General features: G+C 53.1%; 52 protein-coding genes (1 of these 52 running past the window's edge). 27 read left to right on the forward strand and 25 right to left on the reverse strand.

What is annotated here, in order from left to right:
- Nucleotides 1–39: 39 nt before the first annotated feature.
- The 7 genes from KIS77_21060 to gldN all read left to right on the forward strand — a co-directional run bounded on the left by KIS77_21060 (nucleotide 40) and on the right by gldN (nucleotide 8916).
- Entirely contained in the window at nucleotides 40–798 is a 759-nt protein-coding gene (locus tag KIS77_21060; GenBank protein ID MCW5924822.1) for a YdcF family protein, read from the forward strand.
- A 13-nt stretch (nucleotides 799–811) separates the two neighbouring features.
- On the forward strand, nucleotides 812–2857 hold the full coding sequence (locus KIS77_21065) for a thioredoxin domain-containing protein (protein ID MCW5924823.1): 2046 nt from the start codon (nucleotides 812–814) through the stop codon (nucleotides 2855–2857).
- A 43-nt stretch (nucleotides 2858–2900) separates the two neighbouring features.
- Nucleotides 2901–3872, forward strand: a complete 972-nt coding sequence (locus tag KIS77_21070) for a type IX secretion system membrane protein PorP/SprF (protein MCW5924824.1) — start codon at nucleotides 2901–2903, stop codon at nucleotides 3870–3872.
- 271 nt (nucleotides 3873–4143) lie between these two features.
- Nucleotides 4144–5394: an SUMF1/EgtB/PvdO family nonheme iron enzyme gene (locus KIS77_21075; protein MCW5924825.1), complete on the forward strand. Its 1251-nt coding sequence runs from the start codon at nucleotides 4144–4146 to the stop codon at nucleotides 5392–5394.
- A gap of 342 nt (nucleotides 5395–5736) precedes the next feature.
- On the forward strand, nucleotides 5737–6330 hold the full coding sequence (locus KIS77_21080) for a gliding motility protein GldL (GenBank protein ID MCW5924826.1): 594 nt from the start codon (nucleotides 5737–5739) through the stop codon (nucleotides 6328–6330).
- 86 nt (nucleotides 6331–6416) lie between these two features.
- Nucleotides 6417–7940 carry a gliding motility protein GldM gene (gene gldM / locus KIS77_21085; protein ID MCW5924827.1) on the forward strand — a complete coding sequence of 508 codons (1524 nt, stop codon included), beginning with the start codon at nucleotides 6417–6419 and terminating at the stop codon, nucleotides 7938–7940.
- Nucleotides 7941–8034: 94 nt separating this feature from the next.
- The gene (gldN, locus tag KIS77_21090) at nucleotides 8035–8916 is read left to right on the forward strand and encodes a gliding motility protein GldN (protein MCW5924828.1); all 882 of its coding nucleotides are present in this window, start codon (nucleotides 8035–8037) and stop codon (nucleotides 8914–8916) included.
- An 86-nt stretch (nucleotides 8917–9002) separates the two neighbouring features.
- Here gldN and KIS77_21095 read toward each other — a convergent pair whose 3' ends face one another.
- Nucleotides 9003–10049: a Smr/MutS family protein gene (locus tag KIS77_21095; GenBank protein ID MCW5924829.1), complete on the reverse strand. Its 1047-nt coding sequence runs from the start codon at nucleotides 10047–10049 to the stop codon at nucleotides 9003–9005.
- A gap of 20 nt (nucleotides 10050–10069) precedes the next feature.
- Between KIS77_21095 and KIS77_21100 the strand changes: the two genes are divergently transcribed.
- The gene (locus KIS77_21100) at nucleotides 10070–11329 is read left to right on the forward strand and encodes a DUF5009 domain-containing protein (GenBank protein MCW5924830.1); all 1260 of its coding nucleotides are present in this window, start codon (nucleotides 10070–10072) and stop codon (nucleotides 11327–11329) included.
- A gap of 21 nt (nucleotides 11330–11350) precedes the next feature.
- Here KIS77_21100 and KIS77_21105 read toward each other — a convergent pair whose 3' ends face one another.
- Nucleotides 11351–12367, reverse strand: a complete 1017-nt coding sequence (locus tag KIS77_21105; protein ID MCW5924831.1) for a GSCFA domain-containing protein — start codon at nucleotides 12365–12367, stop codon at nucleotides 11351–11353.
- Nucleotides 12368–12484: 117 nt separating this feature from the next.
- Here KIS77_21105 and KIS77_21110 point away from each other — a divergent pair, with 117 nt between their 5' ends.
- From KIS77_21110 to KIS77_21135, 6 genes are all read left to right on the forward strand, one after another.
- Entirely contained in the window at nucleotides 12485–13810 is a 1326-nt protein-coding gene (locus KIS77_21110) for a hypothetical protein (GenBank protein ID MCW5924832.1), read from the forward strand.
- Between the two features lie 66 nt (nucleotides 13811–13876).
- The gene (locus KIS77_21115; GenBank protein ID MCW5924833.1) at nucleotides 13877–14965 is read left to right on the forward strand and encodes a trypsin-like peptidase domain-containing protein; all 1089 of its coding nucleotides are present in this window, start codon (nucleotides 13877–13879) and stop codon (nucleotides 14963–14965) included.
- 220 nt (nucleotides 14966–15185) lie between these two features.
- Nucleotides 15186–15512 (forward strand): hypothetical protein, encoded by a 327-nt coding sequence (locus KIS77_21120; GenBank protein MCW5924834.1) that lies wholly within the window; start codon nucleotides 15186–15188, stop codon nucleotides 15510–15512.
- 138 nt (nucleotides 15513–15650) lie between these two features.
- On the forward strand, nucleotides 15651–16244 hold the full coding sequence (locus KIS77_21125; protein MCW5924835.1) for an OmpH family outer membrane protein: 594 nt from the start codon (nucleotides 15651–15653) through the stop codon (nucleotides 16242–16244).
- Between the two features lie 33 nt (nucleotides 16245–16277).
- Nucleotides 16278–16766, forward strand: a complete 489-nt coding sequence (locus tag KIS77_21130; GenBank protein ID MCW5924836.1) for a GNAT family N-acetyltransferase — start codon at nucleotides 16278–16280, stop codon at nucleotides 16764–16766.
- A complete protein-coding gene (locus tag KIS77_21135; protein MCW5924837.1) occupies nucleotides 16763–17659 on the forward strand; it encodes an EamA family transporter in 897 nt (298 codons plus the stop codon). Before KIS77_21130 ends, KIS77_21135 begins: the two co-directional genes overlap by 4 nt.
- On the opposite strand, the gene KIS77_21140 is transcribed toward KIS77_21135, so the two are convergent.
- A complete protein-coding gene (locus tag KIS77_21140) occupies nucleotides 17660–18970 on the reverse strand; it encodes an HlyC/CorC family transporter (GenBank protein MCW5924838.1) in 1311 nt (436 codons plus the stop codon).
- A gap of 107 nt (nucleotides 18971–19077) precedes the next feature.
- Between KIS77_21140 and KIS77_21145 the strand changes: the two genes are divergently transcribed.
- Complete coding sequence (locus KIS77_21145; GenBank protein MCW5924839.1) at nucleotides 19078–19434, forward strand: transmembrane 220 family protein; 357 nt, start codon at nucleotides 19078–19080, stop codon at nucleotides 19432–19434.
- A gap of 8 nt (nucleotides 19435–19442) precedes the next feature.
- On the opposite strand, the gene pgeF is transcribed toward KIS77_21145, so the two are convergent.
- On the reverse strand, nucleotides 19443–20195 hold the full coding sequence (gene pgeF / locus KIS77_21150; protein ID MCW5924840.1) for a peptidoglycan editing factor PgeF: 753 nt from the start codon (nucleotides 20193–20195) through the stop codon (nucleotides 19443–19445).
- Between the two features lie 141 nt (nucleotides 20196–20336).
- Here pgeF and KIS77_21155 point away from each other — a divergent pair, with 141 nt between their 5' ends.
- From KIS77_21155 to KIS77_21165, 3 genes are all read left to right on the forward strand, one after another.
- Nucleotides 20337–21575: an ABC transporter permease gene (locus KIS77_21155; GenBank protein ID MCW5924841.1), complete on the forward strand. Its 1239-nt coding sequence runs from the start codon at nucleotides 20337–20339 to the stop codon at nucleotides 21573–21575.
- A gap of 362 nt (nucleotides 21576–21937) precedes the next feature.
- Nucleotides 21938–22288, forward strand: a complete 351-nt coding sequence (locus KIS77_21160) for an MGMT family protein (GenBank protein MCW5924842.1) — start codon at nucleotides 21938–21940, stop codon at nucleotides 22286–22288.
- Nucleotides 22289–22298: 10 nt separating this feature from the next.
- Nucleotides 22299–23471: an aspartate aminotransferase family protein gene (locus KIS77_21165; protein MCW5924843.1), complete on the forward strand. Its 1173-nt coding sequence runs from the start codon at nucleotides 22299–22301 to the stop codon at nucleotides 23469–23471.
- Between the two features lie 142 nt (nucleotides 23472–23613).
- Here the strand turns inward: KIS77_21165 and KIS77_21170 are convergent, their stop codons facing one another.
- From KIS77_21170 to purD, 5 genes are all read right to left on the reverse strand, one after another.
- On the reverse strand, nucleotides 23614–24471 hold the full coding sequence (locus KIS77_21170) for a universal stress protein (GenBank protein ID MCW5924844.1): 858 nt from the start codon (nucleotides 24469–24471) through the stop codon (nucleotides 23614–23616).
- A 118-nt stretch (nucleotides 24472–24589) separates the two neighbouring features.
- Nucleotides 24590–24745 (reverse strand): hypothetical protein, encoded by a 156-nt coding sequence (locus tag KIS77_21175; protein ID MCW5924845.1) that lies wholly within the window; start codon nucleotides 24743–24745, stop codon nucleotides 24590–24592.
- Between the two features lie 24 nt (nucleotides 24746–24769).
- Nucleotides 24770–24949: a hypothetical protein gene (locus KIS77_21180; GenBank protein ID MCW5924846.1), complete on the reverse strand. Its 180-nt coding sequence runs from the start codon at nucleotides 24947–24949 to the stop codon at nucleotides 24770–24772.
- 78 nt (nucleotides 24950–25027) lie between these two features.
- Complete coding sequence (locus KIS77_21185; protein MCW5924847.1) at nucleotides 25028–26296, reverse strand: DUF2851 family protein; 1269 nt, start codon at nucleotides 26294–26296, stop codon at nucleotides 25028–25030.
- Nucleotides 26297–26550: 254 nt separating this feature from the next.
- Entirely contained in the window at nucleotides 26551–27837 is a 1287-nt protein-coding gene (gene purD / locus KIS77_21190) for a phosphoribosylamine--glycine ligase (GenBank protein ID MCW5924848.1), read from the reverse strand.
- Nucleotides 27838–28280: 443 nt separating this feature from the next.
- On the opposite strand from purD, the gene KIS77_21195 reads away from it, so the two are divergent.
- Nucleotides 28281–28643: a hypothetical protein gene (locus KIS77_21195; protein ID MCW5924849.1), complete on the forward strand. Its 363-nt coding sequence runs from the start codon at nucleotides 28281–28283 to the stop codon at nucleotides 28641–28643.
- Nucleotides 28644–28776: 133 nt separating this feature from the next.
- Nucleotides 28777–28959 carry a hypothetical protein gene (locus tag KIS77_21200; GenBank protein MCW5924850.1) on the forward strand — a complete coding sequence of 61 codons (183 nt, stop codon included), beginning with the start codon at nucleotides 28777–28779 and terminating at the stop codon, nucleotides 28957–28959.
- A gap of 111 nt (nucleotides 28960–29070) precedes the next feature.
- Here KIS77_21200 and KIS77_21205 read toward each other — a convergent pair whose 3' ends face one another.
- From KIS77_21205 to KIS77_21215, 3 genes are all read right to left on the reverse strand, one after another.
- Nucleotides 29071–29712 (reverse strand): DUF2306 domain-containing protein, encoded by a 642-nt coding sequence (locus KIS77_21205; protein MCW5924851.1) that lies wholly within the window; start codon nucleotides 29710–29712, stop codon nucleotides 29071–29073.
- A 6-nt stretch (nucleotides 29713–29718) separates the two neighbouring features.
- Nucleotides 29719–30387 (reverse strand): DUF4159 domain-containing protein, encoded by a 669-nt coding sequence (locus KIS77_21210; protein ID MCW5924852.1) that lies wholly within the window; start codon nucleotides 30385–30387, stop codon nucleotides 29719–29721.
- A 159-nt stretch (nucleotides 30388–30546) separates the two neighbouring features.
- Nucleotides 30547–32241 carry a M3 family oligoendopeptidase gene (locus KIS77_21215; GenBank protein MCW5924853.1) on the reverse strand — a complete coding sequence of 565 codons (1695 nt, stop codon included), beginning with the start codon at nucleotides 32239–32241 and terminating at the stop codon, nucleotides 30547–30549.
- Nucleotides 32242–32320: 79 nt separating this feature from the next.
- Here KIS77_21215 and KIS77_21220 point away from each other — a divergent pair, with 79 nt between their 5' ends.
- A complete protein-coding gene (locus KIS77_21220; protein ID MCW5924854.1) occupies nucleotides 32321–33055 on the forward strand; it encodes a hypothetical protein in 735 nt (244 codons plus the stop codon).
- 79 nt (nucleotides 33056–33134) lie between these two features.
- Here KIS77_21220 and KIS77_21225 read toward each other — a convergent pair whose 3' ends face one another.
- Nucleotides 33135–33476, reverse strand: coding sequence for a carboxymuconolactone decarboxylase family protein (locus KIS77_21225; GenBank protein MCW5924855.1), 342 nt, complete (start codon nucleotides 33474–33476; stop codon nucleotides 33135–33137).
- A 108-nt stretch (nucleotides 33477–33584) separates the two neighbouring features.
- On the opposite strand from KIS77_21225, the gene dtd reads away from it, so the two are divergent.
- The 6 genes from dtd to KIS77_21255 all read left to right on the forward strand — a co-directional run bounded on the left by dtd (nucleotide 33585) and on the right by KIS77_21255 (nucleotide 37771).
- Nucleotides 33585–34037: a D-tyrosyl-tRNA(Tyr) deacylase gene (gene dtd, locus KIS77_21230; GenBank protein MCW5924856.1), complete on the forward strand. Its 453-nt coding sequence runs from the start codon at nucleotides 33585–33587 to the stop codon at nucleotides 34035–34037.
- Nucleotides 34038–34301: 264 nt separating this feature from the next.
- Nucleotides 34302–34772, forward strand: a complete 471-nt coding sequence (locus tag KIS77_21235; protein ID MCW5924857.1) for a hypothetical protein — start codon at nucleotides 34302–34304, stop codon at nucleotides 34770–34772.
- Nucleotides 34773–34854: 82 nt separating this feature from the next.
- Complete coding sequence (gene hisS, locus KIS77_21240; protein MCW5924858.1) at nucleotides 34855–36207, forward strand: histidine--tRNA ligase; 1353 nt, start codon at nucleotides 34855–34857, stop codon at nucleotides 36205–36207.
- A gap of 91 nt (nucleotides 36208–36298) precedes the next feature.
- Nucleotides 36299–36502 (forward strand): hypothetical protein, encoded by a 204-nt coding sequence (locus KIS77_21245; protein MCW5924859.1) that lies wholly within the window; start codon nucleotides 36299–36301, stop codon nucleotides 36500–36502.
- Nucleotides 36474–37436 carry a hypothetical protein gene (locus KIS77_21250; GenBank protein ID MCW5924860.1) on the forward strand — a complete coding sequence of 321 codons (963 nt, stop codon included), beginning with the start codon at nucleotides 36474–36476 and terminating at the stop codon, nucleotides 37434–37436. The genes KIS77_21245 and KIS77_21250 overlap by 29 nt, the downstream gene beginning before the upstream one ends.
- 101 nt (nucleotides 37437–37537) lie before the next feature.
- On the forward strand, nucleotides 37538–37771 hold the full coding sequence (locus KIS77_21255; protein MCW5924861.1) for a hypothetical protein: 234 nt from the start codon (nucleotides 37538–37540) through the stop codon (nucleotides 37769–37771).
- Nucleotides 37772–37781: 10 nt separating this feature from the next.
- Here KIS77_21255 and KIS77_21260 read toward each other — a convergent pair whose 3' ends face one another.
- The 12 genes from KIS77_21260 to KIS77_21315 all read right to left on the reverse strand — a co-directional run.
- Nucleotides 37782–38285 (reverse strand): thioredoxin family protein, encoded by a 504-nt coding sequence (locus KIS77_21260; GenBank protein ID MCW5924862.1) that lies wholly within the window; start codon nucleotides 38283–38285, stop codon nucleotides 37782–37784.
- 42 nt (nucleotides 38286–38327) lie between these two features.
- Nucleotides 38328–39074 carry a glycosyltransferase family 2 protein gene (locus KIS77_21265; protein MCW5924863.1) on the reverse strand — a complete coding sequence of 249 codons (747 nt, stop codon included), beginning with the start codon at nucleotides 39072–39074 and terminating at the stop codon, nucleotides 38328–38330.
- Between the two features lie 54 nt (nucleotides 39075–39128).
- On the reverse strand, nucleotides 39129–40031 hold the full coding sequence (locus KIS77_21270) for a prohibitin family protein (protein MCW5924864.1): 903 nt from the start codon (nucleotides 40029–40031) through the stop codon (nucleotides 39129–39131).
- A gap of 132 nt (nucleotides 40032–40163) precedes the next feature.
- Nucleotides 40164–41195, reverse strand: a complete 1032-nt coding sequence (gene pheS / locus KIS77_21275) for a phenylalanine--tRNA ligase subunit alpha (GenBank protein ID MCW5924865.1) — start codon at nucleotides 41193–41195, stop codon at nucleotides 40164–40166.
- 242 nt (nucleotides 41196–41437) lie between these two features.
- A complete protein-coding gene (locus KIS77_21280) occupies nucleotides 41438–42556 on the reverse strand; it encodes a hypothetical protein (GenBank protein ID MCW5924866.1) in 1119 nt (372 codons plus the stop codon).
- A 268-nt stretch (nucleotides 42557–42824) separates the two neighbouring features.
- Complete coding sequence (locus KIS77_21285; protein ID MCW5924867.1) at nucleotides 42825–44642, reverse strand: tetratricopeptide repeat protein; 1818 nt, start codon at nucleotides 44640–44642, stop codon at nucleotides 42825–42827.
- A gap of 209 nt (nucleotides 44643–44851) precedes the next feature.
- Nucleotides 44852–45166, reverse strand: a complete 315-nt coding sequence (locus KIS77_21290; protein MCW5924868.1) for a DnaJ domain-containing protein — start codon at nucleotides 45164–45166, stop codon at nucleotides 44852–44854.
- Between the two features lie 728 nt (nucleotides 45167–45894).
- Entirely contained in the window at nucleotides 45895–47547 is a 1653-nt protein-coding gene (gene ade, locus KIS77_21295; protein ID MCW5924869.1) for an adenine deaminase, read from the reverse strand.
- Between the two features lie 171 nt (nucleotides 47548–47718).
- Nucleotides 47719–49833 (reverse strand): response regulator, encoded by a 2115-nt coding sequence (locus KIS77_21300; protein MCW5924870.1) that lies wholly within the window; start codon nucleotides 49831–49833, stop codon nucleotides 47719–47721.
- Between the two features lie 94 nt (nucleotides 49834–49927).
- Nucleotides 49928–52255 carry a tetratricopeptide repeat protein gene (locus KIS77_21305; protein MCW5924871.1) on the reverse strand — a complete coding sequence of 776 codons (2328 nt, stop codon included), beginning with the start codon at nucleotides 52253–52255 and terminating at the stop codon, nucleotides 49928–49930.
- Between the two features lie 119 nt (nucleotides 52256–52374).
- Complete coding sequence (locus KIS77_21310; protein MCW5924872.1) at nucleotides 52375–55365, reverse strand: GH92 family glycosyl hydrolase; 2991 nt, start codon at nucleotides 55363–55365, stop codon at nucleotides 52375–52377.
- A gap of 616 nt (nucleotides 55366–55981) precedes the next feature.
- Nucleotides 55982–57671, reverse strand: the 3' portion of a protein-coding gene (locus KIS77_21315; GenBank protein MCW5924873.1) for a hypothetical protein. It continues 818 nt past the right edge of the window; only the last 1690 of its 2508 coding nucleotides appear in the window; its start codon lies beyond the right edge, outside the window — the gene reads right to left on this strand; the stop codon is at nucleotides 55982–55984.

Here is a 57671-nt window from a genome sequence, read left to right on the forward strand (position 1 = left end):
GACAATTTGAAATGCTTCTTTCTTCACCCGACTGCACTCATGTTTTTTATTCTTTCAAAATTATTGGCCTTTCTGCTAAAACCCCTCAATTGGCTGGTCATGCTGGCGGTGATGGGGCTATGGGTAAAAAAACGAGCGCTGAAAAGACGGATTATTCTGGCATTATCCATCGGTCTGTTGTTTTTCACCAACCCGTGGCTGGTCAATCAGATGGCTCGTGTGTGGGAGACGGGGAAGCGAAGCCCAGCCGATATTGTTGAGCCTTACGACATCGGGATTTTGCTCGGCGGCTTCGTCAACTTCAACGCGGAGGCACCACCCGGTTTGCTGACCTTCCATCAAGCGGGCAATCGCCTCACCACCACGTTGTTGCTGTATGAAACAGGCAAGATTCGCCGCATCCTGATTACAGGCGGCGCGGGGCGGCTGATTGGCAAGGTGCCGGAAGAAGCGACCGCGACGCGCAAGTTTTTGATACAATGCGGGGTGCCCGATAGTGTTATTTTGGTGGAAAACAACGCTCGCAACACTCGCGAGAATGCGCTGTTTTCCAAAAACCTGATTGACAGCTTGGCCCCCGAAAGTCGCTGTCTCCTCATCACCTCGGCATGGCACATACGGCGGGCAGAAATGTCTTTTCGGCAGGCAGGCCTTCCTTGCGATGTGTTTGCTGCCGATTTTTTGAGCGAATCGAGCCGGGGCAACTGGCTCGACCAAATCGAGCCTGACTGGAAAGCACTGCTCAAGTGGGAATTATTGATAAAAGAATGGGTAGGCAGCCTCGCCTATCGCTTGTAGAAACGCATCTGACATGAATCGCCTTCAACACGAAACTTCCCCATACTTGCTCCAACACGCGCACAACCCGGTGGATTGGTATGCGTGGCGACCAGAAGCCTTCGAGCGAGCGCGAGCCGAGCAGAAACCTATTTTAGTCAGCATCGGCTACAGCACTTGCCACTGGTGCCACGTCATGGAACGCGAATCCTTTGAAAATGAGGACATCGCTTCCTTCATGAACGAGCATTTCATCAATATAAAAGTGGACCGAGAAGAGCGCCCCGACGTGGATGCGATTTACATGGAGGCTTGCCAAATACTTTCCGGCAGCGGCGGCTGGCCGCTCAATTGCTTCTTGACCCCAGAGGGCAAACCTTTCTATGCGGGCACATATTTCCCGCCGCGTCCGGCGTTCAACCGCCCCTCGTGGCTCCAAGTGCTCCAACATTTGGCGGGGATATGGGAAACAAAACGCGAGGTTGCCTATGAACAGGCGGAAAAACTACTCGCCCACATCCGTCGCAACGACGATGTTTTTGTCCAAACGCTCGCCACTCCCTCGGCATCAAATGGGGCTGCGCCCCCGGCTTTCCAGTTTTCCGACCTTGAAAACATCTACTACCAGATGCGCGAACGTTTCGACCGCGTGGAAGGTGGTTTTGGCGGCGCTCCCAAATTCCCCTCCACCATGGCGATTCAGTACCTGCTCAACTACCACTATTTCACTGGCAATCCAGAGGCGCTCGAGCACGCACAGCTGTCGTTGGACAAAATGATTCACGGTGGCATCTATGACCAAGTGGGTGGTGGTTTTGCCCGTTACGCCACTGACCGCGAGTGGCTTGTCCCGCATTTTGAAAAAATGCTCTACGACAACGCCCTGCTCATCTCCGTGCTGGGCGAGGCCTTCAAATTGACCTCGAAAGCGCTCTACCGGGAGACGATAGAAGAGACGCTGGACTATGTGGCAAGAGAAATGACTTCGCCCGAAGGTGGCTTTTACGCCGCCCAAGACGCTGATTCCGAAGGCATTGAGGGCAAGTTTTATATTTGGGAAAAAGAGGAAATTGATTCGCTTCTGAAAGACGAGTCGCCGCTGTTTTGCGCGTTTTATGGCGTGACGGAGGATGGGAATTGGGAAGAAAAAAACATTCTGTGGCGGCCCTCTTCGTTCGAGGAATTTGCCGAGGCCAATGGCTTGGAGGTGGGAGCGTTGAAAAAACGCCTGAAATCAGGAAGGGAAAAACTTTTTGCGACACGCTCGAAGCGGATTTGGCCGGGCTTGGACAACAAAATTTTGCTGAGCTGGAACGCGCTCATGGTTTCGGGATATGTGGCAGCGTTCGTCGCGTTGGGCCACGAGGAATACCGGAGTGCCGCGATTCGCAACGTTGACTTTTTGCTCAAAAACTACACGAACGAGCCGCTTGGGAGCCTTCGACATTCCACCGCTCAACGCGATGCCTTCTTGGAGGACTATGCCTACTTCATCGCCGCGCTGACGGATTTGTACCAAATCACCTTCGATGTCAAGTATTTGCAAATCGCCGAGAAATACACGGCGTATGTTTTGAGTTATTTCCACGACCCGGCGACTGGACTGTTTTTCTTCACCGATTCGAACCAGTCGGATATCATTTTGAGAAAAAAAGACCTCTACGACAACGCAACGCCTTCTGGCAACAGCACCATGGCGCACAACCTCCAACGGCTCGGCATCTTGCTTGCTCACAGTGAATGGCGAACAAAGGCATCTGCCATGTTGCAAACCATGCGCGACGCGTTGACACGTTACCCCCTTTCATTCGAGCGTTGGGCAGCGGCCACTATGAACGAGGTGTACCCGATGCACGAGATTGCGGTGGTGGGCGACAACGCGCAAGAAAAAGCCTTGAACATTCAACGTGTTTTTTTGCCCAACAAAGTAATCGCTGCCAGCGCAACGCTCGACGACACGTTGCCCCTGCTCGCCGGAAAAATGGGCAACACGGAGTCGCTGATTTATGTCTGCCGCGATTTTGCCTGCCAGCGACCAGTGTCGGATATGAGCGAATTTCGCCAAATAGTGCGTCCGTGATAAAAAAACCGTACTTTCACGCAGTCCTTAAACCGACAAAGGCATGAAACGCTACTTTACACCTATATTATTATGGTATGCGGTCAGCTTGTCTGCTCAGCAGTTTCCGCAGTACAGCCTTTACATGCTCAATCCATACACATACAATCCAGCCTACGCGGGTTTGGAAAACACCTTGGTGGCCAATGGGGCATATCGCCAGCAATGGTCAAGTCTCGAAGGAGCGCCCGTCACTGCGCACTTCAACGCGCATTTGCCCTTGTTTGTCATCAGCAGTGGGGTAGGCCTGAAAGTGGAGAACGACCTCATCGGCGCACATCGCACCACTTCGGCACTACTGAGCTACAATTATCAGATGGAATTGAGCCGCACCACCCTGCTCTCCGTAGGGCTTAGTGCTGGCTACATGCAGTACGCCCTCGATGGCACGAAACTCCGAGCGCCCGATGGGGTGTACGAGCCTTTTGGCTTCAACCACAATGACCCCAATCTGCCGGAAGGCAAAGTCAATGCCGGAACGCCATTGTTGGAAGCAGGTGTTTTTCTGCAAATGAAAAGACTTCAAATGGGGGCATCCATGCAGCCCGCTTTCGCCCCCGTCCTGAGTGTCTCCAGCAACAACAACCTCAAAATTGAGCCGACACAACATTATTTCTTCACTGCTGCCTACACGCTGGAAGCCGGAAGATATTTGGCCGTTCGGCCTTCGGCGGTGGTCAAAACAGATTTTGTAGAAACTCAGATGGAGATTTCTACCGTTTTACAGTGGAATGAAAATATATTTGCGGGCGCTTCGTTTAGGGGCTTTGGCAACAATGACCGAGATGCCGCGGTCGTCATAGCGGGCCTGAAGATTAACGAAAAGACCACTTTGGGCTATTCTTTCGATATCCCACTTTCCCCTTTAAGTGCAGCCAATCGGGGCAGTCATGAGCTGCTTTTGCGTTATAGTCTTGATAAGCCAATTGGGGCAGGCAAACTCCCCCCAATCATTTACAACCCCCGTTTCCTTTGAGACAGAAAAAAGTTTCGGCACTGAATTTGCGAAACGATGCGCCGCCGTATAACAAATATTTGTTGGTGGCGACGAAAATTTGGTGTGTTTGTGCGTGTTAAAATAATCTGGCACAGATACGCTTAGTTGTTAAAAAATCGTTCGTCAGGGTCAAAAAACAGCAGTTGACCAATTTTATTTGGAATTGCTTGTTGCAAGAAATTTAATCTCTCTATCTTTACGACCACTTTTTCCAAACCGAACATTTAAGTTGGATAACACGGGTGTTAACATGAAAAAACTACAGAATTCACTTCTGCTCCTACTCTTCCTCGCGGCCTTGGCCGCTTCCTGCGGTCGCAAAGAGAGCGGCCAATTGCTCGGCGTACAAGACAGGCCGAAATGGAAAGGCATCAATCCTTACGGCATGGTTTATGTCCCTTCCGGCACATTGCACATCGGCACGGGCGATGAAGACCTCAGCAGACAATTGGTGGCTCGTCCAAAGTCCATCTCCATTCAGGGCTTCTTTATGGACGACACCGAAATCACCAACAATGAGTATCGTCAATTTGTCCAGTGGGTCACCGACTCATTGGCGCATGAAGCGCTCCAACATTATGTTGAAGACGACAATAACAGTGGCGATAGACAGCGGATTGATTGGGAAATGGACATTGACTGGGAAGACGAGGATGGCACCCTCGAAAATCTCTACTACCAAGGCAATGAGCGTTTTTCCGGCCGCAAAGAGATAGATGTCTCCAAGCTCGTGTTCGAGTATCAATGGTACGACTGGCAACGCGCAGCGCACGACCGCAACAGCAACCGCACTAGCCACATCCACAAAGAGAAAATCAAGATTTACCCTGACACCTTGTGCTGGATTCGAGACTATGCCTACTCGTACAATGAGCCGATGACTCGGAACTATTTCTGGCACCCCGCTTTCGACGACTATCCCGTCGTGGGTGTCAACTGGAAAATGGCAAAAGCCTTCTGCTACTGGCGCAGCAAAATCTGGGATATGTACTCAGAGACAGAAGTCAACACGGAGGACTTCCGTCTTCCCACCGAACACGAGTGGGAATATGCCGCACGGGGCGGTCGCGCAGGCGCGCCGTATCCTTGGGGCGCTTATTACACTCGCAACGCAAAAGGCTGCCTTTTGGCTAATTTCAAGCCCGGACGTGGCAACTATCCAGAAGATGGTGGCCTTTATACGGTGAAAGCTGATGCCTACTACCCGAATGACTACGGGCTGTATTGCATGGCGGGCAATGTGGCCGAATGGACTGAAACGGCTTATTATGAGAACGCCTACTCGTTCGTTCACGATTTGAACCCGGACATTCGCTATGATGCGAAAGACGAAGATAACCCAACCGACAAGCGTAAAGTGATTCGCGGCGGCTCTTGGAAAGATGTTGCTTTCTTCCTCCGCACAGGCACCCGCGCTTGGGAATATCAAGACACCACGAAATGCTACATTGGCTTCCGTTGTGTCCTTACTTTCCTCGGTCGTTCCATCAACGACTTCTAATCAACGAGGGCAGCACAAAGGGCAAAAAGCAAGAAAAAAACGCAAACAACAAAATTTATATGCGGTTCTTGCGTTTTGCCCTTTGTTTTTCAGACACTTATGCGAGAGCAAACGCTTCCCTCATTTTTATTCCAGAACATATCAAATCAGTCAGGGGAAATCGAAATCTACCTTTCTGCTGTTTGCTAATTGCGGACAGTTTTGGAAAGAAGTTTTCACGTTGCCCTAAGTTTTCATCGAATAAGTTTTGAGGCGATTACTACTTTTGCGTCGTTTTTCGCTAAAACTCTTTTCACAAGTTCAAGGATTAACCTTTCGTAAACTGCTAAAAGTTTAAAAACAATGAGTTTCGTCAAGACCAAGTCTTTCAAGTACTTCAAGAACCTTCTCATCGGTATTGGTGCTTCCATCGTGCTTATGGGCGCTCTTTTCAAATTGGAAAGCTGGCCCTTCGCATCCGAACTGCTCATCGTGGGTCTGACCACAGAGGCAATTATCTTCCTCTTTCTTGGCCTTATCGGCCCAGAACCAGACTTCTACTGGCAAAAACTGTACCCCGGCCTCGATGACTACCACGCTCATCTTCAGCCTTTGACGGCTGGTCCCACCAACAATGTTCCAGAAGTAGCTCCTCTGCACGGCGACGTGGTAGAGCGCCAGCTCGGTGGCATGTTGACAGAATTGCAGTCCATGTCTAAAAGCATGGCAGCATTGAAATCTTTGCAAGAAGTTGATTTCTCGGGCACTTCCGAGCAAATCAAGAGCATGAGCAACTTCTACACGAAGATGAATGAAGCAATGTCTGACATGGCCAAGTCCGCAGAAGACGTGAAATCTTACAAAGACCAGCTGACAGCCTTGAATAAAAATCTTGGCTCGCTCAACACTGTGTACGGCAATATGCTGGCTGCAATGGCCAACATCGGTCGCCAGTAAAACTGAGGGTGGTGGGTACTTCAAATCCGGATAGTTCCTGCCTCATCTTTAACCAACAACGCTCACAATCAAAAAAGTAAAGACTTATGTCAATACCAAAGGAGCCGCGGCAGCTGATGATCAACCTCATGTATCTGGTGTTGACCGCGCTATTGGCACTCAACGTGTCTGCCGAGGTAATGAATGCCTTCTTCTCTTTGGACAAAGGGATGAAAACAAGTGGTGACATTGTGGACAACAACAACAATGCAATGCTTACGGGCATTTCGGCCACTGCTTCTGCTTATCCAACAGAAAAGAACAAGGAGCTGGAATCAAAAGCCAACGAAGCACAGCGCATCGGTCAAGATTTCGTCAAATACATCGACGGTGTCAGGGCAAAGCTTTTCGATGTCGCCAAAGGCCCATCTAAGGCAGACCCAACCATTCCGCAAGATATTCGCAACAAAGACGTGACAACCAACCTCTTCATCAATGAAGGGCTTGGCAACGAGATCGAAGCGAAAATCAAGGAGACCCGTGAAAAGCTGCTCGCCCTTACTGGCAATGACCCAGAGGTAGCAAAGAGCCTGCCGCTCAACGTGGAGCCATTGCCTGAAAATACCAAAATGAAAAATTGGGCAGAACTTAAGTTCAAGCAAATGCCAGTTGCAGCATGTTTCCCGCTCTTGGGCAAAATGCAAACCGATGCCAAGAGCTCGACCTCTGCCATTATGAACTGGGCAGCAGACCAGATGGGTAAAGTTGAAATCAAATTCGACGCATTCCAGCCTGCCGTCTCTGCCGAAAAAAGCTACGTCATCCAAGGCGAGAAATACGCAGCCGATATTTTCTTGAGCGCGTATAGCACTTCTGCCGACAACGTGAGCATCTCTGTGAATGGCAGTTCATTGCCAGTAAAAGAAGGCCTTGCTCACTTTGAGACTACTGCCAGTGGTCTGGGTGAAAAAACGTATAGCGTCAGCATCAACGTCAAAAACCCGCTCACGGGCGACGTGAAGAACTACACCAAGCAATTCAAGTATGAAGTCGGTCAGCGTTCCATTGCTGTCCAGTTGGACAAAATGAACGTGTTCTACATTGGCGTGGAAAACCCGATTTCCGTCTCTGCTGCGGGTGTTTCTTCCAACGACCTAAAAGTGAGTGGTTCAGGCGTGAGCGTCGCAAGTAAAGGTGGAGGTCACTATATCGTGACTGCGACCACCCCCACAAACGATGCAACCATCACGGTATCCGCTCCGGGGGTCTCCCAAACGTTCAAGTATCGCGTGAAACGTATTCCTGACCCTGTCCCGATGCTTGGCGCACGCCATCGCAGCAAGTCCATGGGTAATGGCGAGTTCAAAGCTCAAAGCTTTGTTGATGCTGTGTTGGAAAACTTCGACTTTGAGGCTCGTTGCGAAATTGTTGGCTTTGAGGTCACTTATCTGCCCAAGCGTCAAGACCCAATCAGCCGCGTAAATGGTGGCAAACGTTTTACGGGTGACGTGCAAGCTTTGGTGAATCAGGCCAAACCCGGCGACAGTTATTTCTTCGACGACATCAAGTGCAAATGCCCAGGCGATGCCGCTGCTCGTAACATCGGTGGTCTTGCCTTCAAGATTCAGTGAAGTAAATTGGCTTCAGTCGTATCTTGAAAGATAGGGCTGAAGCCAGTTAAATTGCTAAACACATCATCTGCTAATCAACCCACCTCTGCGAGTCATGCAAACTTTAATTAAATGGACTTGCCTGTGCCTGCTGACGCTCCTTTCGACGACCGTTCTGCACGCTCAGTATCCCGAAGAAATCGAAGTGAACACCGAAGAAGTAACCATGGAAGACCCGAGCGATGCCCCGCTCGACGAAGTGGTGAAAAAAGACATCATGCAGCAGCGCCGCGTGTTGGCCTATCAACCCGTGCGCGAGAGCGACATCTTCTGGGAGAAACGGATATGGCGCATCATTGACGTGCGCGAAAAAATGAACCTTCCTTTCGCATACCCAGAGGAACCTTTCTTCAAGCTGCTATCCGATGCCGCTACGAAAGGTGATTTGCCGGTGTATGCTATTGACGGGACGGACAAGTTCAATAAGCGCATGAGTACCGACGACGTACTTTCCATGCTTTCCAAAACAGACACGGTTGTCACTTTTGACCCGGAAACCTACGAGGAAAAAGTGCAAATCGTCCGCAACGACATCAACTGGGAAGACGTGAAGCGTTTCCGCGTGAAGGAGGTGTGGTTCTTTGACAAAGAGACCTCCACGCTCCAAGTGCGTATTCTAGGCATTGCTCCTTTGATTGACGTAAAAGACAACGAGGGCAATTTCCGCTTCGAGAAGCCGATGTTCTGGGTTTATTATCCCCACGCCCGTGAGTTGTTTGCTCGCCACCGCGTGTTCACGATGGGCGGCAACACCAATGCCACCATCTCGTGGGAAGACCTCTTTGAAATGCGCTACTTCGCTAGCTACATCTACAAAGAGTCGAACGTTTATGACCGCAAATTGGAACAGTACCTTCAAGGGGTTGACCTGTTGATGGAGTCTGAAAAAATCAAAAATGAGATTTTCAACTTCGAGCACGACCTCTGGCAGTATTGATACAAGGGCCTTGGGCCAAACATTATGAACAAAGCAACGGGGCTTGGTCGAATTCGACCAAGCCCCGTTCTATTTGATGCGATATTTCAATCCAACGCAACCTCTGTTGCTCCGTAGCCGTATTTGTGGTGGTATTCGTTCTTGAACTTTGCCACATGGGGATGTGCTCGCAGATGCGCAGCAACGGCTTCGCGGAGTTTTCCTTCCCCCACGCCATGAATCACAAAAATGCGCGGCACGCCGAGCCGCACGGCTTTGTCCAAAAATCGTTCGAAGTGAAGCATTTGAATGCGCAAAATCTCCCCCTTGTCGAGACGAGCGTGGCCGTTCAACAGTTTTTCGATATGTAAATCGATCTCAGGAATGAAATTGGCGAACTCCTCCACGTTGTAGGCGCTACGGGGGGACGAGTGATGGTGTTGAAACGGCTTAGGCTTCTTGGCTTTTTGCTGGGTGTAATCCTTCAGGTTGTCAGTAGCCGACATTTGTGGCTCGAAGGAATTGAGCAGTTGGAAATGATGGGCGAGCAGGTTCAGAATCGGCACGGTTTGCGCGTTGTTGAAAAATTGTTTTGGACGAATTTTCAAATCATTTTGAAGCGGTTCGTCCAGTCCTGCGGTAGTGATGCGGCGAACGGTGATGGCTGTTTCCAATGAGTCATTCAGGTCGTCGAGCAGCATATCACCCAATTCGAGCGCCGTTTGTGCCCCTATTTTATCGTCAATGACCAATACATCCCGAGAAGCCGTGAAAAGGTCGAACTCCAAGAGGAATTCATAACGGGTATCGTTGATGAGCCAAGCCTTGTATCGTGTCACACTCTCGTCGCGCCCCGGCATAGGTTCAAAGGCGAGCTGCAAGCCTTTAGGTTTCAGAATGTGATACTGTGCGGTGAGTCTTCGTCGGGGCGGCGGCTCTGGTTTTTTCACCCCGCTGCTTGGTATGGATTTTGCCGATGTGGATACTGTTTCCGCTTCTTCATTTCTTATCAAATCCTCTTCAAAAGCAGGTATTTCCAAATCGGGGTCATTGTTGAGCCTTACCTGCAACATGCCTTCGCCCAGTAGCGCCGTAACGGTGCCACCCTCCCCTGTGTAGCGAAAACGAACTTTTGTGCCAATGGCGAAAAGCATGGTACTAATCTCTTAAACTGATGCCGAAAGGCGACACTTCGATGACTGTGGAAAAAGATAATTTTTTGTCCGCAAAAATAATAGCTGCTCCTGAAACGAACATCTCTCAACAAGGTTCGGAAAAGGCGGCGGCAACTCATCCCAACCGACATCTCTCCATTGATTTTTATCGAGGGCTTGTGGTGACATTCATGATTTTGGTGAACTCGCCGGGGTCTGTGCAATATGCGTATGCGCCTCTTCAACACGCTAAATGGTTTGGCTGCACTTTGGCTGATGTCGTGTTTCCGTCTTTTCTCTTCATCGTGGGAGTGGCATCATGGTTTTCCTTTGCGAAATACAATCGCCAATGGTCTGCCTCGGTGGGGTACAAAATTTTGAAACGTGTCTTGTTGATTTTTATCGTTGGGCTGCTGCTCAATAAATTTCCTGTCTTTTGGAAAGATCTTGACCACTGGCGCGTCATGGGCGTGTTGCAGCGGATTGCGTTGAGTTATGGCTTGGCGGCGGTGCTTGTGCTGACGCTGAGTTGGCGGGCGTTGATACCTGCCACTATCGGCATATTATTGCTCTACTGGGGGTTGCTCAATTGGTTTGTGATGCCGGGCGGCGACCCTTATGGGCAAAACACCAATGCGATGTTTGTGCTTGACCGATGGATTTATGGCGTGGAAATAGATGCCGCAGAGGGAATTGACCAGTTCCTGTTCGGTGAACAGCACCACTTTCGCGGACATGGTTTTCATTTTGACTCGGAGGGTTTGCTGGGCACGCTGCCTTCCGTGGCGACGGTGATTTTGGGGTGGCTTAGTGCTTCTTTGTTGTCGCGTTTCGATGCGCGAAAGGATGTCTTGCTTCGAAGCCTGCTTGCGTTAGGGGTATTTTGCGGGTTTGTTGGGCTTGCATGGGGCATGGTTTTCCCCATCAGCAAAAAACTGTGGACCAGTTCGTATGTGCTCTACGCGGGAGGGATTTCCATCATTTTGCTGGCAGCTTGCGTTTGGCTAATTGACGTGCGAAAATGGCGCAAGGGCGTTACTTTTTTTCTTGTGTTTGGTGCCAACCCGCTGTTTGTGTTTGTGTTGTCGGAGGGCATTTTGCAGACACTCTGGTACATTCAAACCAGTGAGGGCAATGCACAAGATTGGCTTTTCAATCACTCGTTCAGGCACATAGACAATGGTAAGTTTGGCTCTTTGTTGTTCGCCATGAGTTTCACGTTCTGTTGCTGGTTGGTATGTCGGTGGCTTTATGTGCGGCGTATTTTTATCAAGCTTTGAGCAAAACGAGGAAAGCAGTATTCAGCAGTTTTTTTGAAACCATTGGATTTCCTGTTCAAAGTTCAGCTCAGGCCACGTTTGCCTCAGCTGCTCGATGGCTGCCAACTGCGATTGGGCGAATGTCCGATATTCGGCGGTGTTCGGGTGAAAAGGGCGGTGTTTGGCCGCTGAAGTGATTTTTCCGATACGTTCATTCAAGCTTTTTGTTTGTGGCGAAAAAAAGGAGTTTGAAAAAAAATCCCAGATGTATTGAATGGCCACCTCGGATGGATGCACCATGTCGGCGGCGTAAAAACGATAATCGCGCAAATCGTCGAGCAGCATCTCGTAAGCCGGGAAATAGTGCGCGTAGGGCAATCGCTGACATATCTCCGCGCAAGCCAGCACCAGCGTGGCTTTGCTGCGTTGGTTGGCCACCATACCGCTTCGCAAATGTCGCACGGGGCTAACAGTCAGCACCACTTCCAACGCCTCGTTGCTGGATTTCAGCTTTTGCAGTAGTTCGACAGTGCTGTGGACAATTTCAGGCACGGTGAGGCGACGTTCAGAAAAAAGCGCGGCAGGCATTTTGTGGTTGTTGGCGACGATGCGAGCAGATGCTTTCTTCCCGTGCGGTGCCGCGCTTGATTCTTTGAGCATGAAAACATCAGCCGTGCCAAAAGTGAGGAGCAGACGGGTCGTTTGTTGGAGAAAACCGACGGCTTCGGTATATGCCGCGTTGATGCCTGCCAGCATCTCGTCCTTGTCCGGCTTCGAGAATCGCCCGTGGTGCGCCCAACTATGCCACAGCCCCGCATATTCGAAGATATCCTGCTCCTGAAAAAAATGCCGGCCTGCGGCCAATCGTTCCAAGCCTTGTATCATGGAGGTGGGATTGTACACAATGCCGAACGGATTGGTCAGGATGGGAAATTTGAACGCTGCCAAGCGCTCGCCGATATGCTCCGTGAAACAAGAGCCGACGAGCATAATTCGGTCTTCGTGGCTGATTTGGAAGGGTGCTGGTTGCGCTTTCAGCGCCGTGCGAAAGGTCTCCATCTTTAAATGACGAACAATAATTTATCGGCAAACTTGCTACTTTTGGCGCTCATTTTCAACCCCGCGCCACTGCTCAAAAAAATGGAGCATGCGTGTTGAAAACCGAAACACCGCAGCATGAGCATCTTCGAACGCCTCTTTGGTACTGACAAAAACACACCGCCACCCGACATTCCGTTTGGCAGATATACCGATGCCTACAAAACAGAGACGCAACAACGAGCCTTCGAGCGTTCGCTGGAGCTTTTCGACGAAGGCAAACACTTGGAAGCCTATCGGGAATTCATGGCCTATCTGAAAGACCCGTTGGCCGACAACATCACTTGGAATGACAGGGGGGACACCCTCGAATTTCAGTTTTGGCAAGGCTCACAACAAGTCTCAGGCATCGCAACCAGCGAAAAAGTGAAGGCCGAGAGCAAAATCGCTCGTGCCGACGACCTCAACGTGGGTTTCCTGCGGCGGCTGATGGAGGCTAATTTCAACCTCAAATTCAGCCGCTTTGCGCTAGCCCCCGACAATGCGCTCGCTATCCTGTTCGACACGCACGTGACCGATGGCTCCCCATACAAACTCCTCTACGCGCTCCGCGAACTGGCCATCCATGCCGACAAGCAGGACGACTTGCTGCTCGACGAGTTCAAGAGCCTCCGCCCGGCACAAGAACGTACCTACGGCGACATACCCCAGTCCGAAAAGGAGACCAAACTCAACTTCCTCAAGCGACAAATCGAGTCGGCATTTGCCGAAATGGATAAGGCTAAGCCTGACCCCAACACATATCCCGGCACTTATGCCTACATGCTGCTGGCGCTGGCGTTCAAGTTGGATTATCTCGTTCGGCCAGAGGGCTTTATGATGGATACGATGGAGCGGATTCACGGCATTTATTTTGCCAAAAACGACCGCACGCCCCAAGTCAAAGTGGTCAGCATCCGCAAGGAATATCAAAAACTCTTGGACCGCCCACAGGAGGCTTTTTTCAAGGAAATGTACCGCACGCGCAGCACCTTCGGCATCAACCCGCCTGTGCACCACGACACCATTGTCAATCTCATCGAGGGTGAGCTGCCCAACATGGAGTGGCCGCTCCAACAGAACTTTGAAGTATTGGCGTTGGCCGTGCCGCAATATGTGGCGGGCTTTGCCTTGTTTCACTATGCGCCCCCCAAACCCGACCGCGAGCTTTTTCACTTGTTTTTCCAAATCATGGAGCCTTCCTTCTTTCGAGAGCTGGGCTTCAAAATACCCTTCGTGGACGTGAGCGGACGGCTTCACCGCGGAGAAATCGTCAAGGCTATTCGGAATGTTGCCGAGCGCAATCGCCCCCAATACCCGCGCTTGCGTCCCGACACTGACAAGTTGGATTTTGCATCGCCCGTGCTTTTCGCCAAATCCTATTTGTTGATGATAAAGGAACTCAATCTCATGCGAGAAAACTGACCCACACCAAGCCTTGTGCCTCGAAAACAGGTTTTGAAACCACCACCCAATGTCCCGATATTTGAAATGAGCGATTTTGTAGAAACATACCGCAACGTCATTGTCCAAATAGCCACGCCCAACAGCACTGGCACTGGTTTTTATTTGCGCGACCGAGGAATCATCGTCACCAACCATCATGTGGTGGAAGGCAGCCGGGCAGTAGTGGTGGAAGGGGCTAAGTTTGCCAAGCAGCTCTCCCTTGTGCGCTACTCCGACCAACGCTACGACTTGGCCTTTCTCGAAGGCCCCAAAGCCCTCTCCGAGGAATTGCCCGAAGTGCGGCTTGGCGTGGACAAGGTGCTGCGCGAGCGCGACCCCGTGACGGCGATGGGGCACCCTTTTGGGCTGAAATTTTCGGTGAAAAGCGGCATCGTGTCCAACACCCGCGAGGTGATGAACGGAATCCCCTATCTGCATATTGACGCGGCACTCAACCCCGGCAATTCGGGGGGGCCATTGGTGGACAACGACGGAGAGATTGTCGGCATCAACACCTTCGTCATTCGCGACGGCGACAACACGGGCTTTTCGCTGCCCGTCCATTTTTTGGAAGAATCATTGGAGGGTTTTCTGAAACTCAACACCGACGACGCGTGCCGTTGCCCAGCCTGCCTCAACATCGTGACCACGGAAACGGTGGAAAATGGTTTTTGCTCTTTTTGTGGCAACAAAGTGGAACTGCCCTCAGCCGTGGAAGAATATGTGCCATCGGGCGTGCCCAAAACCATCGAAGCACTGATAGGCCGCATCGGACACGACGTGGCATTGAGTCGGTGCGGTCCGAACGCGTGGGAAATCAGGCAAGGCAGCGCCAAAATCCTCATCACCTATCACGACAAAAGCGGGCTGATGTCTGCCGATGCCGTTTTGTGCCAGTTGCCCAAGGAAAACATCAAGCGCCTCTACGAGTACCTGCTCCGCGAAAACTATCAGAATGAGGCGCTTACGCTCAGTGTGCACGACCAAGACATCGTGCTTTCCTTGCTCATTTTCGACCGCTATCTCAATGAGGAAACGGGGCAGCAAATGTTGCAGAACCTGTTTGAAAAGGCCGACCATTACGACGATATTCTGGTGAACGAGTATGGAGCGACTTGGAAGATGGATGATTAGAGCGCAACATCAACTATCCCGAATTCGGGCACTTCACGCCGCCAAGTTTTGGGCATGGCCAAAAGCGCAATCTGTTGAAAACCAAGGATATTTCATGGTCATCTGACAAATCCCAGCGAATCAAGGTATATTTTTGCATTCGGATACGCCCGAAGAGGTAGTGCTTTCCATTCTATGTGATTTCGGAGGTGGGCAGCCTGAGCAGGTGATACGCCAAATCTTGCAGCACCTTCTAAAACTTGTTGGGCGGGTGCCGCGTTTAAAAAAATATCAGAAACAGTTGCGCATCCTCTCGCGTCTTCGAAAGCTGGATGCGGCGACTTTAAATGAGTTCAAAGCCATGCCTATACAATATGACATCCACAGTGACACCCTTTACCTTGAAGGCATCGAAAAGGACATCGAAAAGCAGCGACATCAATCGGTAGTCAACCTTCTGAAGTTGGGCAAGCTCTCCTTAGAAGAAATTGCTATCGTCACGGCGGTTACGGTTGATTATGTGCTGGAAGTACAAAGAGCCATGCAGGCTGGAAACACGAAACACTAAGCAGCTGAAATGCTGCGGCTTGCAAGAAACAGAAGCCCCGTCAGGCAACATCTGCCCGACGGGGCTTCGTTGTAATTTGTCCTGAGCGACGTACTTTTGTGCCGAACAGAATACATTCATTATTCACACAACTTTTTGATGAAAAATCTCCCACTCATTCTCAATATCATCCTTTTCGCCCTTGTGGGGCATCTGTATTACCTAAATCTGAAAAAACCTCAGTCCGCTGAGTCAAAGGAGATATTGCCCGCTCCATCCCAAGCGGGCGGTGTGAAAATAGCATGGGTCAATGCCGACACGCTCAACGAAAAATATGAGTGGCTCAAGCAACAAAAGCAAATCATAGAGCAACGCCTCGCCAATGCCGAGAAAAGCTTGCAAGCCAAGGAAGAGGCGCTCATGCGTGATGCCGCTGCTTTGCAAGAACGATACGCGACAGGCACCATGACCCAAAAAGACGCGGAAAAAGAACAATCGGCCCTGATGCAGCGCAGCCAAAAATTGGAAGACGAAAAAATGCGCCTCAGCAAGTCGCTCTCCGACGACCAAAAAAAGGCAATGGACAATCTCTATTCCAATCTGGAAGCCAAGCTCAAGGAAATATCCGGGCAAATCGGCTACGATTACATCCTCTCTTACCAACGCGGCGCCCAAATCCTGCTGGCCAACGATAGCCTCGACATTACCAAGCAGGTGTTGGATATGCTCAACGCCCAAGAGGAGAAGAAATAACCTTCCAGAAATTCCCAGAACTGCTCTTTCCCTATGGCTATCTTGTTGGAACAAGCCACCCCCGCCGATATACCGCGCATTGTCGCATTGGCGCATCGGATATGGCGAGTGCATTATCCGCCTATCATCGGCGAGCAACAGGTCGAGTATATGCTCGCACGCACATACAGTGCCGAGGCACTGCAACGACAAATGGAAGAAGGGCAAGTGTTTTATCTGGCAATGGAGGCAGGCGAGGTGTTGGGTTTTTTATCGGTCAGCGACAAAGGCGAGGGTCGCTATTTTCTTCACAAATTTTACCTCGACAACGAAAAGCGCGGGCGTGGCCTTGGCCAAAAGGTGTTCGACCAATTGCTCGCTCATTGCCCTGCCATGCGCGAGTTGCGTCTCACCGTCAATCGCCAGAACTACAAGAGCGTCAATTTTTATTTCAAAATAGGCTTTGTCATAGAAAAATGCTTGGACATCCCTATCGGCGAGGGATACGAGATGAACGATTTTCAGATGCTTCTCAAAAAATGACGAACGATGGAAACATGACCCGCGCCTACCTCGCCCTCGCTGCCATCTGCATCATCTGGGGCACCACATACACTGCCATCAAATATGCCGTCCGCGATTTCCCGCCCTTTTTGCTCGTCGGCATTCGCCAGACGGCTGCTGGCCTGCTGTTGCTCGGAATTGCTTGGATGAGCGGCCGGTTTGTATGGCCCAACCCGCAATATGCCTTTCGACAAACCGTCACCGGCTTGGCCACCATCACGGGCGGCAATGGCTTCATCACATGGGGGATGCAATACGTTTCGTCGGGATTGGCGGCGCTCATAGGCTCGCTCACGCCCGTCATGGTCGTTTTGATTTCGCTGACGTGGCAAGGTTCCGAACGCATCAACACCCGCGTTGTGTTGGGCGTGTTGCTGGGTTTTGGAGGTCTGGCGTTGATTTTTAGCGAAGGGTGGCAGGATTTTATGAAACCGGAGTATCGCTGGGGCATTGCGGGCTGTTTCGCCTCCTGCTTCACTTGGTCGCTCGGCACGGTCATGGCCAAGCAGTGGAATGCTCCCCAAGTGTCGCCTCTCCTGAACGCCGGCCTACAGATTTTCGCCGGGGGGCTGGGTGGTTTGGCGTTGAGTGCCCTGTTCGATTCCAGCCATGCTATTCACCACACCGTCGAGAGTTGGGCGTCCATGTTGTACCTTGTCGTCGTAGGGTCGGCATTGGCTTTCACCTTTTATATGTACGCGCTCAAACACCTAAGCGCCACCGTTTCCTCGCTCTACACCTACATCAATCCTGTGGTGGCGATTTTGCTTGGGTGGTTGTGGCTCGGCGAGGCGCTCACCGTGGAAATAGCCGTCGGGATGGTGGTGACGATTGCGGGCGTTTGGCTCGTGAACGTGGGCGCGAGGCGATAATCAAGTCGGCTGGGTCGGCACGTCATCCACCAGACGGATTTTCATCAGGGTCAGGATGTTTTGTTTCCGCTCCAGAATAACGACTTCATATTTGTCAATCATAAGCACCTCGTTGTTGGGCGGAATGCGGCCAAAACGATTGAGAACAAGGCCGTTGAGCGTGTTGTATTGCTTGTTTTCGAGAAATGGATACGGCAGGTAGTTGTTCAGGTCATGCAACGGCGCGATGCCCGAAACGGTGAAGGAACCATCCTCGTTTTTGACCACAGGGTCTGTTTCCTCGTCATATTCATCCCTGATTTCGCCTACCAGTTCCTCCAAAATATCTTCCAGCGCAATCAGCCCCTCCGTGCCTCCGTATTCGTCAATCACGACGCTCAGGTGAATGCGTTTTGTCTGAAAATCCTTGAGGATGCGATTGAGCCGGGCCGAGTTGTACACATATTGGACAGGGCGCAGCAGGTCTCGAATTTGCCAGTCGGGACGTTGTATGTTTTCCCTAAAAATGTCTTTGGCGAAAACGATGCCGAGGATATTGTCTATGTCGTTTTCATAAACCGGAACCCGCGAGTAGCCGCTTTCAATCAGTTTCTCCAAAATCTTCTCTTTGGGGGTATTGACTTCAAGGGCAAAAATGTTTTTGCGCGGCACCATCACCTGTTGCGCCGTCAATTCCGAAAAATCAAACGCCTTTTGAATAATCTGGAAATTGTCCTCCTTGATAGCGCCACTTTTTTGGCTTTGTTTCATAAGCAATCGCAACTCATCGGCGCTGTGCGCTTCATGCTCGTCAACAGGGGCGATGCCGATGCCTTTAAGCACAAAATTGGCAAAACCGTTGAGCACCCATATTGCCGGGCGGAAGAGAAAGAAAAACATCCTCATCGGTAGCGATACTGCCAAAGTAGTCTCTTCCGGCTTGCGTATGGCGATGGATTTGGGCGCCAGCTCGCCAAACACGATGTGCAAAACAGTAATCAGCGCAAATGCTACGGGCAGGGCGATTTTGTGCGCCAAATCCGGCGACAACTCCACACCCACAGCATGAAAAATCGAAAGCAGCAATTTGGATACAACAGGCTCGCCTATCCACCCCAAGCCCAAGCTCGCCAGCGTGATGCCCAATTGAGTGGCAGAGAGGTAAGCATCCAGATGATTCAGCATGTTTTGCGCCAAACCAGCCAGCCTATTGCCCTTTTGCGCGCTCAACTCAATCTGCGAGTAGCGGACTTTCACAATGGCAAATTCGGCTGCGACAAAAAAACCATTCAGCGCCACGAGAAAAAGGGTCAAAAAAACGTCCAGTAGCATATAGTTGGGTTAATGCAGGAATTTCGCTGCAAAGAACGCCAAAACTCGGCCTCTAAGTAGCGGCTGCATGCGCCAATCTTTCCTACCTTGCCCTCAAAATGTCACAGATGAGACTCACCTATTGGATGCTCGCCGCCTTATTTGCCTTGTTCGCACTCGTCCAGTACAACGACCCCGACCCCATCCCGTGGATATTGCTCTACGGCGGCGTGACGGTTCATTTCATCATGGCCGCCACGAACAAAATGTATCGCTTGGCCGTCTGGATTTGGTTGGGAGGTTGCGTGGCATGGGCGGCCATGCTGCTGCCGGATTTCGTTGATTGGATACGCATGGGAAGCCCCACCATCGTTGGTAGCATGAAAGCAGAAGCGCCGTGGATAGAGCTCACGCGAGAATTTCTCGGCCTCGTCGTGTCGGCCTTGGCCTGCGCTTTTTTGCTTTGGAAAAATCGCGCTCGGTAGAGACTCGCTCAACAAATACCGATTGCGGCCAGCATGCGCCCCGTCGCGCCTTTTTCTTTTCTGTAGGAAAAATAATCCTCGTTGTGAAGCACGGTGGAAAAAGGCGAAATTTCCACTTGGCTTTCTGGCACGCCCGACTGAAAAAGTTGCGCGGCATTTGCCATTTTCAAATCAACCAAAAACTTGCCGCGCCGGGTATCGAATCGCTTGAAATCGGCATCGAACATGTCGGCCACCTCGTCGCCCACCTCGAACGAACATTCGTCAATGCAAGTGCCGACATAGGCAAAGCAGTCCGCGCCCATGGTGCCGTATTTCGCGTGCATAGATTCCAACGTCTTTCGGACAATGCCTGCCGCCGCACCCTTCCAGCCGGCGTGGATGGCCGCCACCGCGCGATTTTTTGCATCAAAAATCAAAATGGGCGCACAGTCGGCCACCGATACGGCCAACAGCACCTTCGGCGTGTTGGTCATCAACGCATCGAAGCCCTCCGCGCCACCGGATGCTGTCACAAGGCGAATTTGGTCGCCATGCACTTGTTTCGACCAAGCCAGTTGCTCGACGGAAAAACCGAGCGCGTCGCAAAAACGGCGTTGGTTCTCGGCCACATTTTCGGGCGCGTCGTCAGTATATTTTCCCAAATTCAAGGAGGCAAAAGGCGCGGGGCTGACACCGCCATGTCGGGTGCTCTCGGCAGCGGCGACATGGTCGAAAATGGAGAAAATGCCGGGTCGGCGAAGCAGCGATGTGGAAGTCATTTTTGATGCAACGGCAAAGCGAGTTATAGTGTTTACCCCCCCAAACACCGTGATTTATCGAATTTTGCAAACCTTGTCTCTATTTCGAGCAAACAAGGGAAAAAGGCACATTACTTTTGAATCCGCAATTCGCAATCAACAATGCCTTTTTCAGAAATACTCAGCATGGCCTTTCAGAGCATCCGCACCAATATGCTGCGGGCGGTGCTCACCTTGCTCATCATCGCGTTCGGCATCATGGCGCTGGTGGGCATCCTAACGGCCATTGATGCCATCGCGTATTCGCTCAACGACAACTTTTCGGGTCTGGGCGCCAATTCGTTCACCATTCAGCGCAAATGGGCAGAAGTGAAAAGCAATCAGGGCGGCCGCCGCAAGAAAGTGGGCGAGGCCATCCGATACAAGGACGCGATGGATTTCAAAAACCGCTACCAGTTTCCCGCAAAGGTATCGGTTTCCTTCTGGGCCACGAATTTGGCCTCTGTGAAGTATCAAGACGAGAAAACCAACCCCAACATCGGTTTTGTGGGTGTGGACGAAAACTACTTCTCCGTAAAAGGGCTTGACATCGAGCATGGTCGAGCATTCTCCAAAATGGAAGTGGACGACGGACAGGCAAGAGTGGTCATCGGGCAGGAAATCGCCAAAAAACTATTCAACAACAAACCAGAAAGAGCGCTCGACCAAGTGGTCATCGTCGGCAACAACCGCTATCGCGTGGTCGGCGTTTTGAAATCGAAAGGAGCCTCCATGGGCAACTCGCAAGACCGCGCCGTGTATGCTCCCGTCGCCAATGTGCGCTCGCTTTATGGCACCAATGAAACCGACTACGAGCTCGTCGTGGCCGTGAACAATGCGACCGACATGGACGAGGCGCAATCCGAGGCGATGGGGCTGATGCGCCAAATCAGAGGGCTTAGGCCCGGCGAGGAAGACGATTTTGAAATTTTTGCCAGCGACAGCTTGGTCTCCATTTTGAAAGAAAACACCGCCACGCTGCGCCTCGCCACCATCGCCATTGGCTTGATGACCTTGCTGGGCGCAGCCATTGGCCTCATGAACATCATGCTGGTGAGCGTGACGGAACGCACCCGCGAAATCGGCATCTACAAGGCGCTCGGTGCCACTCGGCGCAGCATCTTGACCCAGTTTCTCACAGAGGCGGTCGTGATTTGCCAAATAGGCGGCCTGGTCGGCATTTTCCTCGGCATCCTTGTCGGCAATATCGTGACCCCGCTGCTCGGCGGCAGCTTCCTGATTCCCTGGGGATGGATGTTCCTCGGGTTCACCCTCTGCATGATTGTGGGCGTGGTGTCAGGCTTCTACCCGGCGCTCAAAGCCGCTCGTCTCGACCCCATCGAGTCGCTGCGCTACGAATAAATGATGCCGGAGCCACACTATTGGACATTTTCGAATTTGCCGCGAAGCCACAAAGACGCAAAGCAAAAAACTCATTGATTTGCCGCATTTTGCGAGAGTGTTCAGAAAAGTGTGTCAAACCATACCGGATGTTTTCTTTTTACGCAATGAACGCCGCGCTTAAAGGAATGTAAATTATTGAAAACCAAAACTCTGTGCCCTTCGTGCCTCTGTGTTTTCTTATCGTCTCCCTTGGGATGACACAGTTTTCTGAACACTCTCCATTTTGCGCCTTTGCATCTTTGCAGCACAAAAATAATGTCCAATAGTGCATGCCGGAGCACTCATACTTCAAACCATCGTTCGCCTCGTCGCGATTTATCATGGAAAAAGAAACTCCAACCTATTTTGACCTCGTGTATGCCGTGGTGCGTCAGGTGCCGCGAGGCCGGGTGACGAACTACGGAGCCATTGCCGACTTTTTGGCCTTAGGTGCGTCGCGCATGGCTGGTTGGGCACTCAATCACTGCAAACCGGGCGATGGGGTTCCGGCCCACCGCGTCGTGAATCGCAAGGGCGAACTCAGTGGCCGCAATCATTTTCCAACTCCCACCATGATGCAAGAACTATTGGAAAATGAAGGCGTGAAAGTGGAAAACAACCGTGTGGTTGATTTTGAAAAATTGTTTTGGAGTCCGGCTGCCGAATTGGGCGACCAATGGGAGGCGTTCTAACCGAAATCGTATGCTATCACATCGCCAGCTCTTCTTGCGCCATGTCGCCCAAACCTCGCCCACGCCGCTTGCGCTCGAAATTGCCCGTGCCGAAGGCTGCTGGCTCTACGACTTGGATGGCAAAAAATACCTCGACCTCATCGCCGGCATCGGGCCAAGTGTGTTGGGGCATCGGCACCCAAGCGTGCAAGCGGCGGTGCAACAACAACTCGATTCTTATTGGCACACCCTCGTCTATGGCGAATATGTGCTCTCCCCTCAGGTCAAGCTCGCGCAATTGCTGGCTGCTCATCTGCCCGGCCTCGATTCCGTCTATTTCGTGAGCACGGGCACCGAGGCCTGCGAAGGAGCGATGAAACTTGCCAAACGCTGCACAGGCCGCCCCAATTTTGTCGCTTGCCGCAACGCTTATCACGGCAGCACACAAGGCGCGGCCAGCCTCATGTCGCCTACCGATTTCACGCTCGCATACCATCCATTGCTGCCCGGCATGGCGCATATTGATTTCAATCGAGCGGAGGATTTGGAAAAAATAGACCGCCACACGGCGGCAGCGGTGGTAGAAACGGTGCAAGGCGAGGCAGGCATCATTCCGCCACGCCCCGAATGGCTTCAGGCATTGCGTCGTCGGTGCGACGAAACGGGGGCGCTGCTGATTTTGGATGAGATTCAGGCGGGAATGGGGCGCACGGGGAGCCTGTTCGCTTTTGAAAAATACGGCATCGAGCCCGACATCCTGCTGCTCGGCAAAGGCTTCGGTGGCGGAATGCCACTCGGCGCGTTCGTTGCCCGACGCGAGCTGATGCAGGCCTTGACCCACGACCCCGTGCTGGGGCACATCACCACGTTCGGGGGCCATCCGGTGTGCGCAGCGGCGGGTTTGGCGACGTTGGAAGTTTTGCTGAAAGGCGATTTGTTGGCACAAGTTCCTGAGAAAGAAGCTCTTTTTATGAAACTCCTCGTTCATCCCACCATCAAAGAAGTGCGCAGCGCAGGGCTTTGGCTGGCAGTGGATGTGGGCGATGCGGCAAAAGTGCAGGCGGTCATTCGGCATTGCATCGCCAATGGGGTCATCACCGATTGGTTTTTGTTCAACGACCGAAGCCTGCGTATTGCGCCGCCATTGACGATTTCAGCGGCGGAAATTCGATTCGCCTGCGAGGTGATTTTGAGCGGTTTGTAACGCCAACTTTCAGTAGGCAAATCTCTGTGCGCCAACTGAAAGTTAGCGTCACAAAAAATCCGGCTGCCCGCGAAAACGAACAACCGGAACGTCTGTCAGGGAAGAACCGCTCTCCACTTTATCCTCTTGAAAATATTTGCAGTCAACTTTCCGTCCATCTCACGGGCACTGCCAAAACAGGCAGTTTTGAGTGGTTGATAGTGTCTTCGGTGACGCTTCCAAACAAAACATGAGACAATCCCTGTCGCTGGTGCGTCGCCATGGCTATCATATCAGCGTCGTAGTGTTCTGCTGCGGAAAGGATGGTGGAATCCTCGAAGAAGGCACTCATCGTCATCACTACGTCGGGTTTTTCCAGACCTGCTGCTTCGGCCAGCCGATTTTTCATTGCCTCGGCAGAGCCATCCGTCGGAAAGCCAGCTGGGTTGTTGAGATACAGGACTTTGACCGTGAAGCCAAAAATCTTTTGCCATTTTGCCAAATAACGGAATATGCCTTGTTGGTCGTCCTTGAGCGTGGAGGGCAAGAGCACTGTCTTGACATCAAGCCGTTCTACACCCTCTGGCACCACCAACACCGGGCAAGGGGCCGTGCGAATCACTTTTTCCGTGTTGGAGCCGATGAGAAATTCTTTCAGACCCGACGCGCCTTTCGTGCCCATCACCACCAAATCCACCGTGTCCACCTCGGACACCTCGCGGATGGAAGTGTGCAAAAAGCCGTCTTCCACGCGCATATCTATTTTCAATTTTGCAAACACTGGATTTTCACTCAACTCAAGCGAAAGTTTTTCCAAGGCAGCAATGGCCGATTCGTCGTATTCCGGGTCTTCGACATGGGCAACGGCCCGAGCGTATTCTGGTGGTGTGGAGTAAATGGTCGCCACGTTCACATGAAGCAGTTCGAGCCTTGCGCCACTTTTTGCGGCGATTTCGGCAGCCACCCACAACGCATTCTTGGAATTAGGAGAGAAATCAATAGGAACCAGTATTTTCTTCATAGTGCAGTAAATTTAGTCAATTGCCGCAAAGGTGTGGGCAGTGTGGCTGCTAGAAGATGATACAGGTCAGGCTAAGGGGTGATTCGAACGCAACGCTCCTCGGCGAGATGAAAAATCGTTAATTGTCCTCGTTTTTCTTTTTCAACGCCTTTTCCGCTTTTTCAACCAAAGCAATGTCAACACCCAAAATATCCTGAATAGTGGTTTTGTCAAAACCACGAGCGAGCATATTCTGAATAATGGTGAAGCGGGTTATTTCCATGTCCTTCTCCATGCCTACCTTGATGCTTTCCTGGCGCTAAGCTTCTTGAATTGCCTCAATGATGCCCGTGGATTCTCCGTTTTTGGTGAACGACTCAATTTGACGGTCAAAATGATGGATGAATTCAGGTTCTTCAGAACTCGTGTAGTACTTGATGAAGCCCAACAATCGCCTGATTTTTTCTTGTGCGACACCTTGTTGAAAGAGCTTTCTCACCAGACGTACCTTGATTTGCAATAGACTTGTCGCGGTGGAGGGCTTTCCCTTCACTCAAAGCCCTTCACCGCGACAAGCCTATTTTAAAATCGAATTTCCAATCGCGCATTCCAAACACCGTTTTGCATCGCAGTAGCGCGTTTTCAGGTGAATCAACGCCTGCGTCTGGTAGGCATTTTTGGCCGAAACGCCCAAATCAGCCCAGCCCTCCACAATGGCGTTGGCTTCGGGCGGCATCTCTTCGAGCAGGCTCAGGGCGCGTTTTTGAAACGCCTCTTGCTCGTGTGTTTTCCCGTAATGAAAAAGAAAAGGCGCGATGGTGTTGATGAGCAGCAGGTGCACGAAGTCGCGGCCCAGATGTTTCGCGCGTTTTACCGACGGCTTGTCGAACTGAAAATGGGTGAGCCAGTAGTCGCCCGGCTGCACATCGAAGAGATTTTCGAGCTCGCGCAGGTGTTTTGCTTCCAGAATTTTGGAAAACAAATGCGCCGACTGATGCACGAGCGCGGCGAATTGCGCCAGCCGCACGGTGGGAAAATTGGCTGGCCGGAGCCGCAAAAATTTCCACTGCGAGGTCGCCAACGGCGCGAGGTTGTACTTGTGTTTCAAAAACTTGTACTCTTGCGTCAATGCCCTCGGCCACTCGTCTTCGAAGGTTTCTTCCAAAAAACCGGCCTGCCCGAACAAAAGCGCCTCCACCTGTTTCAAGTCGTTTTTGTGTTTCGCCAAAGTCAACAAAGGCAACGAGCGCGCCAGCGCCTCGAAAGGTTCGGCGTTGACTTTTAGGCCAAAATTGCGTGCCAGCAGGCGGTAAAACGCTTCTTCCCAGTGGTTCTCCGTCGTGGCGAGCATCTCGGCGACGGCGGCGGTTTTTTGTTCCAGCCGCTCCACCAACAGCCGGTCGAGCCAGTTGAGCCGCACGATGTCGGGGATGTTTTTGAAAAAACTTTGGCAGGGAATCCATGCACGCTCGTGTTCGAGGCGCTGATAGTTTTCCAAAATTTTGGCTGGGATGCGCCCTCGCAACTCCAGACAGGGAATCCGCTCGCCCGATGCGCGGGCGACGGGCTGGTCTTCTTCCAGCACGACGTGCAGCACCACGTTGTCGTAGGCCGCGTCGCCGCTGTGGCGGTGGGCGAGCCATTCGGAGGCGCGGAGGTGGAGTTCCACGTTGCCCGCCCAAACCGTGTCGCCGATGCGCAGGCGGGCGTTGAAAAAGTCTGGCCCGGCGTGGTCGTTCCATTCGCCGGGGTGCAGGATTTCGAGCGGTTGGCCGTCGGTGGTGGTGAGTTGTTGCGCGTCGAAGCGTCGCCAGCGCCAGAGGAAGTGGAGGAAGGATTCGCGCATATTGAAGTCATTAAGCTCATTGAGTCATTGAAGCCATTAAGTTTATTAGGTCATTGAGGTCATGAGGTCATTGCATGATTGGCTGTAAATTCGGAATTTCATAAAAAAGCGAATTGAACACTCTTACCTGAGTTGTCATTCTGAGCGAAGAGAAGAATGACAACTTTTGGAGACGCACTCATGTTTCGCGTCGGCTATTGGCGAGGTAGCAAAAGTATGGCATAAATAACACTCACACAATGCCAAATGTGGCCTTACCCCTCCAAATCCCGCCCAATGTCCCGCCGAAAATACTTGTCCTCGAATTGTACCACTTTGGCGCTTCGCTTCGATTTGCGGATGGCTGCTGCGATATCTTTCCCAAAACTCGTCAGCGCAACCACCCTTCCGCCAGCCGTGACGCACCCTGCTTCCGTGGCGGCTGTGCCCGCATGAAACGCCATGCTATCTTTCACCTGCTCCAAGCCCGTGATGGCTTTCCCTTTTTGGTAGTCGCCCGGGTAGCCGCCACTCACCAGAAAAATGGTGGCAGCCGTGCGTTTGTCGACGCGGATTTTCACGCGGCCAAGCGTGCCTTTGGCGCAATTGTCGAACAAGACGACAAGGTCGTTTTTCAGGCGAGGCAACACTACTTCGGTCTCTGGGTCGCCCATGCGGCAGTTGTACTCGATGACGTAAGGCGCGCCGTTGACATTTATCAGGCCGAAAAAAATGAAGCCTTTGTAGGGGATTTTTTCTTTTTCCAACCCCTTTACCGTCGGGCGGATGATGCGCTCCTCCACTTTTTGCCACATCGCCTCATCCACAAACGGCACGGGGCTGACGGCACCCATGCCACCCGTGTTTGGCCCTGTGTCGCCTTCGCCGACGCGCTTGTAGTCTTTGGCTTCGGGCAGAATTTTGTAGGTCTTCCCGTCAGTCAGAACGAAGACGCTAAACTCGATGCCGCTCAAAAATTCTTCCACCACCACGCGATGGCCAGCGGTGCCGAATTTGCCCCCCAACATTTCCCGAAATTCCCGCTCTGCCTCCGCATGGCTTTGGCATATCACCACGCCCTTGCCTGCGGCGAGGCCGTCGGCTTTGAGCACGATGGGGAGCGGGTGTTTTGCCAAATATCGCAAACCATCTTCCACATTTTCCCCTGTAAATTCACGGTAAGCAGCGGTCGGAATGTGGTGGCGCTGCATGAATTTTTTGCTCCAAGCCTTTGAGCCTTCCAGCACGGCGCCTGCCTTGGAGGGGCCGATGACGGGGATGTGGCGCAGTTTTTCGTTTTCTTGAAAATAATCCCAGATGCCTCGCACGAGCGGTTCTTCCGGGCCGACGACGAGCATATCAATCTCATGCTCCAAGCAAAATCGCCCCACAGCCTCGAAGTCAAGTGGGTTCAATGCGACATTTTGCCCACAGGCGGATGTGCCGGCATTGCCGGGGGCGACGAAAAGTTGGGAGCAGCGCGGGCTGCGAGCGAGTTTCCATGCAAAGGCGTGTTCGCGGCCACCTGAGCCGAGCAGGAGGATGCGTTGTTGGTTGTTCATTGTTCGTTGCTTGTTGGTTGTTTGTTGTTTGTTGCTTGTTGTTTGTTGCTTGTTGTTTGTTGCTTGTTGTTTGTTGCTTGTTGTTTGTTGCTTGTTGTTTGTTGTTTGTTGCTTGTTGTTTGTTGCTTGTTGCTTGTTGTTTGTTGTTTGTTGTTTGTTGCTTGTTGTTTGTTGTTTGTTGCTTGTTGTTTGTTGTTTGTTGTTGGTTGCTTGTTGTTGGTTGCTTGTTGTTGGTTGTTGGTTGTTTGTTGTTTGTTGTTTGTTGCTTGTTGTTTGTTGTTTGTTGTTTGTTGCTTGTTGGTTCGTTGGTTCGTTGCCTGCATCGTCAATTTTTAAAATGAACGGCGAAGGTACGCAGGCAGAATTTTTTTTGTTAAAAAGGCCTGTTGGTGCGGACAAACTGCCGCGAGTTTGTGTCTTTTGTGCTCGCAATTTTTTTCTGCTTGGAACGGCTGCTATCCATATTGTTTTCCGTCACATTGCTGCTGGCGACCATGCCTCCCAAGGTGGGCGGGGATTGTTTTTATTGGGGTGGCATTTGCGTCGTTCAAGAAAGTTGCGCTGCCGACGCGGCGGCCTCCTGCGCTGCCGACCACTCAAAGGATGGCGATAAGGCTCCGGTTTGCCCAGCCCCAATATGTTGTGTCGCTGGCCCATGCTGTTGCCTGTGCCTGATGCCGGAGACCCCGCTGCTTCCCTCGGTCGTGTTGCCGACCGAACGAAGTGCCCGGGTTTTTGCCTGTGCCGTTTTTTTGCCTCAACAAGTTTGGCTCTCCGTCTGGAAGCCGCCCGCTTTTTCAGTTTGAGTTTCTTCAAAATGTTGAGGAGGGTTGAAAAATGTTTATGAAGGTTGATAATCAACTTTCATAATCCATCATCAACTTTTATCAACTCCTTCCAAACCACTCTTTTTCAAAACTTAAACTGAATTTTCGCATCATGAAAAATAAAGCATTGGCGCTTGGCGCCGCTGTTCTGCTTGCCACTGGCATCGCTTTTTCGTTCGTCGGCACCAACGGTCAGGTTTGCTGCCCGCCCGAACGCTGCAACATGGAAGCGCAAACTTGCGACGGCATTCCCTGTCCGATTGAGAATTGCCCGATTCCGTGCTGCAAGAAGTGATGCTGCCACGGCAGTAGTATAAAATGAGAGAAGGCGAGGGTCGGAGAACGACCTTCGCCTTCGTTTTTTGACTTTCGCCATGTGTGGGTCTTTCGACATCCCACTATCAATTCAGGCGTTCGCAGCGCCGCCGATGTTGTTGCGTCGAATCAGCATTTCCGCAAAAAGCAGGTTGGGCACCCAGCATAGCCACGACACGATTTTGTACGCCTCCATGAAGGTCAATCCCAGCGCGCCTATCAAGAGCGGCAGCCAAATCCGAAGGGTGACGGCGGCGAAAGTGACGGCATAATTGCGGGTCATCCATCGCTCGTGCTGCCTGATGTCGCGTTGACGGGCCGCTTTGTAGGCAACAAAGCCAGTGCTGAGCCATGCGGTGGCCAATCCCGTGAATCCCAGTTGCGCGACCAAGCCTCCCGTAGCGTGCAATGCAAGATAGAGGCCAGCCAATCCGCTGCCTAACACCGCCAAGAAATAAATCGTGCCGGCGCGTCGGTGCCGACGCAGGTTGCCGTCGCGCCAACGACGCACAAACTGGAACCCTCCGATGGTCAAGGCTACCATGCCGCCGACGACATGAAGGTAGAAGGCGAGTTTCCAAGAGGGGCTTTCCCAGAGCGTGTCGCTTTTCAGGAACAAAAAACTTTTGCGCTCGCCGTCGAGGAATCGCGCGGAATAAGCAGTGATGCTCAACGCAAGAAGAATCACTGTTCCAAGCGCAATGGAGAGCGGTCGGCGGTTGTGTTGTCGCATAGAGACCTATTGAGTAAAGGCGAATTGAACGATGTTGGCGCCCATTTGCAGGGCTTTTTGACGGATCTCTGGCGGGTCGTTGTGCACGTCGTCCCAGCCGTCGCCGAGGTCGGTCTCGTAGTTGTAGAAGCAGATGAGGCGGCCTTGCCAGATAAGTCCGAAGCCTTGCGCGGGTTTGCCGTCGTGTTCGTGGATTTTTGGCATCCCGTTTTTGAATTCGTATTTCTGATGGTAGATGGGATGGCTAAAGGGCAGCTCCACGAAGTCGAGTTCGGGGAACACTTTTTTCATGGCGGGGCGCACGAAGGGGTCGAGGCCGTAGTCGTCGTTGAGGATGAGGAAGCCGCCGCCTTCGAGGTAGGCGCGGAGGTTGCGGGCTTCGAGGTCGTTGAAGAGCATATTGCCGTGCCCTGTGGCATACACGATGGGGTAGTTGAAAATGTCGGCGCTACCCGGCTCCACGGTGGCGTATTCAAGGTCGAAGTTGGTGCGTAGGTTGTCGTTGCAAAACTTGGCCAAGTTTTTTAGCGAGTTCACATCGTTGTACCAGTCGCCGCCGCCGGAGTATTTGAGGAGGGCGAGTTTGAGCGTGGGTGGGTGGGCATGGGGAATGGGGATTGGGGATTTGAAGGCAGTAGCCAACAAGAAAGGAAGAGCAAAAAGTATGTAGCGCATTGTGTAAGTGTCAGATTTTGAAAATTATATCTTGATTCGCTAGGGTTTGTCAGATGCTCATGATTGTTGTCCATGATTTTGGGCAGATTGCGCTTTTAGCCATGCCCAAAGCCTAGCGGCGCGAAGTATGGTTTGAGGATACAGTTTGCTGCCTCAATCTCAAAACCGTGAATCGTCCACCCCTTCCAAAAACCGCCGTATCTCGCCCACGATGCTTTCCACGCACCCGTCTTCAAATGGCGAGCGCAACCCCGCCAGTTTCACCAACTGAAGGAAGGACTGACTGCCGCCTGCTTTGCAGAGCCGCACATAATCGCTCCATGCTGCTTGGTGGTCTTGGCGGTCTTTCATCCAGAATTGGAAGGCGCAGATTTGTGCCAGCGTGTAGTCAATGTAGTAGAACGGTGAGTTGAAGATGTGGCTTTGCTTTTGCCACAGGCGACCTGCTTCGAGGTGTGGGTGGCCGTCGTAGTCGCGGTGTGGGAGATAGGTTTCTTCGAGCACGCGCCATGCGGCGTTGCGCTCGCTGGGTGTCATGCCGGGGTTTTGGTAAATGATATGCTGGAATTCGTCCACTGCCACGCCGTAGGGCAAAAACTGGATGGCGCCGCTGAGGTGCATGAAGTAGTATTTGTCCGTCTGGTCGCCGAAAAAGAGGGGCATCCAGCGCCAAGTGAAAAACTCCATGCTCATGGAGTGAATTTCGGCTGCGTCGTTGGTAGGCCAGTGATATTCCTCGAAGGGAAAGGCGCTGCTGCTCCACACTTGGAAGGCGTGGCCGGCCTCGTGCGTGAGCACGTCAATGTCGCCACTGGTGCCGTTGAAATTGGAAAAGATAAACGGTGCGCCGAACTTGCTCATGTAGGTGCAGTAGCCGCCTGTGGCTTTCCCGTCGCGGTTCACCAAATCCATGAGCCGGGTGTTTTGCATGAACTGGAAAAAAGTGTCGGTCTCGGGGCTGAGTTCGCGGTACATTTTGGCGGCGCTGGCCACTATTTCGTCGGGTGTGCCGAGCGGCTTGGGGTTGCCGGACGGGAATTTGTATTCCTCGTCGTAGTATTTCAGCTTTTCGATGCCGAGGCGTTTGCGCTGTCGCTCGTAGAGTTCGGAGGCGAGAGGCACGATAACTTCGCGCACTTGTCGCCGAAAATTGGCCACCATGTCGGGGGTGTAGTCGGAGCGGCGCATTCGCGCGTAGCCGACTTGCACAAAATTCTTGTAGCCCAGTTCGCGGGCGATTCGATGGCGCACTTTCACCATTTTATCAAAAATATGCTCCATAGCGGGGGCGTTTTGGGCGAAAAAGCCCCATTTTGCCTCGGTGGCATTTTTGCGCGTCTCGCGGTCGTCCGAAAGTTCGAGGGGGTGGATACTGCTCAGGTTGTAGGTTTTGCCCCTGAACTCGATTTTGGCCTGCGCCTTCAGTTTGGTGTATTCGGTGCTAAGCGTGTTTTCTTGCTGCAAGTCCTCGAGGATGGAGGGTTTGAATGTTTTGAGCGAGAGCTCGGCCAGCGTGAAAAGCTGCCCGCCGAATTTTTGTTCCAAAATGTGTCTGAAAGGCGAATCGAGCAATGCTTGGAAGAAACGGTTGTTGAGCTCCTCGAAAGAAGGCAGGTTCTCGTCGAAGTATTCGTTTTCCTGCTCGTAGAATTTGTTGGTGGTATCGGAGGTGTGGCGGATGTAGCAGAGGTTGTACATCGTCCAGAACTCTTCGCGCACTCGATTGAGTTGGCTGAGGCTGTCGCTTTGCTCGTCGGCAGATTGAGCGTTTTGAAAACGGAGCAGGTGTTTTTCAAAATTTTGCGACACCGTGGTTATTTCGGGACGCACGTAGGTAAAGGTTTCAAAGCTCATGGCGTAATAACAAGGTTGATGAGGGTTTATGGGGGGGTTGAGGCCTGATTGTTTATTTTCGCCGCAAAAAACGAGAAAAATGACACGACTTGTATTTGCATTTCTGCTGATGATGGTCTTTTGCGGACAAATGGCTGCCCAATCCACGGCTTATGTGTTCAAAGGGGGGCCCAGCTTGGCCAACCAAAAATGGGACAACAGCTTGAACCGCCAGTTTTTGCTTCGATACCATGCGGCTTTGGCATTGGAGTCCATCAACAACGACGATGACCGGTTTTCGCTTTATGGCCAGTTTGGCTATCATGTGAGGGGCAGCGCCATCCGTTTTCGCACGTTCAACATCAACTCCGGCGTGTTGGGCAATTTGTTTACCCAGCCCTTCGAGTTCAACAATCTTTCGCTGCAATTGGGTGCCAAGTTTCGCAAGCCAATGGCTTCCAGAGACAACAACCTTTTTTACTTCGGCGGGTTGCGTGGCGATTACAATTTAAACGATAATCTCGCCGAATTGCAAAACATTTTCGTGTGCAACAGAGGCTCGTTGCCACTCGTGGGGGGCACGCAGAAGTGGCTCTTCGGCCTTTCGTTGGGCGGGGGCATCGAGTTCAAGTTCAGCGAGCTCACGGGCGGCCAAATCGAGCTGTCGTTCCATCCCGACATAACGCCCCAATACCGCCAAGGGCCGATTCCCAATGTGATTGACCAATGCGCCGGCACCACTTACACCATCCCCGAACGCCGCATCCGCAACACGACCATCGAACTGTCTTTCGGCCTGCGGCTGCTGCGCAAAGTGGTGTATTTGGAGGAATAAAGTCACGAAGAGTCGAAGACTTGAGGGATTCTGGTTTTTTGTGCATAGCCCTACACCCCAAACCCTCAAACCAAAACCCTCAAATTCCTTTTAATTCCTCCCAATACTCGACGGCGCGGCGGGTGTGGGGGATGCAAATGGACCCGCCCACCATGTTGGCGACGGCGAAAATCTCGAAAATCTGGTCGGTGGTGACATCGAGTTCGTGGCATTTGCCGAGGTGATACTTGATGCAGTCGTCGCAGCGCAGCACCATGGAGGCCACGAGGCCGAGCATTTCCTTGGTGCGCACATCGAGCGCGCCCGCTTGGTAGGTTTGGTTGTCGAGGCTCCAGAATCGTTTGATTACTTTGTTGTCGTGAGCCAAAATGCGCTCGTTCATGCGGGCGCGGTAGTCGTTGAATTCGGTGACGAGAGACATTTTTTATTGAGTTGTGGATGTGGTGACTGGTTGAGCAAGCAAGGTTTGAAACTTTAAAAGCAAAGGTCGCAATTCCGCTATCCTAAATTTTTCTCACATACCCTGCCTATGCGTGTTGTTGTTCAGAGGGTCTCACAGGCCTCCGTAGTCATTGACCATCAGGAAAAGTCCCGCATCGGATGGGGGCTGCTCATCCTGCTCGGCATTGAGCAGGACGATTCGGAAGAGGACATCGAATGGCTCAGCAAAAAAATAGCTGCCCTGCGTATTTTTTCCGATGAAGATGGCCTGATGAACAAGTCGGTGCAAGACATTGCGGGAGAGATGCTCGTGGTGAGTCAGTTCACCCTGCATGCAAGCACGAAAAAAGGCAACCGCCCCTCGTTCATCAAAGCTGCGCGACCCGAAAAGGCGATTCCGATGTATGAGCGATTTGTGGAAGTGCTCCAGCGCGAGTCAGGGAGGCCCGTGCTGACGGGCGAGTTTGGTGCCGACATGAAAGTATCGCTGCTGAACGACGGCCCTGTGACGATTTTGATGGACTCGAAACAACGGGAATAAAAAAAAGCCCCCGGACTTTCGTCCGAGGGCTAAACCCCAAAAAACCAAATGAAAACAATCTTCCTACCTAATATCTTGAGGGTTTTCCAAACTTTGTTTTGAATCGCCCCTTATTGTCGCTTTCACACATTCTAACGCGGGTTTCAAAAAAAGTAACGCCTCCGAATAAAATTTTTTTTGAAAAAAATATTTCACCCGACCAACGAATAAAACGCGCAAGGCATTTTTCCTTTGTTCCTTCTTCACACTCAATCGTTTCTGACTATGCACACCGTTCTCAATACCATCCATTCTTACAACAGGTACTTACTTCTTATCGCCTTGGCCTACGTCCTTTATCGGGCCTACACGGGCTGGTTGGGTCGCAAGGATTACACCAAAAACGACAATACGGCAGCGGCGGCGCTCTTGGGGCTGACGCACCTTCAATTGCTCATCGGCCTCATCCAATACGCCTTTACGAGTGGCTACACGAAGGCAGCCTTCGCCAACATGGGCGCTGCCATGAAAAACGAGTGGCTTCGCTATTTTGCAGTGGAGCACATTACCGCCATGCTCTTGGCAGTGGTTTTCATTCAGTTGGGGCGCACATTCTCCAAGAAGGCTACGAACAGCGTGGACAAGCACAAAAAACTGGCGATTTACACGACCGTCGGTTTGTTGCTGATTGTTGTGTCGCTGGCATCCAAAGGGCTGTTGTTCAGCTCGCTCGCATCGGTGGGGGCTTCGGAATGAACTTTTTGCCGATATTTGTGCCGTTGAAACAAACCTCTGGGAGACAACCTCTCGGAGGTTTGTTTTTCCAAAAAAATCTGTCATGCAAAAACCTTCCCTACCCGAAGGCACCCGCGACTTTGGCCCAGAACAGGTGCGCAAACGGACCTTTATTTTTGACACGATTCGCTCGGTGTTTGTCAAGTTCGGCTTCCAACCGTTGGAAACGCCCGCGATGGAAAACCTCTCGACGCTCACCGGCAAATACGGCGACGAGGGCGACAAACTTTTGTTCAAAATCCTCAACAACGGCGATTTCCTGAAAGAGGCGAACCAAGAGGCGCTGGCTGCCAAAGACTCGAACAAACTCACGCCGAGCATCGCCAAACGCGGCCTGCGTTACGACCTCACCGTGCCTTTCGCCCGCTATGTGGTGATGAATCGCCACGCGCTCGCTTTCCCCTTCAAACGCTACCAAATCCAGCCCGTGTGGCGCGCCGACCGACCGCAACGAGGCCGCTACCGCGAGTTTTTCCAGTGCGACGCCGATGTCATCGGCTCGGACAGTTTACTCTACGAGGCCGAACTGACGCAGATTTACGACGAGGCGTTTGCTCGTCTGGGCGTTCCGGTCGTCATCAAAATCAACAACCGCAAAATCCTGTTTGGCATCGCAGAAGCTGCCGGTATCGCCGACAAATTCATGGACATGACGGTGGCGATTGACAAGTTGGACAAGGTGGGCATCGAGGGTGTGCGCGAAGAACTGACCGGGCGTGGCATTTCCGAAAAGGCTGTTTCGATGATTGAAAAAATGTTGGGAGTCGGTGACTTGGACGCGCTTAAACCTTTTTTTGCGAAAAGCGAGACAGGCCAAAAAGGCGTGGAAGAACTCGCCCGCGTGTTCCGTCTTTTGGAAAAAACGAACTTGACGAACGAAGTCAAATTCGACATCACGCTGGCGCGGGGGTTGACTTACTACACGGGCTGCATTTTTGAGGTCGCCGCCAAAAATTTCAAAATGGGCAGCATCGGCGGCGGCGGTCGCTACGCCGATTTGACGGGCGTGTTCGGCGTGCCGGGGCTGTCGGGCGTAGGCATTTCTTTCGGCGCCGACCGCATCTACGACGTGATGGAGGGGCTGAATTTGTTCCCCGAAACACTGACCGAAAGCGTGAAAATCATGCTCGCCTCTTTCGACGAACCGACGTTCGAGTATGCTTTTCAATGCGTCACCGCGCTCCGGCAGGCAGGGGTGGCCGCCGAACTTTACCCCGAACCGGGCAAGTTGAAAAAGCAGTTCGAGTACGTCGCCAAGCGCAACATCCCCTACATCGCCATCGCGGGCGAGACGGAAATGCAGAGCGGGACTTTGACGGTGAAAAATCAGAAAACGGGGGAGCAGGAGGTGATGGGGGTGGGGGAGATTGTAACCTTACTTGCATCTTTGCTTTAGAAGATATGAACGATGCCATAATTTTACGCACCAAAAAGAGCTCAAATGCAGATTTGACATTCATTTCTGCTAGTTTAAATTGCGTAAAGTCATGAAACAAATTAATCTTTCTGAAAAAGACTACAAAAGACTACGCCGTTTGCTAAGGTACCATGAAAAGATGTATGGTAATGAGGAAACAGCATGGTCATTTCAAGATTTGGTTGATCTTCAGGAAATAGGAACAGAGATTGCTGGGATTTTAACTTCGTACTTAAAAACTAAAAATGCCAAGGATCTTCTCAACTCAAAGTAAGAAGTTTTTAAAACAAATTGATAAGTCAGAACTCGAGCTTAACAGATTCCTCACGGATAATTGGAGTCTGCTGTTTCCCCAATATACATACATTTCCAACGAGTTTAAATTGGAAGGCAACGTCAGGAGCAAAGGTTCGTCAGGGAGAATTGATATACTTGCATTTAACCCTAAAACCAAGCGCTTTGTAGTTTTTGAATTGAAAAAAGATTTTGACAGAAATGTCAACGAACAAGCGAGTGACTATCGGGATTTCATTGAAGACAACTTTGCCGAAATATATTTACAAAGTGCTCAAAAATATGACGTTTCTCTACCTAAGTACAACGAAATCAGTAAAGATGTAGAAGTTATCGTACTCTCGAAGTATTTTTCTCAAACAGATATTGACCGAGCTAAAAAGCGTAAAGAGATAATCACTCTAATCAGATATTTTTGGTTTGAAAATGAACTTTTCTTGTATGATTATTTAAACAACGACCCTGACGATTTGATCGAGAAGGAAAATACAGAGAAAATTAAAAAAATTAAGAGCGTTATCGAAGGCAAGCCTTTGATTTCTGAAACAGACATTTTTTTCGCGAAAAAAGAGGAAAGCAAGAAGCTGTATAATTTGTTTTATGATTTTCTTGCTTCAATAACTGATGTGACGGTTACTGTCCAAGATACGAAAATCAAGTTAGAAACCAATTTTGGTCAGCGGTTTTCAGTCATTGGATATAGCGGAAAAACCGGTAGGAAGTCTTATTTGCAAATAAATACGGATATTGATGTCTTGGGGAGCCAAAAGTTAATTTTTGACGATAGGCTGCGACCGGATGGAACTAAAAAGGGCAGTCTTGGTTCAGAACGATATGAGGTATTTATTCAAAATGAAGACCAACTGTCTGAACTCATGATTTTTGTCCGCAATTTTATCCAAAACCAGAATTAGACAAACGCGACAACGGCGAACCCAACAAGGTCGCGTGGTACGCTTTCGGTAGAAGTCAAGGTTTGGACACAAGTTTTGGCAAAAAAATCATCTTCTCGCCCATGAATCGTCGCCCCAACTTCGTGTTTTACGAAAACGAAGATTGCACTTTTTACTCTGGCTACTGCATCAAATTCAACGGGGATTCAGAATGGCTCTTGGAGCAGCTCAATTCTGAGAGAATGCAGCGATTCATTGAGGTGTCGAGCAGAGATTTTAGAGGCGGTTGGAAAGCCTACAACAAGAAGGTTGTTGAAAATTTCATTGTCGAAATGCCTCCATTGGTGACAACCTGAGGCAATTCCACTACCTCATCTTCCCTAGCGCCGAATCCCCTAGCGTTTTCAGCACCGACGGGTTGGCCATGCCCGTGTGCCGCTCCAGCACCACGCCTTTGGGGTCGAGAAACAGCACGGTCGGCAACGCTTTCACCTCATATATGGAGGCGAGCGTCTGTCCGGGAGAGGAGTCGAAGTCAGTGCGGAAGTTCAGGAAATTCATGTTGAGGTAGCGGAACGTCTCGGGCTGGGTGAAAATTTCCTCCTCCATGACTTTGCAGGGGGCGCACCAAGCGGCATAAAATTCCACAAAGACAGGTTTTTTTTCTCGTTGCGCCTGCTCCAACACGGGCATCAGGCGCTCGGTGTCGAGCCATGCGATGGAGCCGGGGCCGGGAGCAGTGGCGATGGCGGCGGGTGGCTTGGGAGCGCTTGCGGGTCGCGGGCGCGGCTGGGCGGGCTGTTGTGTGGGGCGGGAAGCATTGCAGGCCATAAGCGCCCAAAAACAAAGCAAAGGGAAAATGCGAAGCATGGCAGGAGCGTGGATATATCTGTGAGTCTGCTTGAAAATGCGCTATGAACGCAAACGCATCAAAGTGCGGTATTTCAGGTAAGTCTCCAATGCGGCAATTTTGCAGATTGTCCATCCTGCTCGACCGTCGAGGAAGCCCAACTTCAGAAAATAGTTTCTCAAAAACTTGGCAAGGGGGCTTAACAACACCTGAAACCAACTTGCCCGACGGCCTTGCGCGTGCAAGGCCCGTGCGGCCAAATCCGCGTATCGCCGCACCCGCTCTATGTGTTCTTGCTTGTCGTAATAGCTGTAATGCAACAAATCGCCTGTTAAATGACCCACGCGGCTGCCGTGGCTCATTTCCACCTTTTCATGCACCGCGTTGTCGCCCCAACGCGCCTTGCGCTTGTCGAACAAACGCAGCTTGCGGTCGGGGTACCAGCCCGAATGGTGAATCCATTGGCCGCAATAATTGGTGAGGCGGTTCATAGTGTAGCCCTCATGTCGCCAATCTTCTTTTGCCCGAAGGATGGAGGTGCGGAGCGCCTCGCTCAGTGCCTCGTCCGCGTCAAGAGAAAGGATGTAAGGGTGCGAGGCTTGGGCGTTGCCCCAGTTTTTCTGCTGCCCGTAGCCCTCGAAGGCGTGTTGCACAACACGCGCCCCTTTGGATTCACAAATCGCCTGCGTCTCGTCGGTCGAAAAAGAATCCACCACGACGACCTCGTCGGCCACGCCCGCGAGCGAGTCGAGGCAGCGCCCGATGTTGCGGGCTTCGTTGAGGGTGATGACGACGGCTGAAATTTGCATGGCTTGGAGGTGTGAGGGTTTGAAGGTTTTTCCCTTCAAACCCCCAAACCGTTTTTATTGTCCGATGAGGATAGGCGCGGTTTTGCCGCTGCCCATGATGACGACTTTGGAGTTGGGCGAGGTGGCAAGTTCTTTTTGCACCTGAATCTGCTCGTATTGGAGCAGTTTGTCGGTCAAAGTAGATGTCAGGATGCGTTGGTAATCGGCGATGCCTTGAGCCTCCACGCGCTTGCGCTCAGCCTCCTGTCTTTCTTTTTCGAGCACGAATTTCATCTTTTGGGCTTCTTGCTCGGCGTTGATTTTCGACTCGATGGTCTGCTTCACCGAGGTGGGCAGGTTGATGTTGCGGATGAGCAGTTGTTCGAGTATCAGGCCGCTTTTTCGAAACTCGTCGTCGAGCGATTTGAAGAGGCGCTGCTGAAACTCGTCGCGCTTGGTCGAGTAGAGCGACACGGCATCGTAGTAGGCTGCAAAGTCGCGGATTTTGGTGCGGGTGAGTGGGCGCACGATGACGTCGCGGTAGCCTTGGCCGAGATTGCGGAGTATTTCTGGGGCTTTTTCGCCCATCACCCGATACAGCACGGTCATGTCTATCACCACCTCAAGGCCATCCGCCGAAAGCACATGGATGGCATCGTCGCCTAGGCGCTCGCGCTCATCCTCCACGCCCGACATGGTGTAGTTCTGTGTGCGCACGCTAAAGCGTTTGATGTCCACCAACGGATTGATGACATTCAGCCCCTCGGTCAGCACACCTTGCTGCACCTTGCCGAAGAGGGTCTGCACTCCTACCTCGCCCGGCTGTATTTGCACAAAACAAGCGGTCGAGAAGCCGAGCAAAATCAAACCGATACCGACGTAGCGACTTGTTTTGCCGAGATTGGCCATGCGGTAGTTGACCTTTGCGAGCGTAGCGCCTACTGCTATCACCAATAGGCCGAGAAAGACGAAGAACATGATTCATGATTTGTTTGTGAAAAGAAAGCCAAGCCCAATGGGTGGGGTTGACGCGCTAAGTTTTTACCCAAAAAACAATCTTTCAAATCTCGCCAATCCTGCCGAGACGCAATTTTGTGAGGCTGCCGCCTGTCACATCGCCGAGGCGAATTGTCGCAAGAACCGCACGTCGTTTTCGAAGAGCAGCCGGATGTCGCCAATCTCGTAGAGCCGCAGCGCCTGCCGCTCGATGCCCATGCCGAAGGCAAAGCCGCTGTAACGCTTCGAGTCAATGCCGCACATCTCCAACACTTCGGGGTCCACCATGCCACAGCCGAGTATTTCGAGCCAGCCCGTGCCTTTCGTGAGGCGGTAGTTTTTCTCCGTGTCGGTGCCGAGCCAAATATCCATTTCGGCGGACGGTTCCGTGAAAGGGAAGAAAGATGGGCGAAGGCGGATTTTGGGGGTTCCGAACATTTCCTGCGCGAAATAGAGCAAGGTTTGTTTGAGGTCTGCAAAAGAAACGCCCTCGTCCACGTACAGCCCTTCTACTTGGTGAAATTGTGCGTGTGAGCGGGTCGAGATGGTTTCGTTGCGATAGACGCGCCCCGGCGCGATGATTCGGATAGGCGGTTTGCGCGATTGCATCACCCTTGCCTGTACGGGGGAGGTGTGGGTGCGGAGGAGCATGCCCGGTGCGCCCATGATGTAGAACGTGTCCTGCATATCGCGGGCCGGGTGGTCTTCCGGCGTGTTCATGGCAGTGAAGTTGTGCCAATCGTCTTCTATTTCGGGGCCATCCGCCACAGAAAAACCCATGCGGGCAAAAATATCCGTGATGCGATTGAGCGTCACGGCTATCGGATGGCGCGAGCCGAGGGGCAGGGGTTCGCCGGGCGCCGTGAGGTCGAGCGACTGGTTGGCCGCAGTTTCCGCTGCAGCCTCGAAGACTGCTTTGAGCGATTGGTATTTTTCCTCGGCTTGTTGCTTGAACGTGTTCATCAGCTGCCCATAGTCGCGTTTGCGCTCGTTGGGCACGTTGCGCATTTCCTCCATGAGGCTTTTCACCAAGCCTTTGGAGCCAAGATACTGGATGCGGAATGCCTCGAGCGCCGCTGGGTCGGCGGGCGATTCGGCTGCGAGTGCCGCGAGGGTTTGTTGGGCTTTTTCAAAAATGTCAGACATGGTTGGGATGCTGTTTGGCCACGAAACATGAACTATCCCGAATTTTTGGATAAGCAACAAGCAAAGGCTAGTTGGGCTTTGCCGCTATTGTTTCGTCAGTGTTTTTTAAGTGGGCAAAGGTCAAAAAAAGGAGAGCATTCGCCAAACCGATACTTTGCAAGTGGCTGCCGGGTCTGTGCCGCGTCCGGTCAATGATGAGTGTGGCGGCCCAGTTTTCTCTTCCTCTGTGTTGTTCAGCGGCATTAGTGGTCGCCCGATTCCACCTTGAGATAATCAACGAACACGGGGAGCGATGCCGCCTTGTTGGGTTTGCGCGAGCCATCTTTCAATCCCCGAAAGGCAGCCAACCCGACAAAGGCTGGCTCGTAGTCGATGTCCATGGTGGCAATTTCCTGAAAACTCGAGTATTCGGCCCCCCAATGGTGGAAAAAGCGCACTTGACCGTTTTCGTACTCCATGCGTAGCCAAAGCGACTGAGCGGCAGGCGATGTTTTGGGGGATATTGGTTTGACTACCGAAAATTTTTCAAACACGGTGCCGTGCTCGTTTTTCACCATTTGCAGCACCTGTCGAGGGGGGCTGCACGAGGAGCAGGCGGCTAATGTGAATCGAATGTTGTGGTCTCTCGTCTTTTTGGAATCCAGCAGGAAAATGCCTGCCTGTTGGAAATCTTGGGTCGGGTCGAAACTGTCGAGTTTGACGGTGATTTTGCATTTCCGACCATTTATTTTTCTGACGAGCAGGTTGCTGATGGTGGGCGTGTCGGGTTCGTCGTGCCAATAGTCGCCCCGCAAGGTATAGAGTGTGAGTTTGCCCTCCTGCAATTGTTTCGACCACCAGTTTGGCTCGTAATCCATCCATTCAAATCCCTTTGCTTGCAGGCTGTCCACGCTGGTTTGCTCGAAATCTTCCTTCCAATTTTTGTCGGGTCTGGCTTGAAAAAAACGGGCGGCGAGCGCGCCGAACAGCAGCAACACCGCGAGCAGCGGAATTCCGATTCTCCAGTTGAGGGGGCGTTTCCAGATTGGGAATGTTGGGGTGAGGCCTGGCGGCGGCGCGTCGCCGATATAGTGGCTTAACACCTCGATGAAATCACGGCCAAAGGAGGGCTTGTCCAATTGGTCGGCTGGGCAGATGGAAGGGTCTGTGTAATAGAACAATTTGCGCAGTCGCGTGAGGGAGATGGAGGTCGCCGCGCTGGACACTTTGCTCTCGATATCGTCGCGCAAATCTTCGTAAGCACCCTTGAACGAGCTCACCCGAAACCGCTTCCCGTGTGCGTTTTCGAGCAAAAAACGCCGAAGTATGAGCCTTCGCAGGCGGGCGGCCTCTTCGTGAGTAAGCTCCCTGATTTTAGACATGACGCGGCGGGTGTTGGACGCTCAAAAGTAGGAAGCCCCGACGGAACAAAAAAGGGAATGAAAAAGAGAATGGAGGCATTCGAAGGCGCGTAAGAGCAGTGTGTAACTTTGCCCCACTAAGTTGTCACAATGAAGGCATCTGGACAAAGCCTGTGTAATCCAAAAAACCCTAAAAAGAGAAATTCAAACTCGATGATTGCTAGGGCAGCCCTCGTCCGCCATGCAAGGCGACACGAGGGCTTGCTCTTTCGAGGAGGAGGGATGGGGTTCACTGCACTTTGTCTCCCCGCAGGATTCTGAATCGCTTTCGGGCATCCACCGCAAACACGCTGCCGGAGTAGTCCATGAATATCTTCTCATACAGTTCTTTTGCCTTTTCCACATCGTTCATCCTGAACTCGTAGAGTTGTGCCAAGGCGTAGAGCGAGTTGTCGGCTCGAATGTCGTCTGGGAATTTTTCGACCACCTGCTGGTAGAGCGCGATGGCCTGATTGTAGTCGCGCTTCCGCTCGTAAATCTGCGCTTTCAGGTAGAGCACGTCGTCTTGCAGGGAGTGGTCAGGAAAGTCGCGGAGCAATGTGTCGAGTTTCAAAAACGCTTCCTCGAAGCGGTTTTGGAACATGAGCAGTTCGGCGCCTGCGTAGAGCGAAATGGCCTCGGCGGTGGTGTCCAAATTGAGGTTGTCCATGATGAAGACCGAGAGGTCGAGCGCGTCGTTGGCGATGAGTTTGGAAGTGGATGCTTTTAGCACGTCGAATTGCGCCTGCGCCCATTGAAAATCGCCGTTGAAATAGGATAGTCGAGCGTTTTTGAATCGCGCCTCTTGGCCGAGTTGTTCCTCTTTGAAGTCTTTGTCCACTTGGCTGTAGAGCAGGGTGCTTTCCCAGATGTCGCCGTGAATCAGGTAGTAGTCGGCGAGGCTGATTTTGGTGCGAGCCAACGTGTTGCGGTCGAGGCCGGCGGTGTTTTTCAGGTTTTCCAGCAAGTCTATGGCTTTGGGCAGGTTATTGATGTAATAGGCCTCCAAGTCGGCGAGTTGCATCACGATGTTGGCCGTTTGTTTGCCCCTGCCGTATTGGTTGAGGAAGTTCTCGTAGTCTGTTTCCAGAATTTTCAAATCTTCTTGCGTGTAGTCGAAGCCTTCCGTTATCTTCTTGCGCCGGCACTCCATGGATGCGCGTTTGGCATCGAAAAAGAATGGGTTGAGCTTGCCTTTTTCCGTCACCAGATAATCATAGGCGGCTATGGCGGTCTCATAATCCTTGGCATCGGCGGCATCGTTGGCTAATCGGTAGATGCGCTGCCCCGGTTCGTTGAGGCGCTTGTCGAGGGCTTTATATTGGCGCAAGGCGCTTTTGAAATCCTTGCGTTGCACGAACGACCATGCGAGCAACTCGATGTAGTCGGGGTTTTCGCTGGTCTGAATGCGAGCGTAGAGCTGCGACTGCAATTCGGTAAAATCCGAAGGTGCCAGATAGCGCGATAGAAGGGTCTGGATGGTGGGCAGGCGACCGGGGTCGGCGTTCAGCGAGTTCAAGTATTGTTCTACCATCTTGGCTGGCTCGCCTTTGCGGCGGTAGAGTTCGCCGAGGTTGAACGAAAAGCGATGGGGGTCTTTGAGCATTTGGGCGCCGCGCTCGTACACCCGTATAGCCCAGTCGTATTTGGTGTTGCTCATAAAAAGCGATGCCAACCTATTGACCGACATATAATCGGGCGACATTTTCTCGATGGCGCGTTGATATTGCGCGTTGGCCTCGTCGGTCTTGTCCATCCGTTCGAACAGGTTGCCGTAAGTGACGTAGAGCGTCATGTTTTCCGGCGTTTTTTTGATTTGCTTTTTGATGGCTTTCTCGCACTCGTCGTAGCGTTCGAGCATGAGCAAGCAGTCCACGTAGCGGTTGAAAATGCCTTCGTTGCGGTCGTCGCGTTCGAGCATCTGACCGTAGAGGGAGGCGGCTTTCTCGTATTCGCCGCTGTTGAAATACTGGTTGGCAAGGTTCAAGTCCTGCGCCTGCAAGGCAGGGGCGGTTAGGCTAAAAAAAAGTGCCGCCAACGCGGCTAGGGGCAATATGCTACTTCTCATGCGTAATTACGATTGAGGGTGTTATTGGCAAAGGTAAACCCTGATGTAAATGATATGCGAGATTGCCATGTTTGTTCGGAACGGTTTTCGGGGATTTGAGAGGGTGTTTTTTTGCAAATCATTTTTTTATCGGGCATAAAAGGATTAACGCAGCAAGGGCGGGTTGTGTTTCGCGGTTCGGCAAACAGCCGGAATAACCGTGCCAACGTTCATTTTCTGGCTTCCACTATGCGCTCGTAGGCTTCGGTGATTTGCTGGAATTTTTCTTTGGCGTGTCGGAGCGCCTCTGCGGAGGCTCCATTGGCCGCCATTTTGTCGGGGTGCCATTTCACGGCTAGCGAGCGGTATTTTTTCTTGATGGCCTCTAGGGAATCGGATGGTTGGGCGCCCAGAATGGCGTAGTGCGGGTCGAGTGGTGTCCAGCGTTGTTGCGGTGCCGATTTCGACTGGTAGTATCGGCTTTTGAGGCGCTCATATTGCAGGCGCCCGATGTGAAAGATGCCTGCTGCCCGAAGCAAGAGCATTTCTTCACGCGGATGTAAGCCGCCGTCGGCGGCGGCCATTGCAAACAGCAGGTCCATCATGTTCATCACATGGTGGCGCTCTTTGCCGAAATCGCGATAGAACGCTCGCGCATAATGGTCGAACGGGTCCATCGAGTCCTTTGCCTGTTTCCAGATTTTGATGGCTTGCGTGCGGCCTCGGTCATTCATGCGGAATTGGTTGCGCATCAAGAACTCCATGTGGGCGATTTCTTGACGGTTCACCGCTCCGTCGGATTTTGCCAATTTGGCGCAAAGCGAAAAAACGTGATAGAGGAACTCGCCTTGCTTGCGCTGGTATGCCTTGAATTCGGCGTCGGCGGCTGAGATTTCTTTGGGTTTGTCGAACAAAAAATGACCCACCAACGAACCCACGATAAACCCGATAAGCCCTCCAAACGGAACGCCCGCGAGGTCGAACAGAAAAATTCCGATGAGGCCGCAAATGATTTTGCCTTTGAGTTCCAAGGAATGGGTCGGATTGGTTGAAGTCTAAAAAACCGTTTTAAACCCTGATGAAAATGATTTGCGAAGTTGTCTTGATTGATAATAATGATTTCCAAGGATTTGAACAATCATTGTTTCGCAAACCACTTTCCGTTGGGAAAAAAAACTCCATTGTGTAGGTGTGGCATGACGGCTCGTGAGAATTTTAATTTGTCATTGCGCTCAAAAGCGGTCATGCCCCTCCTATTAAAAGTGCTGCAAAACTAAGGCATTTCCACGGGCACAAAGCTGAACCTGTCCACATCGAAAAGTCCCAAATCCGTCATTTTAAGTTTTGGAATCACTGGCAGCGCCAAGAACGAAAGCACCATGAATGGCGCGAGCAGCGAACAGCCGTTTGCTGCCTTCACCCACGCATCCAACTGGGCATAGTCGCGGGCCAAGTCGTAGCCATTGCGTTGGCTCATCAGACCAGCGATGGGCAGTGGCAACACTCGGGTGTCGCCAGCCCCGTCGGTGGCACAAATGCCTCCTTGCGCTCCCACGATGGCGTTCACGGCTTCCGCCAACGCGGCATCGTCGGTGCCGACCGCGACGATATTGTGCGAGTCGTGCGCCACGCTCGATGCGAGCGCCCCTTGCCGCAATCCGAAGCCTCGCACCAAACCGATGGCAGGCGGCGCGTCGGGTGCGTAGCGGTTGGTCACGCTGATTTTTAGCAGGTCGCGGCTACTGTCGGCCAGCACCCGTCCATCCGCGGCGGGCATCTGTTCCGAGGCAGCGCCTGTCACTATCTGGCCGTCGTGGGCTTCGATGATGCGGCAGTTGGCCCAACCCGTTCGGGAGGAGGTTTGAAGTTGGAAATCGGCAGCCTTTTTGAGTTTTGCCAAAAAATAATTGGGTGCGTTGGCGGGCAAGTAGGGTAGTAGGGTTTGTCCGTTTTCTGCCACCTTGCTGCCGTTGAGCCAGGTCTCCAACACGCGAAACGTGTTCAGGTCTGTCACTCGGATGAAATCTGCCGGCTCGCCCTCGCGCAACAATCCCACTGGCAGGCGGTAGTGCTCGACGGGGTTGACGCAGGCGGCGGTGAGTGTGTCGAACAAGTCGCAACCGTTGCCAATGGCGCGTGCGGCCAGCTCGTTGATGTGGCCGCGCACGAGGTCGTCGGGGTGTTTGTCGTCGCTACAAAACATGATTTGGGTAGGGAAAACTTTCAATAGCGGCCAAAGTGCTTCAAAATTTCGGGCGGCGCTTCCTTCCCGAATCAGGATTTTCACCCCCATTCGGGCTTTTTCCAAACCCTCCTCATAGGTGAAGCACTCGTGGTCGGTTGAGATGCCAGCGGCGAAGTAGCGGCGGGCATCGTCGCCGCGCAAACCGGGTGCGTGGCCATCCACGGGTTTGCCCAAGCGTTGGGCGGCAGCTATTTTTGCCAAACAGGCGGCATCGCCCTGCAACACGCCGGGGAAATTCATCATTTCCGAGAGATAGCCAATGGCGGTGTGCTGCAAGAGCTGTTCCACTTGCTCCGTTTTCAGGGTGGCCCCCGCGGTCTCAAAGGTCGTGGCTGGGACGCACGACGGCGCGCCAAAGCAAAACTTGAATGGCACTCGCGCCGCATCGTCGAGCATATACGTCACGCCATCCATGCCCAACACGTTGGCAATCTCGTGTGGGTCCGACACGGTGGCTACCGTGCCATGCACGACGGCCAACCGCGCAAATTCGGATGGTGGCAACATGCTGCTTTCGATGTGGACGTGGGCATCCACGAACCCTGGCAGCAAATAGCCGGACGTGGCGGGTGCGTCGCTGATTTCTCGGATACGGCTGATGCGACTGCCTTCTATCGTGATGGCTGCCGGATAGATGCGGCGTTGTCGCAGGTCAACCAATTGAGCCGAAATCGTCGTCATGGACATGTGTTTGGGTAAAAAGGACTGTAAAAACTATGGTACTGGCACATTTTCATATTCTCAGACTGGCACATTATCCCTAAGTGCTTCGCCAAAATTAAGCAAATCTATTTTTGACACAAACAATTGGCTCCCAATGCATATGGCGGATTTGCAAATCCGCCGTACTGCTCATATTTTGAAGGTTTTATCAAAAAGCACGCAGGAGTGGCGAATTTCTTTCATCAGTTGCTCGATGGTTTCCACCATTGTTTGGGGGGCAGTTCCTTCGAGCAGACGTGCTTCCACGCGGGTTGCCAATTCGGCGGTTTGCGGCAGGCCAATCATTTTGAGTTGGGGTTTCAGGGTGTGCACGACGCGGCGGAGTGCCTCGCGGTCGTCGGTTCGGAGGGCGGCCTCGATTTTGGGCAGGCTTGTCTGTGCCGATGCCAAATAGAGGCCAATGTATTTTTGGATTCGGTTGTGGTCGCCGCCCGTCATTTGTTCGAGAAACGTCAAGGCGTGAGTGTGTGCGCTGGGCGGGGTTGAGGTCGTGGCAGGGGCGGAGCTTATGCCTGCCTCGTCACTCCCTTGGCGGTTCGATGTGACTTTGTGCAATGCTTCCATCAATTCGCTTTCGCGGAAGGGCTTGGGCACCACGACGTTCATGCCTGCGGCTTCGCATTGCTGAATTTCGGCTTTTGTGACGGAAGCGGTGAACGCGACGATGGGTAGCGCATGGAGGGGCGGCGGCAAGGCGCGAATAGCGCGGGTGGCCTCGAGGCCGTCCATTTCCGGCATATTCACATCCATCAGAACGAGGTCGAAGGTGCCTGTTTTTACTTTTTCAAGTGCTTCAAGGCCGTTGTGGGCCAGTTCTATGGTGGCATCGGGCAGCATCAGTTCGAGGGTTTCTACGGCTACCACGCGGTTGTATTCGTTGTCTTCAGCCACCAAAATGCGCAAGCCTTCGAGTGTTTTCCGATGAACGGGTGTCGCGGTGGTTTCTTCTTTTTGCAAATAGGTTTTTTCGCTGATAGGCAGTCTTAGGTCGAAACTAAAAACGGAGCCTTGTCCCGGTGCGCTTTGCACTTCGATGTGGCCGCCAAAGAGTTCCACGAGTTGTTTTGAAATGGCCAAGCCAAGCCCGGTGCCTCCGTAGCGGCGGGTGGTGTCGTCGGCGGCTTGGCGAAAGCGTTCAAAGACGGCAGCCGTTTGCGCGGGGGTCATGCCCACGCCCGTGTCGCGCACCTCGAATCGCAGCCGACAGGCGCCAGCTTCTTTTTTAAGCAGTCGAACATCAAGTCGCACGCTGCCTTGCTCGGTGAATTTTACGGCGTTCCCTGTGAGGTTGAGCAGGATTTGTTGCAGGCGGACGGGGTCGCCGATGAGCGCGGGCGGGACATCGGGCGCGCAGATGGCCTCGAACGCCAGCCCTTTTTCTGCCGCGCGAAAGCGCAAGGTGTTGGCCACCTGCTCCACCACGTGCGTCGGGCTGAAGTCTGTGTGTTCGAGTTCCATGCGTCCGGCTTCTATCTTGGAGATGTCGAGGATGTCGTTGAGGATGACTAGCAGTGCCTGGGATGCGTGGCGAATGCTGTCGAGGTATTTGAGTTGGTCGGGTCGTGGTTTTTTTTGCAGGAGGATGTTGGTCATGCCGAGCACGGCGTTCATCGGTGTGCGGATTTCGTGGCTCATGTTGGCGAGGAATTGTTGTTCGAATCGCTCGCTTTGCTCGGCGCGTTGCCGCTGGTATTCGGCTTCTTGTTTTTCGGCTTCGGCTTTGGCGCGAAGCAGTTCGGCCTCTTCTTTTTGCTGCATGAGTTGGGCGGTTCGCTCGTCCACGAGGCGAGTGAGCTCTTCTTCGCGGCGGCGCAGTTCTTCCACCACGCGGTCGGTCTGGTAGCGCAGGCGTTGGGTGAGGGTGCCGACGATTTTGCGGAGCACATCGGGGTCGTTGCGGAGCACTTGGAAAAACACGTCGCGTCCGACGACGGCAAGCGTGGTGGGTTCGGTGGCTGTCACCGACATGGAGCGGGGGCCTTCGTCGAGGAGGGCGAGCTCGCCGAAGCAGGTGCCTTCCGGCATCATGGCGACGGTGTAGTCCTCGTCGTGGACTTTCACGCGGCCTTGCAGGATGAGGTAGAGCGAGTGGCCCGGTTCGTTTTTGTGAAAGACGACGGCATCGGTGGAGAAGTGCTCAATGAGGCTTTCTGCCGCCAATTGTTCCAAGATGGCGGGGGGGACGCTGCTGAGGAGGTCCATCCGGCTGAACTGGGTGGCAAGTGCGGTGGGTGCGGGTTTCATGCGAGGCCAAAAATAAGTCAGGATTTCTCATTTGTATTTTTGGAGGCTGCGAAAAGCAGATATAGGCTCGTCAGGTGCGGGGTTTCCTCAAATTTCATGATTCCACAAAATACATCTCCACCAACCCTTTGTTGTACACCTGCTTTTTCCCGCGCGGCGTGACTTTGAACAAGTGTTTCACGGCCTCGGCGGTGGCTTTTGATATGTTGATGCGACCGGGCTCGCCGTGTTCTTCCAAGCGTGCGGCGAGGTTGACGGCATCGCCCCAGATGTCGTAGGCGAATTTGTTTTTGCCGATGACGCCTGCCACGACGGGGCCTGTGTGGATGCCGATGCGCATTTCGCGGAATATGGCTCTTGCGTGTTCGCGGTTGCGGCGGGCGAGCCAGCTCGTCATCTCTAGGGCGGCTTTCACGGCATCTTGTGGATGGGTGTCGTTTGGCACGGGCAGGCCGCCTGCGCACATGTAGGCATCGCCGATGGTCTTGATTTTTTCGAGGCCGTGTTTGTCGCAGATTTCATCGAAAGCGAGGAAGCACTCGTCTAGTTCTTCAATCAGCTCATCGGGCGAGAGCTGGGCGGACAGGCGGGTAAAATTGACAAAATCGGTGAACAGCACGGTGGCGGATTCGTAGTGTCGCGGCGTGGCGTAGCCGCTGGTTTTGAGTTCGCGTGCCACTTCGTCGGGCAGGATGTTGAGCAGCAGTTGGTCGCTTTTGCTGCGTTCGGTGGCAATCTCTTTGTTCTGGGCTTGTATCTGTTGGTTTTGCTCGTTGAGTTGTCGGTTGGTGCGGCGTGCGTAGAGCCAGCTGGCTCCCAATATGCCCAAGATGGCGAAGAGCATGAACCCGATGCTGTAAGCAAACTGCCGGAAATCGGCTTGCTGGCGGCGTTGGTATTCGGCTTCTCGCTGCGCTCGCTCCAGCTCTTGTGCGCGGCTGGTGCTGTCGGCCAAGCGGTTGGCTCGCTCGATGGCTTCTTGGCGGCGCATGTCGGCGATGAGGTTGTTTTGGTTGAGCACGTCGAGGCGTTGGGCGGCGAGGCGGAGCTCTTGTTGGGCGCGGAGGGCTTCGAGGGTTTTTTGGCGGATGTTGGCTTCGTCCACCTCTTTCTGTTTTTGCAAAAGGAGCACTTCGTCGCGTTTGCGCTGCGCGTCGAGGGCGAGGTTTTCGTTGAGCAGTCGGAGTTTGTCTTGTTCGTAGAGCGATTGTTGTAGTTCGAGTTCCTTGAAGTTTTGCCGGGCGATGAGGTATTTGATTTGGGCTTCGGCGGCGGCGAGCAAGCCGCGCTGTTGTTCTATGCGTTGCTGGCGCGTGCGGTCTTCGGTACGAATGGTGTCGAGTTGGGTGAGGTAGTTTCGGTAGTAATCGAAGGCTTTTTCGAAGTCGTAGAGTTGGTGGTGTATTTCGGCGGCGGTTTCGTAGGCGTTGGCCAATGTTTGGCGTTGTTTGGTTTGTTGGGCGTATTTGATGGCCAGTTCGGTGTGGGTGAGCGCGTTGTAGAAGTCGTTGTCGCTGAAATAGACGCCGGCCACGAGGTGTTCGAGATTGGCGAGGGCTGCCCAGTCTTGTCTGGCAAACAGGATGTCACGGGCTTTGAGGAGGTATTCGATGCCGCGTCGGGTTTCGCCTGTGTTGTGGAGTGTCACGCCGAGGTTGGCATACATGACTTCGGGGTAGTCGCAGGGGATGTAGATGCACTGGAGCTCGGCTTTTCGGAAGTATTCGAGGGCTTTGGCATAGTCGCGGTCGCGGACGTATTGGCGGCCAAGGTTGTTGTAGAGGAGCGATTTTTCTTGTGCGGTGCCCCAAGTCTCGATGATGCGCTCTATGGCGGAGTAGTAGTAGATGCTTTTGCCGGAGTCGCCGCGTTGGTCGTAGGCGTTGGCGAGTTTTTGATAGATATGCACGAGGCGGGGGTTGTTGCCGTCGTATTTGAATTTGATGATGAGTTGTTTGTAGTAGTGTTCGGCTGTGTCGAATATGGCTTCGTGGAGGGCTGCGTCGGCGAGTTTTTCCATCGTCTCGAAGTCCTGCGGGGTGTCTTTGAGCACTTCGCCGTAGTAGCGGAGCGCGTGTTTGTGGAGGTTTTCGCGCAGGAAGATGTCGCCAAGCGCACGATTGACGATGGGCAGGGAGGGGCTGCCCGGTTGGAGTTTGGATTCGGCCTCCAAGAGATGTTGGAGGGCGGCTTCGGTTTTGCCGGTTTTGTCGCAGAGGTCGCCCAGAAAAATGGAGGCTCTCACGATGCCGTCGTTGTAGGACAAGTCGCGGGCGATTTTGAGGCTTTGGCTGGCCCACGTTTCGCGTTCGGCATGCTCGGTGGCTTGTCTGGCTCTGTCCAGCAGTTTGTCGGCCTCGAAGGTGCTGTGTCCTGAGGGGTCGGCGGTTGGCTGGCTGTGGAGGGTGGCGAACGCCAGCAACAGGAGGTGGAATATGAGGGCGAGGTTTTTGATTTTGAACGATGATTTTGATGAATGCGAAGAACCGATTTTTTTGACAAATCCTGCATTTCAATTTAAGTGCCGCGGGAGGCGCAAGCTTATTCCACCACAATTTCATCCGAAAACACCCAGCTCGCATAGCCCGCGCCTTTGTGCCATTCGGGGCATTTTCCCAGCGAAACGCCGACCACCCGAACATAACGCGCTTTTTTCCCTTTCAATTCGAGGACAAAATCTTTTTGCAAAACACCCTTTTCGGTCGGTGGCACTTCACAAACAACTTCTCCGACGGGGCTGAAATTTTGCCCGTCGCCCGAAATTTCTACCCGCATCTTGGTTGGGAAAAATACCCAAGCGTTTTCGTCTTGCATAAATCCGACGCTTACCTTGTTGATTTGTTGGATTTTGCTCAAATCCAACACCACGTCGAGATTCGTCCCCTCGAAGCCTTGCCAGTCGCCCGTGCGGAAATCCGCGCCGCCCCTAATGCCGTCAATGAGGCCGTTGTCGCCGCGAGCGGTGTATTGGGGGGAGTAGCGGGTGTTGTAGCGGTGGAGGCTTATGTCCGAGCGGATTTCGGTGAAAAAGAAGGTGTCCAACTTGGTGTGCCGTTCTCCACGTCCGGCATAAAAAACAATCATGCCGGAGCCTTTGACGGGAATAGGCTGGGTGTAAACAGTTGATTGTTTGGATTTTGCCTTATCGGAATCGAGGGTGTAATAAATCGTCGCATTGGGAGCGAGGCAACCGAGTTCTACCATCTGTTCCCCTTTGTAGCCGCGCTCACCTTTGGCTACAAACGGCATGGGCAATGCGAGAGGCGTCGTTATCACCGAATTGGGGAAGTTCCACATCGGGTCCCTTGAAAACAACTCCTCTGCTGTGGGTATGTTGACCGTTTCAAATTCCAACAAACCGCCGGCAATCAACTCTTCGTGCGTGATGTAGGTAGATAAAGATGTGTACGATGTGCCGATTTTAGTCTCGTGTTTGGCTCTTTTTATCAAAACACCCGGCTCTAAGTTCGGAGGAAACTGAAGCACAACTGGCGGCTTCCCGTCGGCGCGAATCGTAATTTTTTGGAACCACGGCGCTCCCAACACATACTCTCCCTGGCCCGGCACAGCGGGGTAAAAACCCATGGCCGAGAACACCAGCCAAGCCGACATTTGGCCGCAATCTTCGTTGCCAATCAAACCATCGGGACGGTTAGCATACATTTCATCCAAAATCTGCCGGACGAGTTGCTGCGTTTTCCATGGTTCCTTGACGAATGAGTACAGGTAAGCGACATGGTGACTTGGCTCGTTGCCATGCACATACTGGCCGATGAGTCCCGTGATGTCGGCCTGATTGCGCCCGGTCGTTTTGGTGCTTGCGGCGAAAAGGCTGTCCAATTGTCGGGCAAGCAAGGTTGGGGACTGCGCAAACAAATCTACCAAACCCCTGAAATCTTGCTGAACAGCAAAAAGATACTGCCACGCATTGGCTTCCGTGTAGTTGAAATTGACCTCGTAGGGGTCGAAAGGCTCGTACCACGTTGCGTTGCTTTTTGCCCTGAAAAAACGGGAAGTCGGGTCGAACAGGTTTTTATATGACTGCGCCCTCAAGTAAAACTCCTCGCTTGTCTTTTTTTCACCCACCAAACTTGCCATGCGGGCGATGCACCAATCGTCGTAAGCATACTCCAACGTTTTCGACACCGACTCTGGCTCTTTGTCAGCCGGGACATAGCCCCGCTCGCGGTAATGCTTCAGGCCGTATCGGTCGCTATTGGCGCTTTTCAACATGGCTTCCAGCAGTTTCGGATAGTCTTTTTCATCCACCAGTTTTTTCGTGACCGCGTCATAAATCACCGGAATCGCGTGGTTCCCAATCATGCAATCCGTCTCGTTGGCCGCCAATTCCCACACCGGCAGGAGGCCACCTTGCTCGTATTGGCGCAAAAAGGTTTGGATAAAATCATTCGTGCGTTTCGGCTCCAAAATCGTGTGCAGCGGGTGCAGGGCGCGGTAAGTGTCCCACAGCGAAAAAACGGTATAGACATCGTGGGTCTCCCCTCCTTTGGAGGGGTTGGGGGAGGCTTGATGGATTTTGTTGTCGCGCCCGCGATACTGCCCGTCCGCGTCGTTCCAGATGTTGGGTGCAAGCATCGTGTGGTAGAGCGCCGTGTAAAAAATCGTCTTTTGCTCGTTGGTGCCGCCTTCCACTTCGATTTTGGAGAGTTGGCGCTGCCATTTGGCCTGCGTTTCGGTTTTTATTTTTTCAAAATCAAAATGAGCGCACTCGGTCTCCAAGTTCTTCCGCGCTCCCTCAATGCTCACTCCTGAAATGCCGACCGTGACCACGAGTGGCTCGCTGTCGTTGTAAAAATCGAGCAAGCCCACAATGGCCTTTCCCGTCAACGCGGGGGTGGATTCGCGGGGGTTTTTGCTCATGTCAAGGATTTTTGAGGCAAAAAACGGCCTCGAAAATCGCGCGACGAAATAGACGTGTTGTTCTTTGGCCCAAGCGTTTGAGATGCGGTAGCCTTCTATTTCGCGGTCGCTAACGCGCTTCATGTACGAATCCAGCACCTCGTCGCGGTGGCGCAAGTCAATCAGGATATGGCCGCGCTCGCGGTTGCCGGGAAAAGTGTAGCGATGCACCCCGACGCGCTCGGTGGCCGTGAGTTCTGCGAGTATTTTGTCTTTTTCGAGAAAAACAGAGTAGTAGCCCGCCTCGGCTTTTTCTTTTGATTTTTTGAATTTCGAGGCGTATTCGGCAGGTTCCAATTGTGCTCCGCCCGTAAAGGGCATGAAGAGAATGTCGCAATAATCGGCCACGCCCGTGCCGCTCAGGTGGGTGTGCGAAAAGCCGTAGATGATTGAATCTGAATAGTGGTAGCCCGAGCAGCCGTCCCAATCCATCATGTCAATGCGCGTGTCGGGGCTGAGTTGCACGAGGCCGAAGGGGGCCGTCGCGCCGGGGTAGGTGTGGCCGTGGCCGCCCGTGCCGATGAAGGGGTTGACGTGTTTTATCTGGGCGATGGCCGCCGTCCATTGGCTGTTGGCGGCAAGCAAAATGAGCAGGAGAAGGCGCACGAACATGGGCAGGCAATTTTGACTGCCAAAAGTAGGGGATGGGTTGCAGGGGAGGGCGTCGTTGGGAGGAAAATCGTCCTTCAACAATCAATTTGGTTGAATAGGAGGTATCTCGCGCTTTGACTTGATTCAAATGACAGCCATTCTCGCTTTGTCGGGTTCTGAGGTGCCATCCCGGAAGCATGGAGGGGTGACACCTCAAAAACAGGTCGAGATGTCACCTTTTTCGTTCCTCAAAAGATGACACCTCTCACAAACCGAGAATGGCTGACGATTTATGCATCAATTGGAAGGTTGCCGTTCCGCGAAACCTTCCAATGTTTCAAAATTTCGTAAACGTTGCTGGTACCGATGCACTTTCTTGAACGCTTTGTCAACTCTTCTCCCTCAAGGCAAACGCATCAAAATCGCACAAACCTCGGAGAGGTCAAATGTTGGTAAAAGCGCCCCGTTTTCGCGATGATTACGACCCCGGAGGGGTCGAATGTTGGTGCTCTGTTTTCCGCAATAGACATTTGACCTCTGCGAGGTCATGGTAATTATCACAAAAACACACCATCTCTACCAATATCAAACCTCTCCGAGGCCAGTTACATTTTGAAGAGTTTACCCTGCCCCCCCGTCACTCGCACCCGCAGAACCTGTCCACAAGGTTCCTCACCCGAAAGTTGAGGTACCCGTGCTCCCCGGGCATGGCGAAGTCCGAGGGGCAGAGCGTCACCGTCAGTTCGTGCGCGTCGGTCGTCTCGTGTCGCGACAGGAGCGTCTGCCCGCCCTGCTCCACCAGCCACTCGAGCCCGAATGGCGGGGTGCCCGTCAGGGCGAGCAGCACGTCGGCGCAGCCGTCGCGGCACACCGCCTCGGGGGGGCTGCCGACGGCGACGGCCGGCCTGTGCCGCCATCGGGCCACGGGGCCCTTGGCCAGCGAGAAGCAGGGGGCCGCGGCGTTGATGCTGTCGTTTGGGAGGAGGGGCCCGGCGATGACGGCCACGAAGTATGCGGTGTCGGGGTGCATGACGCCTGGCAGGAACGGGAAGAGGAGCGAGTCGGAGTACTGGACGATGCTGCCCATGGGGTCTTGGGGGTTGGTGTAAAGGATGAGGCGGAGGGTGTCGCCCGGCTCGAGGGCGTGGTTTCCGGGGAGGGCGACGGCGAGTGTGGCGGTTCCGCAGGCGTTGAGGGCGGCCGTGTCGAGGGTTCCGGCGGAGGTGGCGCAGCATTTTTCCACCGTGACGGAGAAGGTGTGGGGCTGGCCGGGGCATCCCTGTGGGGACACGGGGGTGACGGTGAGGGTGGCCGAGACGGTGGCGGCGACGTTGGCGGCGACGGCGGCGATGTTTCCGGTTCCGGCTGGTGGCAGTCCGACGGCGGGGTTGTTGTTCGCCCAGTTGAAGGCGGCGCCGGGGGAGCCGGAGAAGGTGACGGCGATGGGGGCGCCGCCGCAGACGGTGACGTTGGGCGGCGGGTTGAGGGCTGGTGTGGCGGCGACGGTGACGGAGAAGGTGTGCGGCTGGCCGGGGCAGCCGAGGGCGACGGGTGTGACGGTGATGTTGGCCGTCTGCTGGACGGGCGACTGGGTCGCGGTGAATACGATGAGGGAGCCGGTTCCGGCGGGTGGCAGTCCGACGAAGGGGTTGTCGTTGGCCCACTGGAAGTTGGTTCCGGGCGGCGCGTCGAATCCGACGAGGACCTGCTCGCCGCCGCAGGCGGTGACATCGCCGGGGGGCTGCATGACGGGCAGGGGGTTGACGGTGACGAGGAAGGTTCGGGGCTGGCCGGGGCAGCCGTCGAGCTCTGGGACATAGGTGACGGTGGCCGTCTCGGTCTGGGTGACGTTGGCGGCGCTGGCGGCGATGTTTCCGGTTCCGGCTGGTGGCAGTCCGACGGCGGGGTTGTTGTTCGCCCAGTTGAAGGTGGCGCCGGGGGAGCCGGAGAAGTTGACGGCGACGGGGGCGCCGGCGCAGGCGACGATGTTTGGCAGTTGGGCGGCGGTGGGTCTTGGCCTGACGGTGATGGCGAGGGTCTGCGGTGGGCCGGGGCATCCGAGCGCGGTGGCCGTGACGGTGACGGTGGCGGTCTGGGTGGCGGCGACGTTCGCGGCGGTGAACGCGATGTTTCCGGTTCCGGCGGGTGGCAGTCCGACTGCGGGGTTGTTGTTCGTCCAGTTGAAGGCGGCGCCGGGGACCGGGCTTGAGAAGGTGACGGCGACGGGCTCGCCGGCGCAGACGGAGACGTCCGGCGGGTCGTCGGTGGTGGGGGCGGGGTTGACGGTGACGGTGAGGGTGACGGGCGGGCCGGGGCAGGAGACGGCG

It is taken from the genome of Saprospiraceae bacterium (genome assembly GCA_026129545.1).
Taxonomy (GTDB): Bacteria; Bacteroidota; Bacteroidia; order Chitinophagales; family Saprospiraceae; genus M3007.

Bases quoted from the DNA above. Each gene is read 5' to 3' on its own strand.
- KIS77_21165 (MCW5924843.1), top strand. From the start codon at position 22,299: ATGCTATCACATCGCCAGCTCTTCTTGCGCCATGTCGCCCAAACCTCG.
- KIS77_21155 (MCW5924841.1), top strand. From the start codon at position 20,337: ATGCCTTTTTCAGAAATACTCAGCATGGCCTTTCAGAGCATCCGCACC.
- KIS77_21075 (MCW5924825.1), top strand. From the start codon at position 4,144: ATGAAAAAACTACAGAATTCACTTCTGCTCCTACTCTTCCTCGCGGCC.
- KIS77_21220 (MCW5924854.1), top strand. From the start codon at position 32,321: ATGACACGACTTGTATTTGCATTTCTGCTGATGATGGTCTTTTGCGGA.
- KIS77_21140 (MCW5924838.1), bottom strand. From the start codon at position 18,970: ATGCTACTGGACGTTTTTTTGACCCTTTTTCTCGTGGCGCTGAATGGT.
- KIS77_21255 (MCW5924861.1), top strand. From the start codon at position 37,538: ATGAATCGTCGCCCCAACTTCGTGTTTTACGAAAACGAAGATTGCACT.
- KIS77_21215 (MCW5924853.1), bottom strand. From the start codon at position 32,241: ATGAGCTTTGAAACCTTTACCTACGTGCGTCCCGAAATAACCACGGTG.
- KIS77_21175 (MCW5924845.1), bottom strand. From the start codon at position 24,745: ATGGAGAAGGACATGGAAATAACCCGCTTCACCATTATTCAGAATATG.
- KIS77_21300 (MCW5924870.1), bottom strand. From the start codon at position 49,833: ATGAAACCCGCACCCACCGCACTTGCCACCCAGTTCAGCCGGATGGAC.
- KIS77_21095 (MCW5924829.1), bottom strand. From the start codon at position 10,049: ATGCTTTTCGCCATTGGCACAAAAGTTCGTTTTCGCTACACAGGGGAG.
- KIS77_21060 (MCW5924822.1), top strand. From the start codon at position 40: ATGTTTTTTATTCTTTCAAAATTATTGGCCTTTCTGCTAAAACCCCTC.
- KIS77_21210 (MCW5924852.1), bottom strand. From the start codon at position 30,387: ATGCGCTACATACTTTTTGCTCTTCCTTTCTTGTTGGCTACTGCCTTC.
- KIS77_21265 (MCW5924863.1), bottom strand. From the start codon at position 39,074: ATGCAAATTTCAGCCGTCGTCATCACCCTCAACGAAGCCCGCAACATC.
- KIS77_21200 (MCW5924850.1), top strand. From the start codon at position 28,777: ATGAAAAATAAAGCATTGGCGCTTGGCGCCGCTGTTCTGCTTGCCACT.
- hisS (MCW5924858.1), top strand. From the start codon at position 34,855: ATGCAAAAACCTTCCCTACCCGAAGGCACCCGCGACTTTGGCCCAGAA.
- KIS77_21225 (MCW5924855.1), bottom strand. From the start codon at position 33,476: ATGTCTCTCGTCACCGAATTCAACGACTACCGCGCCCGCATGAACGAG.
- pgeF (MCW5924840.1), bottom strand. From the start codon at position 20,195: ATGACTTCCACATCGCTGCTTCGCCGACCCGGCATTTTCTCCATTTTC.
- KIS77_21100 (MCW5924830.1), top strand. From the start codon at position 10,070: ATGCCGAAAGGCGACACTTCGATGACTGTGGAAAAAGATAATTTTTTG.
- KIS77_21070 (MCW5924824.1), top strand. From the start codon at position 2,901: ATGAAACGCTACTTTACACCTATATTATTATGGTATGCGGTCAGCTTG.
- KIS77_21160 (MCW5924842.1), top strand. From the start codon at position 21,938: ATGGAAAAAGAAACTCCAACCTATTTTGACCTCGTGTATGCCGTGGTG.
- KIS77_21105 (MCW5924831.1), bottom strand. From the start codon at position 12,367: ATGGAGACCTTTCGCACGGCGCTGAAAGCGCAACCAGCACCCTTCCAA.
- KIS77_21260 (MCW5924862.1), bottom strand. From the start codon at position 38,285: ATGCTTCGCATTTTCCCTTTGCTTTGTTTTTGGGCGCTTATGGCCTGC.
- KIS77_21285 (MCW5924867.1), bottom strand. From the start codon at position 44,642: ATGAGAAGTAGCATATTGCCCCTAGCCGCGTTGGCGGCACTTTTTTTT.
- KIS77_21170 (MCW5924844.1), bottom strand. From the start codon at position 24,471: ATGAAGAAAATACTGGTTCCTATTGATTTCTCTCCTAATTCCAAGAAT.
- KIS77_21130 (MCW5924836.1), top strand. From the start codon at position 16,278: ATGGCTATCTTGTTGGAACAAGCCACCCCCGCCGATATACCGCGCATT.
- KIS77_21115 (MCW5924833.1), top strand. From the start codon at position 13,877: ATGAGCGATTTTGTAGAAACATACCGCAACGTCATTGTCCAAATAGCC.
- KIS77_21290 (MCW5924868.1), bottom strand. From the start codon at position 45,166: ATGCTCTTGCTTCGGGCAGCAGGCATCTTTCACATCGGGCGCCTGCAA.
- ade (MCW5924869.1), bottom strand. From the start codon at position 47,547: ATGACGACGATTTCGGCTCAATTGGTTGACCTGCGACAACGCCGCATC.
- KIS77_21245 (MCW5924859.1), top strand. From the start codon at position 36,299: ATGAAACAAATTAATCTTTCTGAAAAAGACTACAAAAGACTACGCCGT.
- KIS77_21125 (MCW5924835.1), top strand. From the start codon at position 15,651: ATGAAAAATCTCCCACTCATTCTCAATATCATCCTTTTCGCCCTTGTG.
- purD (MCW5924848.1), bottom strand. From the start codon at position 27,837: ATGAACAACCAACAACGCATCCTCCTGCTCGGCTCAGGTGGCCGCGAA.
- KIS77_21065 (MCW5924823.1), top strand. From the start codon at position 812: ATGAATCGCCTTCAACACGAAACTTCCCCATACTTGCTCCAACACGCG.
- KIS77_21310 (MCW5924872.1), bottom strand. From the start codon at position 55,365: ATGTTCGTGCGCCTTCTCCTGCTCATTTTGCTTGCCGCCAACAGCCAA.
- dtd (MCW5924856.1), top strand. From the start codon at position 33,585: ATGCGTGTTGTTGTTCAGAGGGTCTCACAGGCCTCCGTAGTCATTGAC.
- gldM (MCW5924827.1), top strand. From the start codon at position 6,417: ATGTCAATACCAAAGGAGCCGCGGCAGCTGATGATCAACCTCATGTAT.
- pheS (MCW5924865.1), bottom strand. From the start codon at position 41,195: ATGTCTGACATTTTTGAAAAAGCCCAACAAACCCTCGCGGCACTCGCA.
- KIS77_21235 (MCW5924857.1), top strand. From the start codon at position 34,302: ATGCACACCGTTCTCAATACCATCCATTCTTACAACAGGTACTTACTT.
- KIS77_21080 (MCW5924826.1), top strand. From the start codon at position 5,737: ATGAGTTTCGTCAAGACCAAGTCTTTCAAGTACTTCAAGAACCTTCTC.
- KIS77_21280 (MCW5924866.1), bottom strand. From the start codon at position 42,556: ATGTCTAAAATCAGGGAGCTTACTCACGAAGAGGCCGCCCGCCTGCGA.
- KIS77_21250 (MCW5924860.1), top strand. From the start codon at position 36,474: ATGCCAAGGATCTTCTCAACTCAAAGTAAGAAGTTTTTAAAACAAATT.
- KIS77_21145 (MCW5924839.1), top strand. From the start codon at position 19,078: ATGAGACTCACCTATTGGATGCTCGCCGCCTTATTTGCCTTGTTCGCA.
- KIS77_21135 (MCW5924837.1), top strand. From the start codon at position 16,763: ATGACGAACGATGGAAACATGACCCGCGCCTACCTCGCCCTCGCTGCC.
- KIS77_21110 (MCW5924832.1), top strand. From the start codon at position 12,485: ATGAGCATCTTCGAACGCCTCTTTGGTACTGACAAAAACACACCGCCA.
- KIS77_21270 (MCW5924864.1), bottom strand. From the start codon at position 40,031: ATGTTCTTCGTCTTTCTCGGCCTATTGGTGATAGCAGTAGGCGCTACG.
- KIS77_21185 (MCW5924847.1), bottom strand. From the start codon at position 26,296: ATGCGCGAATCCTTCCTCCACTTCCTCTGGCGCTGGCGACGCTTCGAC.
- KIS77_21205 (MCW5924851.1), bottom strand. From the start codon at position 29,712: ATGCGACAACACAACCGCCGACCGCTCTCCATTGCGCTTGGAACAGTG.
- gldN (MCW5924828.1), top strand. From the start codon at position 8,035: ATGCAAACTTTAATTAAATGGACTTGCCTGTGCCTGCTGACGCTCCTT.